Below are 57,671 nucleotides of genomic sequence, written 5' to 3'. Positions count from 1 at the left end.
CGCGGTGTCCAACATGGGTGCCGCGGCGATCAGTGCGGCACAGGGCACTCTCTCGGTCGCGCGGGGCATCTGGTCAGGCTTCGGCTACGGCAGCCTCGGCATCACGCCGATGATCGGGCAGAACGACCAGGCCGGCGAGATCTTCACCATCGCCAACGCGCAGAGCGTGGTCAGCTTCGCCAACAGCAATGGAGTCGGCCGGCTGGCGTTCTGGTCGGTCGGGCGCGACCAGCCGTGCCCCGGCGGAGCGGGCGGAGGGGCCAGCCCCAACTGCTCCAGCATCAGCCAGAGCACCCTCCAGTTCACCGGCATCTTCAACGGCGCCGCCGTCGGCAACCCGACGCCCACGTCGACCCGTACCACGGCTCCGAGCCCGACGCCCACCCGCACCACGACGCCGACGCCGACCGCGACCGGTGCCTACCCGGCCTGGGTCGTCAACCACGCCTACAAAGTCGGCGACCGGGTCTCCTATGCCGGCCACAACTACCAGTGCCTCCAGGCGCACACGTCACAGGCCGATTGGACACCGACCGCGGCGCCGTCCCTCTGGCAATTCCTCAGCTGAACCTCCTCAGCTGAACCCCTCCGGGTGGGTACGCGGCCGCAACCGCGGACCCACCCGGAAGCCGGCATGCCGCACGGGCGCCTGCCGCCCGACCAAACGGTGTGGTTGGCCTTTCGCCACCGCGTCCTCGCGCTTTGCCCCGCTGCGGGATCGGGCTGATAGCCGGGCGTAGGCTGCCTTCTTGAGACGAATGCACCGGGGGAGAGGAATCTTCCCGATCCGATAGAAGGAGTCAACGTGGACAAGCCAGAGATCGGGCCGATCGAGGGTACGCCACCGGCTGACCTCGTCATCGAGGACATCACTGTCGGTGATGGTCCGGAGGCCCGGCCGGGTCAGCAGGCGACAGTGCATTACGTCGGCGTCTCCTTCTCCACGGGTGCGGAGTTCGACGCCTCGTGGAACCGGGGTTCCCCGTTCGCCTTCCCGCTCGGCGGCGGGCGGGTCATCACCGGCTGGGACCGTGGCGTGGTCGGGATGCGGGTCGGGGGCCGGCGCAAGCTGGTCATCCCGCCGCACCTCGGATATGGCGACCGTGGCGCCGGCGGCGCGATCAAGCCGGGCGAGACACTGATCTTCGTGGTCGACCTGCTCGGCGTCCAGTAAGTGGCGCGGCCGGGACCGTGAGGTCCCGGCCCGCGCGTCCTTGGTAGGCCGTGCCCGTCAGCCTCCGTTCACGCCGCTCGACCGCCCCCGGCCGCGGGTGAGATCATGGGTCGGGTGGCGACCGGCGTGATCGGGCGGCCCGCGCTCTGGCGGCAGCGGGATTTCCTGCTGTTGTGGGGCGGGCAGACGGTCAGTGAAATCGGCTCGCAGGTCACGGTGTTGGCAATGCCGCTGGTCGCGGTCATCGTGCTGCGGGCGAGCGCGTTGCAGGTTGGTCTGCTCTCGGCCGCGCAGACGGCTGCGTACCTGCTGGTGTCGCTGCCCGCCGGGGCGGTGGTCGAGCGGCTCGGCAAGCGCCGGGTGATGGTGCGATGCGACCTGGGCCGGCTGGTGGTGATCGGCTCGGTGCCGCTGGCCGCCGCGGCGGGCGCGTTGACTTTCGTCCAGTTGTACGCCGTGGCGGCGCTCTCCAGCGTGCTGAGCGTGTTCTTCTCGGTGGCCTACCCGGCCTACCTGCCGACGCTGCTGGAGCGCGAGCAGTTGATGGACGGCAACGGCAAGCTGGGTACCAGCCAATCGGTCGCGCAGGTCGGCGGCCCCGGGCTCGGCGCGGCGCTGGTTGGTCTGTTCGGTGCCGCGGCCGCGATGGCAGCGGACGCGGTGTCCTTCCTGGCGTCGGCCGGCGGGCTGCTGGCGATCCGCGCGACCGAGCCGCCCGCCGCGAAGACCGCGGCCGGGCCCGGCGCACGGCCGGGGCTCCAGGCGCAGATCCGCGACGGGCTGTCCTACGTGTTGCGCGAGCCGATCCTGCTGCGCGGCATGCTGTGGAGCGGCAGCGCAAACTTCTTCGTGGTCATGGTCGAGTCGCTCGGCCCGCTGTTCCTGGTGCGCGACCTGCACCTGACAGCGGGCTACGTCGGCCTGCTGCTCGGGCTTGGCGGCATCGGCGGCGTGGCAGGTGGCCTGACCGCGGGACGGCTGGCGCGACGGGTCGGCTCGGCGCGGGTGTGTTGGCTGTCGATGACGGTGTTCTCGCTGCCCGGCCTGCTGATCCCGGCCGCGGGACCCGACGTGCGCGTGCTGCTGTTCGCGATCGGCTGGATCTCGTGGACGTTTTCCGCGACGGTGTGCGCCGTCGCGCTGCTCAGCTACCGGCAGGCGACCTGCCCGCCCGAGCTGCTCGCCCGCGTGAGTGCCAGCTCACGGTGGATCACCTGGGGCACCCTGCCGCTCGGCGGTGTGGTCGGCGGAGCCCTGGGCACCGCGCTCGGTGTGCGGCCCACGCTGTGGATCGCGGTCATCGGTGGATGCGCGAGCGGGCTGTGGCTGTTCTTCTCCCCGCTGCGCGGCATGCGCGACATCCCAGTCGCGGCCCCGGCAGCAGGGTCTCTCGCTGCCGCCAGCTAATAGACGACCCCGAATGCGTCACGTACGATTGCACGCCGGGAGCATCCATCCGCCGCGCTCACATCTCCGGGCCGACCTTCATCGATGAGCACGGCTGGGCCGAGCAGCACGACTGCGAACCATCGTTCACACGAAGGTGAGGCAAGTATGCTCAAATCGGGTAAGCCGATTGTCTGCTCGATCGCGGCGATGCTCATGATCCTTTCCACGGCGCTTCTGATGAATGGATCCAACGCCCTGGCCGCCACTTCTGGTAGCCATCCCTTGAAGGATCTTCCCGTCTTCAGTAGTACGAGAAATGATGAGTGGGCCGGTGCCGGCTCCCCGCTCAGTCTCGAAACCGAGCCCTATAACGGCAATCCGGCACTTCCCGTGGACACCGCGGAGACGTACAACGGCCTCCCGTCGCTGCGTCTCAACGTCACCTCGGATGGCTCGAGCGGCTTCGGCTGGTGGTCGGTGACCCAGGCCGACAACAACTGGGAAACCTACTCACTGGTTCCGTACTACGCCAACGGCGCACTCGAATTCAACATCAAGGGTGCCGCGGGTGGCGAAGCGTTCACGATCGGCATGGGGGATCGCAACTACAGGCGCGATCCCGTCCAGTACAACACGTCCTCGATCCGGAGCAGCAACTACGTCACGGTCACCACGGACTGGCAACACGTGCGCATACCCCTCACGGACCTCATTCCCGCGGGAAGCGTCTTCGACCTGAATCAGGTGTACCTACTGTACTTCGGGAGCGCCAACAACAACGCCCAGGAATTCTGGCTGAATGACATCAAGTTCACCTCGCGGGATCAAGAGCACAGCGCACCCTTCATCAAGGTCAACCAACTTGGCTACAGCGTCCTCGCGGAGAAGTACGCTCTGGTGAGTGGCTACGCCGATGAACTCAACGCTGTCGACGGGACGCGTTTCCAGGTGAAACGCGCATCCGACAACTCCGTCGCGTACAACGGCAAGCTGAAGCTGGTCGACGACTATGACAGTCAATCGGGCGAACGAATCTTCGAGGCCGACTTCTCCTCGCTGCTCAAGCCCGACACCTACTACATCTCGGTCGCGGCACCGGGTGTGGCAGATTCGTTGCCATTTCGGATCGGGACCGACGTCTACCAGCCGCTGATCGTCGATGCCGCCCGCTACTTCTACTATCAGCGCCAGGGAATCGCGCTCGATGCCGCACACGCCGGCGTGTACACGCGTGGGATAGGGCACCCTCAGGACGCAGACGCTCCGTTCGCATCCGGAGCAAATCCCCGCAGAGACGTCTCACAGGGCTGGTACGACGCCGGCGACTACGGGAAGTACGTCAATTCCGGTGCGGTCGCCGTGTCCGAGCTGGCGTGGGCCTATCAGCTCTTCCCGAACGAGTTCAGGGACAACCAACTGAACCTACCGGAAAGCGGGAACCACGTTCCTGACATCCTGGATGAAGCGAAGTGGGAACTCGACTTCATCCTGAAGATGCGGGATCAGGCAAGCGGTGGCTTCTACCACATGGTTCAGCCCACTGGTATCGCCGCACCTGACAGCGACGCCACGCAGCGTCTCATCGAGGATGTCAATGGTTCGCTGACCAATGTGAGGCCGACCGATGACGCAGCCAGCGCTGCCGCGGCGCTGGCAGAGGCTTCGATCTCCTTCAAGAAGTTTGACCCGACCTACGCCAACACCCTGTTGACGGCGGCTCGTCGTGGTTGGGACTACCTGGTTGCCAACCCCAACGGCGTCGCCCCGGTTCCCGGTCCCTATGGCATCAGCGACGACCACGCGGATCGCCTGTGGGCCGCCGCGGCGCTTTACCGGGCTACCGGCGACGACCAGTTCAATCGGTACTTCCTTGACAACTACCAGAATTTCGCGAGCGCCTGGGACGGGTCGAGGGACAATCCCGGGGGCGTCGGCAACATGGCACAGACCGCCTTCCTGGACTACCTGCAGGCAGGTCATCCCGATGCCGCCGCCAGGGCCTGGTTTGCGACTGAATTCGCGGCGTGGCGCAAGCCCGTGCTGGCGCGCTCGGAGCACGGCCCGTGGCGCAACACGCTTCAGGACAACGACTACTACTGGGGAAGCAACGGTGTGGCGCTCAACACGATGCACGTACTGGCGATAGGGACCATCGTGTTGGGCGGTCACGACCTGCGCGGCGACGTGCGCGTCGGCCGGGCCGTGGAGTCTGCGATGAACTACATCCTGGGGATCAATCCGCTGCATCGCAGCTTCGTCTCCGGGGAGGGCGCGGACAGCATCACGACGATCTACTCGACGGCCTGGAGCAATCAGGGTCACCCCGGCGTGCCAAAGGGCTACCTGGCGGATGGCCCGAACATCTACAACAACCCGTTGCTGTCCTGCACCACCCCGGCCAAGTGCTACCTGGACAACGACTCAAACTGGACGACGAACGAGAATGCCATCTACTGGAACGCGGATCTGGTTCTGGACGCGACTCTTGCCGCTCAGATTCCGTAGAGCGGGTAGGCGCGCGCCTGCCGGCGCGGTTCGACCCGGCTGAACGGCCTGCGATAGGGACGCACGCCGGATCGAACTCGGCCGCCCCTTCGAGGGCGGCCACGCGCCTCCGGCGGCCGCCGCATGACCCGCATTCGCCCTCACCGGCAGTGCACGATCACGCGGCGGTCGCCCCGCCGACCTGTTCAGCCGAGGAGCCGCTGTGCCCAGTACACGTGCCGGTTGTTGCCGAGGAAGACCAGGGAGACTGTGAGATCGGACGCGGCGATCGGTGCGATCGACGGCGGGATCATCGCGACGAACTCGACCGGTCCAGGCGCATCGGCGGCCATGGTGACGCCGCCGGAGTCTGTAGAGCGGTAGTCAGACAGCCAGGGATAGTCACCGATTCCGGCGCTGACCGCACCGTCCCAGCCCTGCCCCACCCTGTCCGGGTCCGGGCCTGTGCCCCAGATGCTGGCAGCCCGGTAGCGGGACCGCAGATCCTCGACGACAATCCAGTACTCACCGGCGTCCCGGGCATTCCTGGGCACCGAGTAACTCAGCTGGCCAGCGACGAGCTGCCACCCGGGGCCCAAAGGCGGCACGTTGAACGACTCCCGACTAGCACCCCACCCGGTGAGCGCCGGCCAGACGCTGTCGTTGTCCACCATTCGCACGACGACGTGCGCCGAAACCACCTCCGGACCGTACGGAGGCCTGTCGCGCCACCACCGGAAGCCTGCCCAGCCTCCGAGCAGTACGGCGACCACCAGCACTCCCGACACGATCCCAGGCCACTGCCGCCGATTACTCGTCCCGGTCACGGCAACCAGTGCACCACATCCGTGCGAGCGGGTGAACTGCGCGCCGCTGCCGAGGAGGGATTGTTCCCGGATCCGCGGCCTGTCCGGTGACGCGTGCCGCGATGCCGGGTGGGCTTCGCGACACTGCCAGCGATTCGGCGCAGTTTCTGCCTGGGTTGAGGGACTGTCGGGTTGGGTAGCAGGTATACCGAAGCCTGTTGTATCCAGGAAGGATCAATCGTGGGCATCGGTGTGAGTCTGTTCCTCATCGCCGCTGGTGCGATCCTCGCGTTCGCGCTCAACGTGCATGTTGGCGGCGTCAACATGGATGTGGTCGGCTGGATCCTGATGGCGGTCGGCGCCCTTGGCCTGGTCGTGACGACGTTCATCTGGGGCGGCCGTCGCGGCCGGGTCGTCAGCGATGAACCGACGACGTACCGCACAATCGAGGAGCGCCGGGGCTACGGACCGCCCGATGCCCTGTAGCCCTCTGGGGAGACAGCGCCGGCCGCTGCCGAATTGCCGGCCGCGGAGTTCGAGACCTCACGGGGTCGCGACGGCGGTGGCCGGTCTCGTGCAGTCCGAGTATTCGGCAGCGGTCAGCGCGACGGCGCCGCACCAGTACGCCCGGAAGGTGGCCGCGGTGATGCCGCCGATTCCGCTGCCGGAGTTGTAGAAGCGGATGTAGTCGTTGCGCAGCTCGGTGTTCTGGTTGAGTTCGATCTGGAGCTGCGCCAGCGAGGTGGCGTCGAATTCGGACAGCCCGTAGGTCTGGTCGAACGAGTATTCCAGGCTCCAGACGGGTGAGCTGGCGTGCAGGTTGAGCGCGTGGGCGGTGTAGTCGACCACGGTCTGCCGCGGCGTGACCCGCAGGACGTAGTACGCCGGGTTGTTGCTGAAGTACGGGGAGATGGAGGGTACGACCATGGCGGGTGCTGGCCGCTGACCGATGGCCAGGCGGTACGTGCTCATGTGGAGGTGCCCGAAGACCGTCAGGCCCCATGCCTTGCCGCGCAGGACGCTCAACAGCTGCGCCTGGTTCCCGGCGTCGAGCAGCCCCACGGGCGACCCGCCGCTCAGCGTGGAGAACACGTCGATGCCGAACGGGATGTGGCCGACCAGCCACGACCGGCCGTCTTCCGGCAGCTGTCGCGCGGTCGTCGTCAGCCACTGGAGTTCCTCGGCCGCGGGATCCTCGCCCGGCACACCGCACGAGTTGCGGTAGTTCGGCGACCAGTAGATGTCGTTGACCACCACCGCGTGGCCTCCGGTCGGCGTGCGCGCCTCGTACGAGCCGAGCTGCGGGAAGTCTTTCGCGAACCCAGGCGCGCGCCCGCCGCGGTTGACCAGGGGCTCCCATGCCTCGGCGAAGTTCTTCAGGAACTGGCTGTGCGGCGTGAGCTCGTAGTCGCCGCACGTCGTGTCGTTGTTGCCGAGGGCGACGATGAACTGTGACTTCGGGAAGGTGGCGTCGAACTCGTCGGCGAGGAAGGCGATCGTCTTGTCCGCGAAGGCTTCGTAGCCCTGCTGACTCTTGTCCGTGGCGAGCGCGTGGTAGTCGTCCTTGAACGCGTGGCTGAGGAAGTCGCCCGAGATCAGGACCGCGGGCGGCTTGGCCACGGTGCTGCCCATCGAGGCCAGAGACGAGGAGAGCAGCGCGTAGTTGGTGTCCTTCCCGTAGGCGCTCGGCTGCGCCGGCCCCTGCGTCAATATGCTGCCCCACTGCTGCGGCGGGACGGTGGCCAGTTTGTCGACGGTGGCGGTGTCGAGGCCGGCGAACGGGTCGAAGTGCACGTCGCTGAGGGCGAGCCACGCCGTGGTTCCGCCATCGCAGTGTCTTGCCCAGGTGCCGGCCTCCGTCCCGCACGAGGAGTTCGAGGCGTACGCCGCCGTGCCGGCGGCCGGCGCCGTGATGGTGATGCCGACGGCCGCCACCAGTACCAAGAAACTTCGGGCTCGCAGTCTCATCGGTCCCCCCGGAGTTTTGGGACAACGGGCGCTTCGACGCTATCCGCGCGCGGAGCGGTACACGCGGGAAAGGCTCGTTTTCCGACCGGAGGGGGAATCCAAGCGGCAGCCGTGACGTGGAGCGGTCTCCGTGTCGGGAACCGGAGCGGCAACGATGGGTCCGTTCAGGTGCCGGCGGAGACGATTGCCTGCGGCGACTCCGGCTCAGGTGGTGGATGTTCGAAGTACCCGCGGATCGTGGCGATCGTCGGCAGGATCAGCATCATCTTGAAAGCCAATGCCAGCGCACCCACTCGCGAGTCCGATGTCGCGAGCGGCTCCTGCCATCGCAGCGCCTTCGGCGCGTCGAACCCCGGGGCGAGGCTCGCCGCGTGCCAGGCGTAGAAGGCAATCCAATGCCCGAACGAGACGCCGGCGACGCCGAGCCAGCCCAGTTCCGACATCACAGGTGTCAGGATCAGGAAGGGTACGCACACCGCACCGACGAGTACGGCGTAGAAGCCGCCGAGCCCACGTATCCCGAGCGGTCGCAGTTGCGCGAAGAGCTCGGACCGCTGCGCCGCGGGGGAGAAGGGCCAGAACCCCGCCCGGAGGTTGGGTCCGTCCAGCACGAACCCCAGACCGTACAGGTTGGTGGCGGTCGGGTCGTCCGGTAGGCGCCGCACGTCGTCGTATGGCCGGAAGTACCCGCTGACCGCGGTCACGATCGGGAGTACGGCGACCGCCTTGAACAGCACCACGAGCACGCCGATGCGCCAGTCCCGGTACGCCAGCGGCATGTCCCAGCGCAGCGTGCCTGTCAGGTTCAGCACCGGCACCGTGTCCAGCGCCTGCCAGCTGTAGAAGGAAAGCCAATCGAGCACACCGATCCGGCCACCGGGCGTGGCGGTCCACCGGTGGGCGGGTAGGGCGCCGCTGATGCTGCTGAACAGGCAGATGGCCGAGGCCACAGACAGCGCGAAGAAGGCGGTGAGGCCGCTTGCGCCCAAGGGACGCAGCCGGCCGTACAACCAGGCGCGGCGGCGGCGGGAGACGAAGGTACGCAGACCATAGAGCAGCAGCACACCCGCTGCGAGATAGCCCAGGACGATGTGCCACCACGTGTCAAGGTCAAGTCCGATGGAGGGCGTCATCATCGGTACGACCGCGATGCCCGCCGCGAAGAACGCCAGGTTCAGCGCCGAGATATCGAAGATGATCTCGACGAGGGCGTTGAGTGCGGCGCACCAGCGCGCGAACGGCGACAGCAGCGGCACGTCGCGGCGCTTGAGCTTCGCCCACTGGTCGGAAAGCCATTCGGCGAGTACCAGCTCCCACAGCTTGTACAGCCCATAGAGCACACCGATGATGCCGAGGCAGACGAGCAGGACGAAGACGGTCGTCACACCGTCAAGTTATGGCATGCCACGGGCACCCCGCGCCGCTTGTGTCGGGTGTCGGATGAGCACGATATCGCTACGACGCGAGCCGCGCGCGGACCGCCGCCGCTCCGAAGTTCCCGGGCCGGTACACACATCTGGGTCGGTTGAGCCCGATGCCGCTTGAGGTCGACGGTGGCGGCCGGAACAATCTTGTCGATCATTGTCAACGTGGCGGCTCTCGCCGGTGTCTAGCAAGTGTCATGGATGCCATCGGGGAGGTTGGGTGGGACAGGAACCGGGTACCGGGTTCGACGACTTTGTTCGGGGACGAGCCGGTGCGCTGCTGCGTTCGGCGTATCTGCTGACTGGGGATCGGCACGCGGCCGAGGATCTGCTGCAGGACGCTCTGGAGCGGGTTTACCGGCGGTGGTCGCGGATCGCGACTTCGCCCGAGGCGTACGCCCGGCGGGCGTTGGTCAATGGCGCCACGAACCGCTGGCGGCTGCGGCGACGACGCCCCGAGGCGCCGCTGATCGACGCGCATGATCCGGCTGACCCGGATCATGCCGGCCGGGTCGCGCTGCGCGCGGTGGTTGAAAATGCTCTGCGGGAGCTGCCCGCCCGCCAGCGCGCGACCGTGGTCTTGCGCTACTTCGACGACCTGAGCGAGGCCGAGGTCGCGTCGTTGCTGAATTGCTCGGTCGGGACCGTGAAGACCCATGCCTCGCGTGGCTTGGCCCGGCTGCGTACCGCCCTGGGCCCGACCTTCGACGCGCCCGTCTCACCATCTGGGAGGAACTCGTGAACAGCGCGGACGAGCGCGACATCCGCAACGTCATGTCGGAGGTCACCCGGGACCTGGAGCCGTCGCCGGTGCTGATGGAGCTGGTCCGGCGCAAAGTTCGGAGACGGAATCGGCAGCACGGACTCCTGGCGGCAGCGGCGGCGGTCGTACTGCTGGTGGCCGTCGGCGGCGTACTCGCGTTGCGTCCCTGGCACGCGGACAACCGGTACGACGCGCCGCTGGCTCCCATCCCCGGCTTCGACCAACCGACCCGCGGGGACCTGGCCGGCGACAACCGTTACGCAGACGACGTCACCACGGCATGGGGGGCCTGGGCCCGCCAGTGGCAGGTCGCCAAGGGCAACTCGTACCGGGTGACCGAGCTGGGGGCGACGAATCTGACCTGGGCGCTGAACACCCCGGCGGGCCGGGTCGCCGTGATCGAGCAAGAGCTGACGGTGTCCGAGGATCACGTGGACCATCCCGGCGTCGCGATCGGCTATCTCACCGACATCGTGGGCAGGCCGCACGTGGTCGACGCACTGTGGGAGCCGTTGGACCAGCCGCTGGAGCAGTTGCCGTTCCCGGGAGGGACCGGTGGCATGCTCGCCGGGGCGGACCGCTCGGTACTGGTGGTCTTCGACCCGGGCGGCCCCGTCGGGTACTCGGTGAAACGCACCTACCACCCGGACGGTCAGATAACCCGGGACGACTGGAAGCCGCTGCACTTCACGGGGGGCGTTGCCGTAGTTCGGGTACCGCCGCGGGCCGACCAGGGCGCGATCGCCGTCGCACCGCGGCCCTACGGGCAAAGCCAACCGCTCTGGTTGGTCAACACCGCCGACAACGCCGGGATCTACCAGGTCGGGACCGTGCCGAGCCGGGATCAGAATCGACCCGACGGCCGGCTCAACTGGGACACCTACCACCTGAACGGGCCCAACCCGGGCACCAACGAGTGCCTACGGTTGCCCTCCCCCGTCAGCTACCCGACGCGTAGCCCCTTCACGGATCCACTGGGCGCCTCGGAGATAAGCGAAGGGCCTTTCACTGCCTGCGGAACGACGCCGGACGGCAGCGGCGTCACGATCGGCGACGCGGTACTGCCTGGCGACCCGGCCTTCCTCTGGTACGCGCTTCGCTCGCCGGCCGGCACGATCCGGTACGGGTACGTGGGACCGTTCGACGCGTCCGCCCCGCTGCCGGTCAAGGTGACTCTCCCGAGCGGGCAGGGCTATGTCGTGGCCCGCAAGGGTGCGGTACTGAGCTACCGGATCAACAACGGGCCGTGGCAGGGGGCACGGGAGAATGCCGCGCTGGTGCCAGCCGAGGCCACCGCGGTCCAGGTCGCGACGAACGGGTCGAGCACGGTCGTTCCACTGGGCTGACCGGCGCTGATCTGAGTAGCAGCTTCCACCGACACAACAGCTTCCACCGACGCGGCGCCTTGCCATTGGAGCAGGGCGCCGCGTCCGGCCACCCGTCGAGTCGCCACGCGTGCGCGATCGAACGGGAGCTGTATCCGTGCTGTCGTCAGCGAGCGAACTTCTCGATGGCGGCCGGGGTGACAGGGGTGAAGAAGTTGACGAGGTTGCCGTCGGGGTCGCGGCACAGCAGTGACCGGTTGCCCCACGGCATCGTGGTGGGCTCGTTGACGAAATCCTCGACGAAGCTGGCCAGGTTTTGATGCACACCGTCCACGTCGTCGACGAGGAACTCGATGATGACGGTGCGGTTGTCGGCCGGACGGGCGGAGCCAGGCGCGAACAGCGAGACGGTGCGGGTGCTGCCGATCGCGAGAGTGCCGGAGGCGGTCCGTAGCTCGGCGAAGTCCTCGGTGGCCCAGTCCGCCCGCACTCCCGTGGCTCGCTCGTAGAAGTCGACGAGGCGCGCGACGTCTTCCGTGATGATGCGGATCGAGACGAGGTTCATGGTGATCTCCTTGATCGGTGGAGCGGTTCGACGCCACGCTATTACGAATACTGGACAGAAACGGTCCAGTATTCGCGCTAGGTTTGGTACGTGGCTCGACCTACCGCTCAAGTCCTTACCCTGCTGGAACTCCTGCAGTCGGGCGGCATCCGGACGATGGCCGAACTCGCCGACCGGCTCGGCGTCGACGGGCGCACCGTGCGGCGGTACGTGGACCACCTGATCGACCTCGACGTGCCCGTCGAGGCGGTGCGCGGCCGCTACGGCGGGTACCGGCTCGCTCCCGGATACCGCATGCCTCCGCTCATGCTCAGCGACGACGAAGCCCTCGCTGTGCTGCTCGGCCTGGTCGCCGGTCGCCGAACGGGGTTGATGACGACGGCCGGTACAGCGAGTGAGACGGCAGCGGCCAAGATCCGCAGGGTACTGCCCGATCGGCTCGCCCGCAGACTCGACACCGTGCTCGAATCCCTCGCCTTCACGGCTGAGCCCGGCGAATTCGCCGCCCCGCAGACCGTGGTGCTGCTCGCTATCGCCGATGCGGTGCGCCATCGCCGGCCGATTTCGATCAGGTACACCGCCGCCGACGGCCGGCGCAGTGAACGTACGCTGCACGCGTACGGGCTGGTCGCCCATTCGGGCCGGTGGTATGTCACGGGTGCGGACCCCGAGATCGCCGAGGACCGGACATTTCGGCTGGATCGCATCACTGACGCGAGAACCCTGCCCGGCTCGTTCGAGCCGCCCGCCGGACTCGATCCGGCGCAGCGCGTCCTCTCGGGGCTCGCCAAGGCCCCGTACCGGCATGAAGTGACCCTGCGGATCCAAGCGACGGCCGAGCAGATCCGCGCCCGACTTCCCGCCAGCGTCGCGAGCGTGGAGGAGCTCCCGTCGCCGGCGGACGGGGACCGGCAGACCGAGGGCTGGCTGCGCGTCGAACTGCGGGCGGAACGGCTCGACTGGTTGCCTGGGGTGCTCGCGTCGCTCGACCGGCCGTTCGTCATCGAACGGCCGGATGAACTCCGCGGCCTCGTTGTCGCGCTGGCCGACCGGCTCGCGAACTCCGCCCGCTCGCCGCGGTGACTGCCGGACGCATCCGGCGCGATGGGCGACGCCGGGGCTGAAGTCCCTGCCACGCCGACTCCACGCCGACTCCACGCCAACTCCGTGCCGCCCGCCCGGCCCCGTCTCGAGGACGAAGTCCGCAAGACTGTCGGACCCGTCGGGCAAGATGAGGGCATCAACGCCGCGTGAGCACGGCAGCAGTGGGGCCTTCCCGCGCACAGGGGTGGGCGCGGCTGCGACGGGCTCGTGGGTCATGGGGTTCATCACGGGCCGGCAGCGAAACTGGATCGTCACCGAGAGGCGGTAGGTGGATCGTCATGGCAGGGATCCGGCAGATCCTGTTCATCCAGGGCGGCGGCGCGGGCGCGCACGATGAGTGGGACGACAAGCTGTTCGACAGCCTGAGGCGGCAGCTGGGCGAGGGGTACGAGGTCCGTTACCCACGCATGCCCGACGAGGGCGACCCGAGCTACGCCAGGTGGAGCGCGGCCATCCGACGGGAGCTGACGGACTTGGACGACGGCGCGGTCGTCGCCGGTCATTCGGTCGGCGCGACGATCCTCATCAACGTGCTCGCTGATCGGCGACCGGAACCGGAGCTCAGCGCGATCGTGCTGATCGCCGCTCCGTTCGTCGGTGCGGACGGCTGGCCCGGCGACGAGTTCGAGCTGCCACACGACCTTGGCGCGAGGTTGCCGCGAGGCGTGCCGGTGCACGTGTTCCATGGGCTCCAGGACGAGACCGCCCCACCGTCGCACGCCGACCTGTATGCCCGCGCCATCCCGCAGGCACAGGTGCACCGGCTGCCCGGGCGCGATCACCAACTGAACAACGACCTGAGCGAAGTGGCGAAGACGATGACGACCTCGGGTTCGATACAGGTGGGTGTTGACGAGTAAGTCACCACGCGCACTGAAACGGGACGCTGAGGTGAAGTGGCACGACGTAGTGGCCGCTCGGCGGTAGAAGAGAGAGACCGAGAACTGGCGGATGGAACAATCGACCGGTGGATGACGGGCTGGCAACGGCGTTGGAGCGCGTCCGGGACGCGTTCGCCCAATAGCCTCTTCGGCCGGTGCTTGACGGTTGCCCGCATTGTCGGGGCTCCGTACTGGTCGACGAGGTGCTGGTCGACGAGCATGACCTGTTCTCTTTGTCCATCAGCCTCGGCGGGACCATCGGCGGTCGCGACGATGTGAAGAGCCTGCTGCCCCTGTTGCTGGAGCGAATGGTCACGTCGATGGAGCTCGACCCAGGGGTCGTTCTCGGCATGCTGCCCCGCGAGGAGTGGCGCACGTGGCCCGAAGCCGAGCAGGAGTCGGTTGACAGCTACCTCGACGCGGTGTGGCGTTCGTTGCTGGCGGCGTACCCGTCGAACGTCGGTTCGTTCGTCGACACGGTGACCTTCCTCGTCGCCGTCTCCACCGCCGAGAGCGTCGACCGATTCCTCGACGTCTGGGATGACACGCTCGGCTCGGCGGCGGATCGCCACCTGGCGGATACCGTGAACGGACTCAACTTCGCGGCGCGGGGGCCGCGCACTCTGGACGCCTGGCTGCGCCGTGCAACGGTTCGAGACCGGCTGTACGAAGCATTCGAGCGTGACCACGACTCCAACTGGGCCGACGATCTCGCGCAAGCATACGATCTCCTCTGAAAGCCGTAACGGACCGCTGGCAACGGCTGGTTCAAACCCCGACCTCGGGCTCATCGCGGCCCCAGGCGTGCCGAGTCGCTCTCGGCTTTTCCGGAGAGCGCCAGTAGCCTCAGGTGATGCCGATCGATGTTGTGTTTGAGACCCATGCGTTGAGCGAAGACAACGAGCGTGGCATCGTCACCGGTTGGCTGCCCGGTCGCCTCTGCGAGCGCGGCCGCGTCAACGCCGCAGACATGGGCCGACGGCGACGCGACGACGGCATCGCCGCGGTGTTCACCTCGGATCTGCGCCGCGCGGTGGAGACGGCAGAGATCGCTTTCGGCGACACCGGCATTCCGATCCTGTACGACTGGCGGCTGCGCGAGTGTGACTTCGGGACGCGCAACGGTTCACCCGTGGCTGAGGCTAAAGGGGACCGCCTGGACTACTGCGATCGTCCCTATCCCGGCGGCGAAAGTCATAGTCAGGCGATCGCCCGGGTGGCGCGATTTCTCGCCGATCTGCCGACCAGGTGGGCTGGGCGCCGCGTCATGGTGATCGGACACCTCGCGACGTACCGGGCGTTGGAACACGTGACGACCGGACGTTCCGTGCGGGAACTGGTCGCGGCCAGCTTCGAGTGGCAAGCCGAAGGGTGGGAGTATCGGCTTGCCTGGTCTCTGAAGCAAAACCATCGCTGAGCGGATCGCCGTCACGTTGGTGTGGTCCGAGGCCGGCGGGAGCGCCCACTGAGCACCCGCCGGGGCGTTCTACCGTCGGCCGGAACGGGCGCCGACCCGGGTCCGGGATGAGAAGGCCGCCGCACCCGAGCTCCGGCCGGGTGTCGAGGCCGTGGCCCCGGAGCGGGATGGAGCCGCCGAGGGTAGCGGCGCGGCAGGGGTACCAGAAGCACGGGAGGGCTTGCGACGCGACCGGCCGCCGGACGGCGCGGACGTCGCGGAACGGCCGGACGGCGCGGGTGTGGCGGAGCGCCCGGACGGCGCCGGTGTGGCGGAACCGCCGGCCGGTGGTTCGATGAACGACCGCTGGCCCGGCGCGATGTCGGTCAGCAGTGCGTCACCCGGTCGCAGCCGGGTGGTCGTGGCGGTGATGCCTGCCCGGCGGGTCAGGTCACGGACCTCGGATACCTGGTCATCGGTCATGAGGGTGACCACGGTTCCCCGCGCGCCCGCGCGTGCCGTCCGACCGGACCGGTGCAGATACGCCTTCGGTTCGACCGGCGGGTCGGCGTGGATGACCAGGGAGACGCCGTCGACATGGATGCCGCGGGCGGCGATGTCGGTGGCGACCAGGGCCTGCGCTTTGCCGTCGGTGAAGGCGAGCAGGTTGCGCGTGCGCGCGGACTGGGCCAGGTTGCCGTGGAGTTCTACCGCCTGGACGCCGGCGGCGACGAGCCGACGAGTCAGGGTTTTCGCTCCGCGTTTGGTGCGGGTGAACACCAGCGTTCGCCCCGGTGCGGCCGTGAGATCGGCGAGGACGGGAAACCGGTCCTCGGACCTGACGTGCAGGACGTGGTGCGTCATCGTGTCCACCGGCGACAGTGACGAGTCGACGCTGTGCGTGGCCGGGGTGGTGAGGAACCGCCGTACGAGCACGTTCACTTCGGCGTCGAGGGTGGCCGAGAACAGCATGCGCTGTCCCGACGGCGGGGTTTGGTCGAGCAGGCGTCGCACGACAGGGAGGAATCCGAGGTCGGCCATGTGGTCGGCCTCGTCCAGCACGGTGATCTCGACCGCGTCGAGGCTGGCCCGGCCCGCGGCGACGTGGTCGGCGAGCCGGCCCGGGCAGGCGACGAGGATGTCGACACCGGCGCGCAGGCCGGCGATCTGGCCGGCGGGGCTGACCCCGCCGAAGATCGTGAGGGTACGCAGGGAGAGTGCCTCGGCCAGCGGGATGATCGATGCCTGAATCTGGCTGGCGAGTTCGCGGGTGGGTGCCAAAATCAGCGCACGTGGCCGACCCGGCCGCCGCGGTGCGGGTCTGGCGGCCAACCGCGCCAGCACGGGAAGGACGAATGCGTAGGTTTTTCCGGAGCCGGTCCGGCCACGGCCGAGCACATCGCGTCCGGCCAGGGCGTCGGGCAGCGTCGCTGCCTGGATCGGGAACGGCTTGGTGACGCCGGCCACGGCGAGCGCTTTGACGAGCTGGGTCGGCAGACCGAAGTCGGTGAATGTTACTGGTTTGCGGGAAGTGGTGTGAGCACGGCGGCTCGTCATGAAGTCTCCGAAGATGGAAGGTCGTCCTGCCCGGCGCGGACCCGAGTGGCCGCGGCACACGGTGGTCGACATCGAACGCGATCCGCGGAAACACAGAGCGAACCGCCGGGTCAACGTTACCCGCACCGTCCGCCGACCCGGCTCGGGGCCCGCCAACCCCTTGCCGGGCCGCCCGTCGGCCGTCCTCGCCGGGCCGTCCTCGCCCGTGCTACGTCCTGTACCGGAACCGGATGCGGCCGCGGGTGAGGTCGTACGGGCTGAGTTCCACGAGCACCCGGTCATACGGCAAGATCTTGATGTAGTTCTTCCGTATCTTCCCGCTGATGTGTGCGAGCACCTTATGTCCGTTTTGGAGCTCCACCCTGAAAGTGGCGTTGCGCAGACACTCGATGACGGTGCCCTCGACTTCGATGCCCCGTGCTGTTCCTGTCATCTTCTTGTACCCCTCTGGTCGGTGGCTCGGCCATTCCGTGCGTTACCGGGAACCGACGCTCGCGCATCGGATCGGCCCGTGATCAACGGCGCACCAGCTCCAGGTTGCTGCTCGCGCGCCGGGCGCCGAGGCCCTCGAACAGTGCCATGGCCGCACCGTTGGACTCGTCTACCTCGGCCCATGCCGTCTCGATTCCCGAGCGATGCAGCGAACCGAGCACGTGGGCCAGCAGCGCCCGAGCGATACCGTGGCGGCACAGGTCGGCCCGGACCGCGACCAGACCGATCCGTGCCTGCCGGCGCCGCGGTACCACCCGGACCAGTCCCACGTACCGATCGGACTCGGCTGCTACCGCGTACTTCGACAGGTCGAGTAGAGAAATGCCGTCCGGCCGGGCCAGCACTTCGGCCGGCATCGAGTCCCAGCCGATGGTGGCCTGGACTTCGTCGCGGATCGCGTTGTACAGCTCGCCCAGCGGGGCTCTTTGCGCCGCGCCGACGGGAATGATGCGCACGCCCTCCGGCCGGAGCACGGAGTCGAGCCCCGTGATCTGAGGGTCGGTGGACACGACGTACTCCCACTCGCGGCGCCGGGTCGTGAAGCCCGCTCGCTGCCAATTGGACGTCAGGTCGATGTCAGCCTCGTCGACCACCGTGTACAGCGGCTTCGATAGGTCCGCCAGCATGACCTCGGCGAGTTGGTCGAAGACCGCGTCCTGCCACGAGTCGATGCTGAGGAAGATCCGCCCGTCGGGCCTGCGTGAGGCGTCGCCGCGGCCGATCACCTGGTCGTCTTCCAGGGCGTGCCATTGCCTCTCCGCGACCTGGGTAACCACTACCGCCTGGTCGCCCACACGGGACGTGGAATGCACAGAATTCATAGGTTGTCGCCTTCCGAGATCGCCTTGTTGTCGAGGCGCTCCCGGCGACTCCTACGTCAACCGCCCAACCGTGACGACGAGGGGAGCACCCACGTGCGTACAACGTTCATGGGTCTCACCTCCTCGCGTGGTGTCACGGTCCCGCGACCCTATCAGCCCGACGGTCCTTTACCCAACCGGATTTCCCATCTCCCTGTGTGACAGGCCGCCAGTGCCCTCTTCTGTCGCTGGCCGGAGCGAGGTGCGGGTCAGACCTCGACGGGGACCGGTTCAACGTCGGGCTGGATGCCGGCACGAGTGACGGTCACGTAGCCGACCAGGACGACGATCGCGACGGTGGCGAGGGCCGTCACGGTGCCGTCACCGAAGCCCAGGCCGCCGTCGGGGTGGTGCGGCTTGCCGAGCCAGTCGGCGATCGAGGCGCCCAGCGGGCGGGTCAGCACGTAGGCGATCCAGAACGCGGCGATGCCGTTGAGTCCGAGCCGGCGGCCGATGGCGGGCAGCGCGATGAGAACGGCGAACAGCACGGCGGAGGGGAAGTAGCCCAGGTGCATGCTGGCTGCGGTGAGGTCTCCGGCCGCGGTACCCAGGGCAAAGGTGAGGAGCACCGTGACCCAGTAGTAGATCTCCCGGCGCGGGGTCACGATGCTGTGGATGGACAGCGTCCCCTCGGCGCGGTGCCAGAGGACGAACACGATGGCGAGTGCCACGGCGTAGAACGCGGTGGATCCGGCGTACGGGGCGCCCAGGGCCACGTGCAGCGCGTCGGCGGCCATGGTGCCGAACACCGCCACCATCGCGACCGCGAACCAGTACACCGGCGCGATGTACCGGCGGGCACGCAGCTGTAGCGCCAGGGCCACCACGAGACCGATGACCCCGATCGCGCCGGCCAGTACCAGGCTGACGGTACCGAGGTAGTCGGAGGCGGCCTCGCCCATGCCGGTGGTCAGTACCTTGATCAGCCAGAACATGGCGGTGATCTCCGGTACCTTCGCGCGCATGGGTAGGCGCGGCGTGCCGGTCACGGTGGTGCTGGGTCGCATCGAACTCCGCCCTCTCCTAGATCAGCCCGGCTGCACACTACTACATCCTGTAGGATGCCCGGACGGCGGTCGACGCGGGCGGCGGTCGACGCCTGCGCCGTCACCGCCGCGGATAACGATTCGTGTTTGCCGGCACGTCGAAGATTATTGGCGTTAACCTGCGCGAACGGTCAGGCTGAAGTCGTGCGGCTGATCATCTGCGGCGAGAGCAACCCGATCGACGACTGGCGCCGGCTCTACCGGGATCGGGGACCGGTCGACATCCGGTTGAGCGATGAGGCCCGGACGGCCGTCATTCGGTCATCCGAGCTCACGATGCGCCTGTTGAGGTCGGGCGAGCCAATCTACGGGGTCAACACCGGGTTCGGGCGGCTTGCGTCGCGGCGCATCCCGGAGCCGGACATCGAGCGGCTGCAGCGTAACCTGGTCCTCTCGCACACGGTCGGTGTCGGACCGCCGCTCCGGGACGCCGTCGTTCGCCTGGTGCTCGCGCTGAAGGTCGCGGCCCTGGCCCGAGGCGCGTCCGGCGTCCGTCCGGTCGTCGTCGACACGCTGATCGAGATGGTCAATCGCGGCGTCCTTCCGGTGATTCCGGGCCAGGGGTCGGTGGGCGCGTCCGGAGATCTGGCCCCGTTGGCCCACCTGGCGGCAGTGCTGATCGGTCGGGGGAGTGCTGTCTTCGCCGGGGAGGTCCGGCCGGGCGCGGAGGCGTTGCGGATGGCGGGCATCGAACCGCTCGTCCTCGGCCCCAAGGAGGGCCTGGCACTGGTCAACGGAACCCAGGTGTCGACGGCGCTCGCCCTCGCCGGGCTCTTCGAGACGGAACGCGTGATGGCTACCGCCCTTGCGGTGGGTGCCATGTCAGTGGAGGCGGCTCTGGGGTCGACCGCGCCGTTCGGCCACGCTGTCCAGGCCCTCCGGCCGCACCCGGGCCAGTTGCGCATCGCGTCCGTCCTCAGGCAGCTGCTGTGCTCCGGCGACTTCCGCGAGGCGAGCCGGGCGGGCGTGCGGGTACAGGACCCGTACTGCCTGCGCTGTCTGCCGCAGGTACTCGGAGCGTGCCTGGACCTCGTCGAACATGCCCGAACGACGTTGGCGATCGAAGCCGGCAGCGTGACGGACAACCCGGTCCTGCTCGCTGACACCGAGGAGATCGTCTCCGCGGGCAACTTCCACGGCGAGCCGGTCGCCTTCGCGGCCGACATGCTGGCGATCGCTCTCTCGGAGATCGGCGCCATGTCCGAGCGCCGGACCGCCTTTCTCCTTGACCAATCGCTCAGCGGGCTGCCGGCGTTCCTGACCGGGGACAGCGGCGTCACGTCGGGATTCATGAGCCTGCAGATCACCGCGGCCGCGTTGGCGTCCGAGAACAAGCAGCGGTCGCACCCGGCCTCGGTCGACAGCATCCCGACCGTTGGCAACCAGGAGGACTTCGTGTCGATGGCCACGCATGGTGCCCGGCGGCTGGCGGACATGGCAGACAACGCGAGTGCCATCCTCGCGATCGAACTGCTCGCCGCTGTCGAGGGGATGGACCACCGGCCGGGAATGCGTTCGTCGGACCCGCTGGAAGAGGCCCGGCGACTGGTCCGGAGCCAGGTGCCGTCCATGGCCGACGACTGGGAATTCTCTCAGGCCGTCACCGCGTCGAACGCGTTGGTGCGCCACGGCGCCGTCGCGAACGCCGCCGGCATTCGCGCGGAGACCCACCTCACCACCGCTTCAGGAGCGGATCCGAGATGACCTCACGAAGCGCCCTCGTCCCCGTCGACCTGTACCGGCAAGACCCGTCCCGGCCATTCACCGGTACCGAGTACCTGGCCTCGCTGCGTGACGACCGGGCCGTTTACCTCAACGGCGAGCGGGTTGCCGACGTGACCACCCATCCGGCGTTCCGCAACGCAGCCCGTTCGATTGCCCGCTTGTACGACGCTCTGCACGAGGGCGACCAGCGCGACGTGCTGACCACGGAGACGGACACCGGAAACGGTGGGTACACGCACCGCTTCTTCAAGCCGGCGCGCTCGGTCGAGGACCTGCGGGCCCAACGCGGGGCGATCGGAGCGTGGTCCCGGATGACGTACGGCTGGATGGGGCGCACGCCCGACTTCAAGGCCGCGTTCACCAACACGCTCGGTGGCAACGCACAGTTCTACGGCGAGTTCGCCGACAACGCGCGCACGTGGCATCGCTGGTCGCAGGATGCGGTGCCGTTCATCAACCACGCCATCGTCAACCCGCCGGTCGACCGGGGAAGCCCGGCGGAGACCGTTCGCGACGTCAATGTCCGGGTGGTCGAGGAACTGGCGGGTGGGGTGGTCGTCTCCGGTGCGAAGGTGGTGGCGACCGGTGCGGCCCTGTCGCAGGTCAGCTTCGTGGGGCAGAGCGGGTCGTCGGACAGTGCGGATCCGGAGATGGCGATCATGTTCATGATGCCGATGAATTCGCCGGGCTGCACGCTCGTCTGTCGCGCGTCGTACGAGGGCAACGCCGCCGCCTCGGGTTCGCCGTTCGACTACCCACTCTCGAGCCGGTTCGACGAGAACGACGCCATCTTCATCCTGGACAACGTCTTCGTACCGTGGGAAAACGTGCTGGTCTACCGGGACCTGGACCGGGTGCGGCGCTTCTATCGCGAGTCCGGATTCATGCAGGGATTCTGCCTGCAGAGCTGCACGAGGTTCGCGGTCAAGCTGGACTTCATGGCCGGCCTTCTGGCCCGTGCCCTGCACGTCACCGGTGGCGACGTGTTCCGAGGCAATCAGGTCCTGCTGGGCGAGGTCGTGGCTCTCCGGAACACGTTCTGGGCCCTGTCCGACGCGATGGTCGGCAGCGCCGATCCATGGGTCGACGGCACGGTGCTGCCCAACCAGCAGGCGGCGTTCGCCTATCGCGTGTCCTCGCCCGATGCCTTCCCCCGGGTGCGGGAGATCGTGCAGAAGATCGTGGCGTCCGCCCTGATCTATCTTCCGGCCACCGGCTCTGATCTGTACGACGACCAGATCGGCGCCTACCTGGAACGCTACGTTCGCGGCTCGAACGGAATCGGTGCCGCCGAGCGGATCAAAGTCATGAAGCTGTTGTGGGACACCATCGGCACCGAGTTCGCCGGCCGGCACGAACTCTACGAACGCAACTACGCGGGCAACCACGAGGAGGTGCGGCTGCAGTGCCTGCGCTCCGCACAGGGTTCCGGGCTGATGGACGGCCTGACCGGCCTCGTCGATCAGTGCCTGGAGGACTACGACGAACACGGCTGGCGAACCCCGGCGTGGGTTGCCTCCAACGCGCCGCGCTACTTCGGCGTCGATCCCGGTGTGGAGAGCATGGCCTGATGTTCGACGTGCGGTTGCTTCAGACACTCGTCGCGGTGGCGGAGCACAAGAGTTTCGTCCGGGCGGCGCAGGCCCTGCACGCCACCCAGCCGGGTGTCTCGCAGCAGATTGCCCGGCTGGAGGCGCATCTCGGCGTGCGGCTGTTCACTCGCGGCGCCGGGCCGGTCGAGCTCACCCCCTCGGGTGCGCAGGTTCTGGCCCGGGCACGGCACATTCTCGCCGCGGTCGCCAGGCTGGAATCCGAGGCCGAGGCGTGGGCGGGCGGGTATGCGGGTGCGATCAGCGTCGGCCTGTCCACCTCGGTGCTGGCCAGCGCTCTGCCGTCGCTGCTGAGGGAGTTCCGGCAGCGCCGGCCGGAGTTCCGGCTGTCCATTACCGTACGCCCGGCCGACGAGCTGTTCCCTCAGCTCGACCTCGGGGCGCTCGACGCCATCCTGACCACCCTGCCCGCCGACAGCTCCGAGTACCTCTGCCATCGGGTCGCCGTCCAGCGGCTCGGAATCGCGGTGCCGGCCGATCACCCGGTCGCTCAACGCGCCTCGGTCGGTATCGACGAGGTCTTCGACGAACGCTTCATCGTGGTACCGAGGACTCAGCACCGCGCGATCCATGACAAGCTCATCGCCAGGTTCGAGAGCGCCGGCCGCGTCCTGGACATCGCGGGCGAGGAGGTCGGGTTCCCGAGCGTGCTCGCCCGCATAGGACTGGGTGAAGGCGTGGGGCTGGTGCCGACCGGGCTGAGTACGCCCGGCACCGGAGTGGTCGTCGTTCCCCTCGACGAAGAGGACTTCGTCCTGCCGATCTGCTACGTGGTCCGGCGCGATGCGGACAGCGCTGCCGTGCGGGTCCTCTTCGAGGAGATTGCCGCCGCCGCGGAGGCGGCCCGAGGCGGAGGGGGAGTGCCGGCCACGTTGTCGACACCGAGTCCGGCACCGAGCCCGACACCGGGTCCGGCACCGAGCCCGACACCGTCCTGCCGGGCGGCGCGCCATGATCACTAAATTCCCCATCGTCACCGGCGATCAGCGGAGCCGGATCATCGAGGCCGGGACGGGTAGCCGGGAGATCTGGCTCGTGCACGGCATCGGCGGTCGTGCCGACCGCTGGCGGCCGTGCATGCAACGGCTGGCGCAGGCCGGGTACCGTGTCCGAGCCGTCGACCTGCCCGGGCACGGCTTCGCGTCGAGGACCCCGGGGCACAGGTACAGCGTCGCGGCGTTCTCGGCTTTCCTTCTCGACACCCTCCGGGACAATGTCGAGGGATCGTCCCTGGCTCTGGTCGGCGCCTCGTTCGGTGGGCAACTCGCGCTCCGCGCGGCGCTTGAGTTCCACGCGCGGGTCCCCGATCGGCGGCTCGACGCGCTGGTGCTCTGCGCCCCCACGGGCGTCACGCCGCTCGGATCGTCGCTGTGCGAAGGGCTCGCCGACGGGCTGGACCGGATCGGCCGCGGTCGGGCGGGCAACGGTCGGGCGGGCGGCGGTCGGGCGGGCAGCGATTGGGCCGACAGCGGTCAGGTGGGCAGCGGTCAGGTGGGCAGCGATCCGGTTCGCGCGCGCCTGGGCTTCGTGACCGGGCTGACCGGTCACGAGCTCGACCTGTTGGTCGAGGAGGAGCAGCGTGTCATGTCGCTACCGGGCACCGCAGAGGCCCTCGCCGGGATCGCGGCCATGGTTCGCGGCGAACTCGACGCTGAACCGTTGGTCGGGCGGCTTGCCGAGCTGGCGGTCTCGCTGCCGGTCCTGCAGATCTGGGGTGAGGACGACCGCTATATTCCCGCCGAACTGGGCCGCCGGATCGCCGACCAGGTGCCGGAGCTGACATCCGTGGTGCTTCCAGGCACCGGTCACATGCCGTACCTGCAACAGCCGGAATCCTTCTGTGAGCGGATAATCCGCTTCCTGAAAGGCTGATTCCCCTTTGCCTGGTGGGCTTGCCGGCCATGGCCGGGCGCAGGGCGGAAGCAACCGCCGTTCCCCTGCATCCGGAGGCCGGCGTAGTCCCCCTGTGCGGCGACCGCGCCCAGCTGGACCTGATGACTCCAGGTCAGGCTCGTGTTGGAGGTGTGGGCGTAGCTGAGTAATCCGTAGCCGGCGTACCTATACCTGGGCGTTTCGCGACCTTACTGGTCGTCTGTCGGGTGTGGACGGTGAGCGAGCGGCTGAGCCGCGGGCGGGCTCCGTTTCACAGCGGATACACAGGCGCTCTTAGCGAGCTCACAGCAACGCCACAGCAGGTTGCGAGCCGGGTCTCGAATGCTGGCCGTCATGCCCAAGTACGAGCGCACATCAACCAGTCGGCCGGCCGGGAGGATGCCCGGGCAACTGGTGCGTGTCGAGCCGGAGCCGATGCGCCACACCACGGCCGTCAGCCCCACCCGGGACGGCACACCGGAAACGCCGGTGCTGGACGTGGTCATCCCCGTCTACAACGAAGAGGACGAGCTGCCAGCGTGCATCCGGCGATTGCACGCCTACCTGACGACCACGTTCCCGTATTCGTTCCACATCACCATCGCCAACAACGGCAGCACCGATGGCACCGCCTCCGTTGCCGACACGCTGGCGCGACAGCTGGCCGACGTCAGCGTCCTTCACCTGGCGCAGAAGGGACGGGGCCGGGCGCTGTCGACGGTCTGGTCGGGCTCGCGGGCGCCCGTACTGGCGTACATGGACGTCGACCTGTCCACCGACCTGGCCGCCCTGCTGCCGCTCGTGGCACCGCTGCTCAGCGGCCACTCCGACCTGGCGATCGGTACCCGCCTGTCGCGCGGATCCCGCGTGGTACGCGGCCCGCGCCGCGAAGTCATCTCCCGGTGCTACAACCTGTTGCTGCGCGGCGCTCTCGCGGCCCGATTCTCCGACGCGCAGTGCGGTTTCAAGGCGATCCGCGGGGACGTCGCCCAACGACTGCTGCCGCTGGTCATGGACACCGGATGGTTCTTCGACACCGAGCTGCTCGTTCTGGCGCAACGCAGTGGCCTGCGGGTCCACGAGGTTCCTGTCGACTGGGTCGACGACCCCGACAGCCGGGTCGACGTCCTGGCCACCGCGATCGCCGACCTCAAGGGCATCTGGCGGCTCGGCCGGGCGTTGGCCACCGGGGCGCTGCCGCTGGCCCGGCTGCGCGAAGACCTCGGCCGTGAACGCCCGCCACACCCGCTCACCCAGGGAGACCGGTCATGAGTCACACGACGACCCCGACGACGACCCCGACGATGGAAACCCTGGCCCCGCCGCCCGCGTCCGAACCGGGGGAGCGGGGCGTACGGCCGCGATGGGTGCGGCCGGCACTGCTGGTACTCCTGGTCGGCACCGCCCTGCTGTACCTGTGGGGGCTGTCGGCCTCCGGTACCGCCAACGACTTCTACGCCGCCGCCGTGCAGTCGGGCACCAAGAGCTGGAAGGCGTTCCTGTTCGGCTCGTTCGACTCGGCCAACTTCATCACCGTCGACAAACCACCGGCCTCATTGTGGATTATGGAGTTGTCCGGCCGGATATTCGGGTTCTCCAGCTGGAGCATGCTCGCTCCGCAGGCAGTGGAGGGAGTTGCCGCTGTCGGTTTGCTGTACGCGACCGTACGGCGCTGGTTCGGCCCGGTCGCCGGGCTGGCCGCCGGCGCGATGCTCGCGCTGACCCCGGTCGCGGTGCTGATGTTCCGGTTCAACAACCCGGACGCGTTGCTGACCCTGCTGATGGTGGCCGGCGCCTACGCGACCACCCGCGCGATCGAGCGCGCGCGGCTGCGGTGGGTGCTGCTGGCCGGGGCGACGGTCGGCTTCGCGTTCCTCACCAAGACGCTCGAAGCGTTCCTGGTGCTGCCCGCGTTCGCCCTGGCGTATCTGGTCGCCGCGCCAACGGGGCTCGGTCGCCGGCTGCTGCACCTGCTGGCCGGACTCGGCGCGCTGGTCGCCTCGGCGGGGTGGTGGGTGCTGACGGTACAGCTGTGGCCCGCGTCCGCCCGGCCCTACATCGGCGGTTCGACCGACAACAGCGTGCTGGGTGTCGCCTTCGGGTACAACGGGCTCGGCCGGATCACCGGCAGCGAGGGAGGCGGACCGGGTGGCGGTGCCCGTGGCCCGGGTGATGGCCTGCCGGGCGGCGGCGAGACCCTCCCCGGCGGCGTCCCCGGCGGCCTCCCCGGACGCGGCGCCGGTGCCTTCCCGGGCGGCGGCAACCCGGGCTTCGGTGGGGACAGCGGCCTCGGACGGCTGTTCGGCGACTCGATGGGTACCCAGATCTCCTGGTTGCTTCCGGCCGCCCTGATCGGCCTCGTCGCCGGCCTGTGGCTGACCCGTCGAGCACCACGCACCGACCGTACCCGAGCCGGGCTGCTGCTGTCCGGTGGCTGGCTCCTGGTGACCGGGCTGGTCTTCAGCTACATGCGGGGCATCATCCACCCGTACTACACCGTCGTCCTGGCACCGCCGATCGCCGCGCTCGTCGCTGTCGGTGGACGGGAGCTGTGGCGCCACCGCACGGGTTGGTTCGGCCGCATCGGCCTGGCCGCGATGGTCGCGACCACCGGGCTCTGGGGCCAGGCGTTGCTCGGACGCACCCCGAACTGGTACCCGGCCCTGCGCTACGCCCTCATCGCGGCCACCGTGCTGGCACTGCTCGCGCTTCTGGTACCCGTGCCGAGGCTGCGCCGGGTGGCTGCGGTGGGCGGGCTCGCCGCCGTACTGGTCGGCGTGCTGAGCACCGGCGGGTACGCGCTGGACACCGCGGCCACACCGCACAGTGGATCGATCCCGACCGCCGGCCCGGCCTCGGTGATGGGCGGCGGCCCGGGCGGCTTCGGTGGGATGCCCGGCGGTGACCCGATGGGCGGCGGTCCGGTGGGCGAGGGCAGGGTCGGCGAGGGCAGGTTCGGCGCGGGCCCGATCGGGGCCGGCTCCGGAGCCGGCCCCGGGACGCCGGAAGACGGCGGCGGCTTCATGGGTGCCGGCAATCCGGTATCGGCGTCCACGGTGGACCCAGCACTGGCCGCCCTGCTCCGCGACACCACGAGCCGTTGGGCCGCGGCGACCGAGGGCTCGCAGGGTGCTTCGCCGCTGGAACTGGCGACCGGCAAGGCGGTCATGGCGATGGGCGGCTTCAGCGGCAGCGACCCGGCCCCGAGTCTTGCCCAGTTCCGGAACTACGTCAGCCGGGGAGAAATCCACTACTACATCGGCGGCGGAATGGGCGGCGGCCGTGGGGGCAACCAGATCAGCACCTGGGTCGAGGAGCACTTCACCGCGACAACGGTGGGCGGTACGACAGTCTACGATCTCACCAAGCCCACGAGCTGACCCGATCGGTCGAGGCCGGTCTGGGCGGGTCAGGATCCGGCGTGGTGGTCGCTTCCCATCAGCAGGTGGAGCATGCTCTCCGCGAGCCAGGTGGCGTATCGCTCCACGCTCCAGCCGGACTGTTCGCAAAGCCGGAAGTACTGGTCGGGGAGTACCAGAAGCCAGAGCAGGTCGGCCAGCTCGTCGGCCGGCCGGTCGGTGCGCAGGTCGCCGCGTTCGGCGAGCACCGCCAGCGCGTCGCGTATCTCGGCGTGCATGCGCCTGATCAGGTCCGCGTACTCGGTGGCGACGTGCGCGTCGGCGGCGGCGGCCTGCTCGAACACCCGCCACAACGGCGTCACCCGCGTGTTGATCCGCACCACGTAGGCGGCGATTCCGCGTAGCCGGCGTACCGGGTCCGGATCGTCGAAGATGGCTTTCGGTTCTGGGCGGTCGAGCAACCGGGCCTGACTGTCCTCGCCGGTGACCGCGAGGGTGAATGCGGCCAGCAGCAGGTCACGCTTGGCGGCGGTCTGGTGCACGGTCTCGACCGAGACCTGCGCCCGCTGCGCGATCGCACGCATCGTCGTGCCGACGTATCCACGCTCTTCGAAGCACGCCTGCGCCGCGGAGATGACCCTGCGCCGGGTGGCGCTGGTCTGCGCCTCCCGGGTGGGGGAGTGGTACGCGCGTGTCATCACCCGGACAGTTTACGTCACAGTGTCGCTGTACCCAATTACAGTGCCACTGTATCGAAATCCAATGCGTGGGAGGAGCCACCCGTGGCCCGATACCTGCTGGCCAGCTCGCCCATCCACGGGCACGTTGCGCCGATGACGAATATCGCGGCCTCGCTCGTCCGGGCCGGGCACCGGGTGCGGTTCATGACCGGAGTGCTCTTCCGGACACAGGTCGAGGCGGTGGGCGCGCAGCACGTGGCACTGCCGGCGAGCGTCGACTATGACGCCCGCGACCTCGACGCCGCGTTCCCGGGACGGACCGAGCGCTCCGGCCTGCGCAAGCTGACCTTCGATGTGCGGTACACCTTCACCGAACCGATGCGGGCGCAGGCCGAGGCGGTGTGGGCACTGCTTGACGCCGAGCCGGTCGACGCCGTACTCGTCGATTGCGCCTTTCTCGGCGTACTGCCGATGCTCGTGGATCCGCGCCCGCGCCCGGCTGTGGTCTGCGTCGGGATCACTCCGCTGACGCTGTCCAGCCGCGACACCGCACCGTTCGGCCTCGGCCTTCCGCCGTCGTCGAGCACCGCGGGCCGCGTCCGTAACCGGCTACTGAACCTCCTCGTACGGCGGGCCGTGTTCGGCTCGAACCAACGGCGTCTGGATCGCACACTTCGCGAGATGGGTCTGACCGACGCACCGGTGTTCTTCCTCGACTGGCCTCGACTGGCCGACCGCCTCCTACAGCTCACCGTGCCCCGATTCGAATACCCGCGCAGCGATCTGCCCGCCCGGGTGCGGTTCGTCGGTACGCCGCCGGCGCACAGTGCGACCAACGCGACCAGTGGCGAGGCGCCGCTGTGGTGGGACGAACTGCTTGCTGCCCGCCGATCGGGTCGCCCGACCGTCCACGTCACTCAAGGCACCGTCGACACCTCCGACCTGACCCGGTTGATCGGCCCTACCCTGCGTGCCCTTGCCGACAAGGATGTCTTCGTCGTGGTCACCACCGGCGGACCCGACCCAGGGCAGATCCCCGGTGGGCTACCGGCAAACGCCCGAGCGGCCACGTACGTGCCGTACGCCGACCTGCTACCGCACATCGACGTGGCGGTCACCAACGGCGGGTACGGCGGGACCCAGCTCGCGCTCGCCCACGGCGTTCCTGTGGTCGTGGCGGGCGACACCGAGGACAAGCCCGAGGTGGCCGGACGGGTCGCAGCCACCGGGGTGGGTATCAATCTGCGCACCGGCGCGCCGACAGCGCCGGCCCTCGCCGCGGCCGTGGAGACCGTACTGCGGGAGCCGGCCTACCGGGAACGGGCACGCGCACTGGCTGCCGAATACGCCCGCCACGACGCCGAAGCGCTGATCCACGCCGAACTCGCCGACCTCACCCGCCAACGATCGGCATCGCCGCTGTCGTGACCCGTTGCTGTCGTGACCCGTTCACGTCGCCGGCCGGCTGGCCGCTTTCAACCGTCCGCGAATCCTGGTCCCGCCCGGCTGGCGCAAGCGCCGGTGACGTATCCCGGAGGACGATCCGATACGTTGGTGGCTGCCTCACCGCCCCCGAAGTCCTCCCGCCGATAGGTGTTGCCATGCCCCGTCAACTGCGCGAAGGCCAGCGCGCCGAGCTCCACGTGATCGATGTCCGCTCGCGTCAGGCCGCGCTGCGGTTCTCGTCGACCGAGCTGCTCTTCGAGGCGCCGAACTGGAGCCCGGACGGACACTGGCTGGTAATCAATGGCGGTGGCGGGCTGTTCCGGCTCGGCGTCGACGCCGGCGACCTCGAATCGATCGACCTGGGCGGTATCGCGACGATCAACAACGACCACGTACTGAGTCCGGACGGGGAAACCGTCTACGTCTCCAGCGACGACGGTCACATCTACGCCGTTGCGCTCGATAACGGCGGGGTGAGGCGCGTAACCAACGACAACGGCCAGGGGTTCCGTCACTACCTGCACGGAATCTCGCCCGACGGCGAGACCCTCGCCTACATAGGATTGCAGGTCGACCGGGCCGGCCAGGTGACAACCAACGTCTATACGATTCCGTCCGCCGGCGGTGCCGACGTGCAACTGACCGACGACGCGTACCCCGACGACGGCGCCGAGTTCTCACCCGACGGCCAGTGGATCTACTTCAACTCGGAGCGGGGATCGGCCGCCAAGGGACATGCGCAGCTTTTCCGGATTCCGGTGGCCGGCGGCGAGCCCACTCAGCTGACCCACGACGAACGGGTGAACTGGTTTCCGCACCCCTCGCCGGACGGTGGATCGATCGCGTACGTCAGCTTCCCACCCGGGACCGAAGGGCATCCCGCCGATCTGGATGTCATCGTGCGGCTGAGGGACGAGACCGGCGCCATCCACGACATCGCGGAGGTCTTCGGCGGGCAAGGGACCATGAACGTCCCGAGCTGGGACCCGGCGGGCGAACGCATCGCGATCGTCGCCTACCCGATCGCGTCGTCGTAGTGTGACGTTCCCCAGTCCGGGTGACCGCGCATCAAAGGACCGCCACGGCAGAGCTATTCAGGATCCGGTCGCCTCGTATCTGCGGAGCGCAGCTTGAGCGAGTTGGGGGAGGTATCTATCCCCGCCGGGTTTGTTGCCCTCCTCCTGAACGACCACCAGGGTGGTCCCTATCCGGACGAGCACGCTATCGCTTTCCAGCGTTTCAGAGCCGGATGTCGTGATCTCGCTGACGTGAATACTGTCATCGCCGAGCGGCGGCCCTGGTGCCACTGCGAAGCGGAACCTGTCGCCGTCGCCCAGGCCGGACGACACAACGACGCTGGGGCAACGGCCGATTAGGGTTCGCAGGTCGGTCACTGCTTGTCGTGCGTCGTCACTGGAGTACGTTCTGAGGAATTCGTTTCCCACCCAGAGGTCGTCGGGACCCGAGTCATAGCTGAGGGTGGCTCCGGCCATCGCTGACGGAGTCCCGGTTAGCTGCCTGGCTGACAGCAGCGGGATCATGCTGTCCGAACAGGATACGTCAACGCCTGGGGTTTGATTTCCGGCATCTTGTGGCATGACTGTTGCGATGTCCACAGTGAATCCTGAGGGCAGTGAGTCCGTGGTCACCAAGCGTGCGGACAGCGTCGCGGAGTACCCGGATCCGCCGGTCGCCGGCACTGCTGGGGAGGCCGGCTTCGTGCCTGTGGCCGAGTTCGTCGGCTGCGCCGTAGCAGGGATGGCGTCGCCCGCTGAGCGATCCGCTGTACGAGCTGTTGCAGAACCGCACGCGGTCACCATGCAGGCGGCCACCACCGCGACTAACCTACGCAGCGCTATCCAGAGCACCAGACAGACTCCACCTCTCGCGCGAGACGCGTAGCCTACCAACGCGCGCGGCTTCGACCGTCGCTCGCGGATGCAGCGTGTCCTACCGGTGTGCTCTATGGTCTCGTCGAGTCACCCGCCGGATGTCGCGTCCGTCGGGTGACACGGCGATCGCACTCGCGGATGTCGGCTGTGTCAGCTCTGCCGGAGTGCCGGCATGGGCAGTGGGACGGATAGCGCGGTGGCTCCGGCACCGACTCCGCCTTGGCAGGTGTTGGGCGGAGCGGTGGTGACGCCCCGGGTCGACGGCTTCTCCGCGGCCCAGAACATGTAGCCGAGCATGCCGGGCGTGGTTCCCGCCCCGGCGGGTGCGGCCGTCTGCGCCCACCCGCTGGTGGAGTTCTGCAGCGACTGCGGGAAGTTGGTGCACTCGGGTAGCACCTTGGAGCCTTCGGCGATGTAGAAGCTGCCGGTGAACTTGGCCGGGGCCAGCGGTGGGATCGGCGGCGAGTAGTTGGACTTGCCGACGAGGTGCTCCTGCCAGTTCGCCTCGGCCGCCGAGGCGGACGGCTGCTTGGACGGGACCATCGCGTTGGCGTAGTCGAGGACGGGAGTGTCGGTGCGCAGCCAGTCGGCGGTCGCCTTGCGGTCGAGGTCGATGAGCCAGCGGTCCCCGGCGGCGAGGTCGATGGTCAGCCGGGCGGCGGGGTTCGCGCCGGTGCGGTCGTAGGGCAGGATCGCCCGGTACGCGTCGATGAACGCTTGCAGCCCGGTCAGGTTCGGTGACGAGTTCTCCTCGTAGTCGATCTCGATGCCGACCCCGAGCTGTTGGGCCAGTGCGGCGGCGTTGCGGCCCAGTTGGGTGCCGTTGGTGGCCAGGGCGGTGTCCCAGTCGTCGGTGTAGGTGATGCCTCCGATCGACAGCATCACGCGGATGCCGTGACTGGTGAAGTAGTTGACCACATCTTGGGTCATGCCGCGCGGTACGCCGTTGAGGTCTCCGGTGTCGGTGGTCTGGTTGAGCAGCCGTAGTGGGTTGACGAAGCTGAGGATGACCAGATTGACCGACGGCCGGCCGTCGCCGCGGTCGATGAGCCAGTGATTGTTGGCGTCGAAGTCGGACATGCTCCGCGCCGTGGCCCAGGTGCATGCGTCGTTGCTGCAGTGCCAGGCACCGTAGACCTGGATCGGCGTGGCAGTCGCCGCCGCGGCCGGTCGCGCCGTCACGAACACTTCCAAGGCCAGCAGCAAGACCGCGGATAGCAGGGCTCGGATCCGCATACGTCACCTCCCGGGGAAGAGGAAATGTAAGTAACCTTTACTATCCCCGTTGACGAGCGTCACCGTTCGCGATTATTAGTTTCTACATCCGCACATTCGGCTGTCCCCCTGTAACGGGCACGGCGCTCTATCTCGGCGAGCAGGGTCCGGGTACGCGATTCGGCGAGCCGATTGCCGATCCGCCGCTGCACCCGCAGTGCCCGAGAGGCGTAGCGTCGCGCGTCCTCGACGTTGTCGAGTGCGAGCAGGCAGGCGGCCACGGCGCTGCGGCTCGCCGCCGCGGCGGCGAGGTATCCGCAGCGGCGGGCCGTGGTCAGCGCGAGGACCGCGGGCTCGTGGGCCGCCCGTACCTCGCCCCGAGCCAGGTAGGCGCGCGACAGCGTGAGTAGCGCCTCGACGCGCCCATGCTGGTGGCCTGCCGCATCGGCGCAGTTCAACGCGTCTTCAAGCCGCTTGATGGCGTGGTCGACCTGTTCGGTGTGCAGTTCGGCGCGGGCGAGCCCGTTGGCGGCGTAGAGCGCGAGCCGGTCGTCGCCGACCTCGGCGGCGAGGGCCTCGGCCTCGGACAGGACACTCATCGATTCGGCGGTACGGCCGGCGTCGAGGTGCACCGTGCCCAGGCTGATGAGCACGCTGGCCTGCTGGTGCCGGGCGCCGATCGTGCGGCACAGGTCAAGGGCCTCGGACAGGCTGCGCAGGGCTGCGGTGAGCCGGCCCTGGGCGTGCCGGGCGAGACCGAGGTTGGCCAGCATTATCGCTTCGGCGTGCCGGTTGCCGGTGGCGGCGATCGCCGGGCGGGCCAGGTGGGCAAAGCGCAGTGACCGGATGAAGTCGCCGCGCTCCAACGCAACGCCGGCCAGGTTGACCAGCGTGACCGCCGTCGCGTCCCGGTCGTCGAGCTCGTCATAGATCTCCAGTGCGGCGGTCAGCCGCCGGGCGCCGGCATGGACCTGGCCGAGGTGCACCAGCGAGCCGCCGATGGCTCCGAGCGCGACCGCCTGGCCAGGCCGCCAGCCCGCGGCGCGGTAGCACTCCAGGGCTTGCTCGTTGGCTTCCACGCAGGCGCGGTAGTCCGCCGAGCGGAAATACTGAAGACCGATCAGGTAGTGCATCGCGGCTTCGCCGAGCGGGTCGTCCGCCCGTCGCGCGGCGGCCAGTCCGCACTGTCCCACACGGGCGATCTCGGGCAGCGAGCCCCCGATGCGCATCAGCGGCCGGAGGGCGTCGGCGAGCAGCCAGGCCAGCCGGTCGTGGCCGTTGGTGGCCGCGTGCCGTACCGCGGCGAGTAGGTTGTCCCACTCGACGGTGGCCCAGGCTCGCGCGTGGCTCGCGTCGGCGAAAGTGATCAGGGGTACGTCGACGGACGGCGCTGGGCGGGGCAGCATGCGACCGATCGGCCCGACGAGCATCGACGCGCAACTGTCGATGGCGTGCAGGTAGAACTCCAGGAGGCGGTCGGTGGCGAGCCGCTGCGCCGCGGGGTCTTCGGCGGCCAGTTCGGCGGCGTAGTCCAGCAGCAGGTCGTGGCAGCCGTACCGGCCGTCCGAGGTAGGCGCGGTGACCAGGTGCACGCTGGCCAACGCGTCCAGCGCCGCCTCCGCCTGACCGGTGCTGATTCGGGCCAGCGCCGCCGCGGCATGGGGGCTCAGTCCGGCGGGCATCGGCACGACGCTCACGAGCGGGAACACCGCCCGGGCGCTTGCCGGCAAAGAGCGGTACGTCAGGGCGAACGCACCCCGGACGTTTGCCCGGCTGTCGCCGGCGACCTGCAGCCCGGTCAGGCGCCCCTGGTGGACGAGGTCCTCGACGTGCTGCCCGATGCTCCGATTCGGCTGATCAGTGACGCGGGCGGCGGCGATGCGCAGGGCCAGGGGAAGGTAGCCACACAGGCGGGCGAGGTCGGCGCCGTCCCGGCCGCTGGCGAACCTCACGCCGGCACCCGACATCAGCTCGATCGCGTCGGCCGGGCGTAGCACGTCGAGTGTGATGCGCCGGCCGCCGTCGAGCGCGACCAGCCCGGTCAGCCGGTCACGGCTGGTGACCAGGGTAAGACAGCCCTGGCCGGCGGGCAGCAGGTCCCGGACCTGCTCGGGTGTGCTGACGTTGTCGAGTACGAGCAAAAGGCGACGGTCGGCGGTGACCGACCGGTGCAGGGCGATCTGTTCGGAGGTCTCCAGCGGCACGTCCTGGGCGGGTACGTGCAGTGCCCGCAACAGTTGCGGGAGCGCCTCGGCGGCCGTCATCCGGTCGCGCTGGTCGAAGCCGCGCAGGTTCAGGTAGAGCTGACCGTCGGGGAACAGGCCGGTGGCCCGGTGCGCCCAGTGCACCACCAGGGCGGTCTTGCCGACACCCGCCGGACCGACCACGAGACCCAGGCGGGTGGGGCCTTCGTTGGCCAGCGTGTCCAGGTCGGCGAGTTCGGTGGTCCGCCCGACGAGCCGGGCCGGTGGCGGTGGCAGCTGGCGGGACGGGAGACTCGCGGGCTGTGGTGGCGCGAGGTGTGACGGAGCCGGCTGTGGCGGCGCCGGCTGTGGCGGCGCGGGCTGTGGCGGCGCGGGCTGTGGCGGCGCGGGTGCGGCTTCGGCGGCGGCCGGCATCGGCCGGCCAGGCGTGGGGGAGGGCGGGACCACCGCGCCGGTACCGCCGAGCAGCAACTGACGGTACAGCCGCTGAAGCTCCTCCGACGGTTCGACGCCCAACTCGTCGACGAGCCGCCCGCGCAGCCCGGCGTACAGCGACAGGGCCTCGCTGCGCCGCCCTGCCCCGTCGAGTGCCCTCATCAGCTGCGCGTGTGCCCGCTCCCGGACGGGGTGTTCACCGGTCAGGGCGCTCAGCTGGGGAATCAGCTCGGTGTACCGGCCGGCGGCGAGCATGAGCGCGGTGCGTTCCTCGACGGCGGAGGTTCGCAGCTCGGCCAGGCGGGTCGACTCGGTGTCGAACAGCGGGCCGCTCGCGCCGTGCAGCGGCGCGCCGCGGAACAGCGCCAGTGCCTGGTCGTAGGCGACGATCGCGTCGTGCGGCCGCGGCTGCTGCCGGGCCCTGCGGACCAGCCGCTGGAAGATGTCGAGATCGAGTCGCTCGGGTCCGAGGTTGAGCCGGTAGCCGGGCTGGCCGGTGGTGATCAGATCCGGTACGGGCAGCGCCCGGCGCAGCTCGGAGACGAGGGTGCGCACCCGGGTGATGGCCCGGGCCGGGTACGGCTCGTTCCACAGTGCGGCGATCAGCCGGTCGGTGGAGACCGTGCGGTTGGCGTCGAGCGCGAGTACCGCCAGCAGCGATCGCTGGCGGCCGTTGAGCGCTCCGGGTAGGCCGTCGAGGAGGGCTGTCACGGTGCCGAGAAGACGGACTTCGACGGATGTCGGGGTGCCGGCATGCACGTCGATCAACGATGCCAGATGCCCGCACGCGGGTGGCCGCCGCCTCGTCCCCGGCTCGAGGCGGCGGCCGAGGTTCAGGTACCCGGTGTGTACCGGCGGTCCCAGACCCCGCTGGTGGTGACCCGCGTCTGCAGGTGCAGGCCGCCGTCCGTGGCCGAGCTGGCGGAGATGCCGGCGATGCCGGTGGCCCCGTCGACCAGTACCGGTGTGACGTCCCAGGTACCGGCGCGCAGTTGCCGGTCGTACACGCCGATCGTCGGGACCAGCGTGACCAGGTGGGTGCGGCCGTCGCCGGTGGTGGCCGCGGCCACCGCGGCGATCGCGGTGTTGGCGTCGAGGCTCGACGAGGCCGACCAGGTGCCGGCGGCGTAGGCGCGGGTACTGACGCCGCTCTGCGTCGCGGTCACGAAGAGCCGTAGCGTACCGGACCCGTCCCTGGCCGCGGCCAGACCGGCGACCGTGGTGGTCGCGTCGATCTTCGTCGCCGTGGCGGCCCAGGCGCCGGAGTACGTGCGGTCCCACACGCCGCTGCCGGAGACGCCGGTGAACAGGTGCGTCACGCCGCCGGCGTCGAGCGCCGCGGCCAGCGAGACCACGGACGTGTTGGTGTCCACCCTGGTCGAGGCGCTCCACGTGCCGGTGCTGCCCAGGGTGCGTTCCCACACGCCGCTCGCGCTCGCGATGAACAGGTGCACGACACCGTCGGCGTCGAGCACCGATGCGATCGCGGGGACCGTGGCGGTCGTGTCGATCTTCGTCGCGCTCGACGACCACACCCCACCGGTGCACGTCCGCGACCAGATGCCCGCACCCGGCACGGTGGTGAAGATCAGCGATGATTCGTTGCCGAGCCCGACCGATGAGGTCAGCGCGATGGACGTGTTGGTGTCGACGTGGCTGGCGTCGGCCCACAGCGGCGGGGTGTCGCCGTAGATCGGCCCGACCAGCTCGATGCTGGTCAGGCTCGCGAGCTTGTTGTAGACGCTCTGGTACACGTCCGGGTCGTTCATGTAGTCGAGGACCCGGTAGTAGTCCATGCCCTGGGTGGGCAGCAGCACGTTCTGGTAGACCCACTCGGCGGCGGCCGCCTCGTCCCCGATCAGCATCGGCCTGGTGGTACCCGGGCCGCCGAACAGGCCGGAGAGGATGAACCCGGCGTCACTGAGGTTCTCCTGAGTGACGACCTGACCGGAGCCAGGGTCGCCGAGGACGGCCGCGAACAGGTCGTGGTACTTGTTGTAGTACGTCTTCGCGTACCCCTGCTCCTGCCCGGTGCCCTTGTAGCCGCCGAGACGTTCGGCCACCAGATGGCTGTTGTTGTAGATGACCCCGATGATGAGGTTGCCGACCTGGCTCTGCGAGAGGAACTGGTCGCGCGCCTGGCTGGTCAGCGCGTTGTCGCCGGTCAGCGGCAGGTTGTAGTACTTGCCGATGGAGTCCAGCACGACGCAACCGGACTCGTTCCTGGTCGGTACGTATTCCCGCCCGTTGCCGCCGACGCAGGCCACCGCGCCCGAGTCGCCGTCCCAGTGGAATGCCTGGGTCCAGATCAGGTCCTGGAGCACGTACACGGTGCCGTTGCCGTAATCGACTTTCACGATCGCGCCGACGGCGTCGACGACGCTGGAGGTGTACCCGGTCGCCGGGCCCACCTTCTCGATGTGCATCAACAGTTCGGGTGCCGCCACACACGCGGCGGCGGAGCTGCCGTCGGCGGGCAGCAGGCTGATGTCCAGCCCGGCCACGACCCGGTCCATCCGGCTCAGGAAGCAGTTGCGGAACTCGTCGTCCCACGCGGCGACCATGCCCACCGCCGGATGGCCGGCGGTGATCGGTGGCATCAGATTGTTGACCACCTGCCGGCTGTAGGAGCTCTGGTTGTCCAACCGGGCGATGGCCGCGTCGGCGTACCCTGCACCGGACCCGTTGGGTACCAGCGGGATCCACCGCCGCAGGCGCGCGATGCCATCGCCCGAGGTGCCGCCGACAACGGCACTCGGCTGGATGATGAGGGTGGACGCCGGGCCCTGGTTCAGATTCGCCATGACATAGTTCGACGACAGGACGCAGATGTCGCCGGCCTCGTTGTCCCGCACGAGGCACCCCAGAGCGCCCGGCGCCGCGCCGTCGACCATGGAGATGTCGCAGCCTTGGATCGGGGCGGGCTGTTTGCCGAGGATCGGCCAGCCGATCGCGTCGGGGGACGCATCGGACCGGGGCGCCGCGTAGGGCCGAGGTACCGCGTAGGGTCGGGCGACCTCGACGACATCGACTCCGACGGCGCGACCCTCGGTGTCGAGGGTACGGGGCAGCGCCCGGCGCGGTGACACCTGCCGCTCGGTGAGCTTCTTGTTGACCATGGCGATGACCGCGGGTTCGTCGGTCTGCACGCCGTTGCGCCAGCGCAGCCCGACGGCGCACCCGGTGAAGGTCGGGTCGTTCAGGTGGGCCCGGAAGAGAGCCTGTTTCGCGCGGTGCAGGGAGGCGGCGGTGTCCGGATCGAGTTTCATGATGCCTGCCTCGACGTCGACGCGATGACCGGGCGCACGCCGTGCTGGCGCATCTGGCGCAGCCCGTCGAGCCACACCTCTGCCGCCGCGTCGGAGCCGGGGTCGAAGTGTGTGGAGACCGTCGCGACAGCCAGCGCCACGGCCGCTGTCAGCGACTGCGGCGACCCGGCCAGGTCGGTGATGCCGTCGAGTAGCCGTTGCGGCGTCACGTCCAACAGGCCGCGACCGGTCAGCGCGGCCAGGCCCGAGCGCACCGAGGCCAGTCGCGCGGCGGGCAGCCGCCGGACGGCCTGTCGCAGGCGCGCGGTGGTGATCCGGGAGGAGGCCGGTCCGGTCTCGCCGAATCCGGGGAACGGGATCGGGAACACCGCCCCGACCGCCGCGATCTGCAGCGTCAGGCGGGCCTGCGCCGGGGTCAGCGACGCGGGCGCCGCCAGGGCCGGCGACGCGGGTACCGCCACCACAGCGGACGCCGCCAGCAGCATGCCGGCGCCGGCGAGTCCCGATGCCTTGAGCAGGTGCCGCCGCGTCACCTCCGGGCGCGGTACGGGTGGGACTGATCGTTCAGCGTGGCTCATGGACCTCTCCGGCAACGCGTGCGGATGGGACAACCGCAAAGGTCGCAAGCCGCGCTCCCACGGCACTGTCAGCCCGCTCCACCGGGGCTGCCGCGGCACGGGAGCCGAACCCCACGGCCGGCTTCGGTCCTCCTGCCGGGAGCGGATGCAGCCGGCAGGAGGCGCGTGCGTGCGCGCGCACGGGTGGCGGCATCACGTACCGGCGCACCCCGGCCGGTCGCAACAGGTGGACGGCGATCAGCCCGTCGAGCACGGCCCGCGCCTGCCTCGGTGACCGCTGCAGGACGGTGGCGGCAACCGGCAGGCTCCATCCGTCGGCGGCATGGCGGCCGAGCCGGTGATAGCCGCGCGCCGTCTCGGTGTCCAGGGCGTGGCAGGACCACGACAGCGTGGTGCGCAGGTCGGTGTCGGTGCCGTCGTCGGCGCTGAGTCCGTCCAGGAATGCCGGGCCGCGCAGGGCCGCCAGCGCTTCGTCGAGGGTACCGCCGGTGCGGGCCATCCGTTCGGCGACGACACGTACCGCCAGGGGCAGCCCGGCGCAGCGGTCCACCAGTTCGGCGACCCGGCCCCGGTCGAAGTGCTCGGCGGGTCGGCCGGTCAGGTCGGCCAGCAGCGCACGTACCGGGTCGGGGCCCAGCCCGTCGAGAGTGAGGCGGCGAGCGCCGTCGCGGGCGACCAGCCCGCGCAGTTGGTCGCGACTGGTCACCACGACCGTGCTGGGGCTGGCGGCACCCGGCAGCAGCGGGCGGACCTGCGCGCTGTCCCGGGCATTGTCCAACACGAGCAGCAGCCGCCGGTCGGCCAGCAGGCCACGCCACCGGGCGGCCCGGGCAGCTAGCCCGGTCGGGATCGCCACGGCACCGAGCGTGTCGAGCAACTGACCCAGTGCCGCGACCGGTTCCAGCGGCGCGCTGGCGGCGTACCCGTCGAGGTCGAGATACAGCGTCCCGTCCGGGAACGCCGCGCGCCGCCGCTGCGCCGCGTGCACGACCAGGGCACTCTTGCCGACGCCGACCGGCCCGACCACCGCCGTGACGGCGGCACTGTCCGGCTCGGCCAGCCACCGGTCCAGCGTGCCCGCCTCGTGGGTACGGCCGTACAGAACGCCGGGCCGGGCCGGAAGCTGACTGCCGGGAGCGGGGACGGCATCCGGCTTCGCGGCGACCCGTTCGGGCTGGGCCGCGGTCCGCCAAGGCTCGGCCCGCTGGGCCTCGGTCCGCTGGGCCTCGGTCCGCAGACTTTCTGTCCGCTGGGCCTCGGTCCGATGGGCCTCTGCCCGCAGAGATTCCGCCCACTGAGCCTCGGTCCGCTGAGGTTCGGCCCGCAGGATCGAGGTGTGCAGCGAGCGCAGTGCGGCACCCGGCTGCACCCCCAACTCCTCCCGCAGCGTGCGGCTGACCGCCTCGTAGGTCACCAGCGCGTCGGCGCGGCGACCCGCGCCGGCCAGCGCGGCCATCAGGTGGGCCGCCAGCGGCTCCCGGAACGGGTAGCTGCCGACGAGCTCGCTGAGCTCCGCCGCCACTTCGGCGTGGCGTCCCAGCAGAAGGCACAGCCGGGCGTGTTCCTCGTGGGCGGCCAGGTACCGCTCGGTCAGCAGGGTGGCGGCGTACCGCCCGAGCCCGGGTGCATCCACATTGGACAGTAGGGGCATCCGCCACAGCCCGATCGCCTGACGTAGCCTGTCGGCGGCCAGGGCGGTGTCGCCGGCCCGATCGGCGCCTGCCGCGGAAGCCGTCAACTTCTCGAAGGCGAGCAGGTCGAGCGTACCGGCGTCGGCCCGCAGCCGGTACCCGAACGGGGTCGTCTCGACCACCTCGTCGCCGACCGCGTGACGCAGCCGGGACATGGCGTTCTGCAGCGCGGCGCGCGGGTGGGCCGGGCGCGCCTCGCCCCACGCCCACTCGATGAGCCGGTCGGTCGGCACGTCCTTGTTCGGTGAGAGCAGGAGCGCGGCCAGCAGCGCCAGTACCCGCCGTCCGGCCAGTGGCACCGGCGCACCGACCCGTACCGCCGTGACCGGCCCGAGCACCGTGAACGAAACTCCGGTGAACGAAACCCCCGTGAACGAAACCCCCGTGAACGAAACCCCCGTGAACGAAACCCCCATGGGGCCAGGGTCGGCGGTGGACAAACGTTTCCCGCACGAATCGCGCACGTCCGCGTCGCCGGCCCACCCAGCCGGGCGGGACCGGCGACGCGATCGGGGCCGGGCCGCTACTGCGGGTTTGCCACCCGGTCGTACACGCCGATCCCGGCGACCCGGCTGATCAGGTGCACGATGCCGTTGCTGTCCGGGGTGGCGGCGACGGACGTGACGTTGGCGTTCGGATCGGCCAGCACCGCGGTGCTGTCCCAACTGCTGCTGCCGTGCATCAGCCGGTCGTACACCCCGTTGGAGCGTTTGGTCAGCAGGTGCACGATGCCGTCGGTGCTCCGGACGGCGGCGGTGACGGTGACGGTCGTGTTCGTGTCCAGGTGGGTCGAGCCCGACCAGGTGGTGCCGGTCAGCGTGCGCGTCCACACGCCACTGGCGGGTACCGTCATGAACAGGTGGACCGCGCCGGTGATGTCGCAGACGGCCGACAGGTTGGTGATGGCGCCGTTGGTGTCCAGGTGGGTCGAGCCCGACCAGGTGGTGCCGGTCAGTGTGCGTGTCCACACCCCGCTGCTCGGTACCGTCATGAACAGGTCCACCGCGCCGGCCAGGTCGGTGGTCGCCGCGATCGGTCCGATCGACGGATTCGTGTCGACCTGCGCCGCGGCGGACCAGGTGCCGTTCCGGTACACGCGTTCCCACACGCCGTTGTTGGGCTCGCTCATCAGCAGGTGCACCGCTCCGGTGGCGTCGGTCGCGGCCGCGATGTACGAGATGGCGGTCGTCGAATCTACCTTCGTCGCGCTGCTCGCCCAGATGCCGTTCACGGATCGGCGCATCCAGACGCCGCTGCCCGGTACGACGGTGAACAGGTACGAGGTGGACGCCGAGACCGCGGTCGACGCGACCACCGAGATGTTGGCGTTGCCGTCGATGAGACCGGGAACGGTCGACCATCCCGGGGCGCGGAAGGCGCCCACCCCGTTCGGAGTGCCCAGGCCGGTCGGCCCGTCGTAGCCGTACCCCGCCGTGCACAGGTACGCGAGGTTGCCTGTCCCGCACCCGCCGAGCGAATTCGTACCGCCGACCACGTCGTTGAGCATCGTCGGGTGCAGGTACGGGTACTGCGCCGGATGGGACGTGCTGCTCGGTGGCGCACCGGCCAGTGCGTACGCCGCCGCGACGATCGGTGCCGAGACGCTCGTGCCGCCGAAGATGCCCCAGCCGCCCGGGTAGCGCACGCTCACACCGGTGTACGGGTCCGCGACGGCCGACACGTCCGCGGTGGTGCGGTTCGCGCACCCGGTATCGTGCTGCCACGGCGGTTTCGCGCCGTACAGCGAGCATCCGGAGCCGCCGAGCGTCCAGGTGATCTCGTCCCAGCCGCGGGCATTGGTCGACTTCAGCAGCGACGTGCCGCCGACGGAGATGACGTTCGGTGACGCGGCCGGGTACGAGACGCCGTAGCCGTCGTCGCCCGTCGAGGCGGTCATCACGACGCCGTCCTGGCGGTAGAACGCGTCGAGCGAGGCGTCGGTGCCGGGCTCCTCCGGGAAGCCGTAGCTGTTCGAGACGAACTTCGCCCCGAGCGTGGTCGCGATGTAGGCGCCCTCCGCCAGGTCGATGTCGAGCTGGTCGTCGGTCTCCACGAGCAGGATGTGGCAGCGGGGGCAGATCGCCGAGACCATGTCGACGTCCAGCGCCGATTCCCCGGCCCAGTCGGGGACCGCCTGCGACGGAAGCGGGCTGGCCTTGCCCTCCTGGTTCACCTTGCGGAAGCAGCCGTTGGCCGTGGTGCACGGCGGTAGGCCGTAGAACGACCGGTAGGTGGCCAGATCGCTTTCGGCGGTGGGGCTGTCGCCGTCCTCGACCACCGCCACCGTCTGGCCGTCGCCCTGGTACGCCGACGGCAGGTTGTACGCGGCCTGCAGGTCGGCCGGAGCCCAGCCCTCATCGACGATGCCGTTCGGCGTCGCCCCCTGTACCGGCGGGATGTCCAGCCGCAGTGCCTGACACGCCGCGTACCCGGGCTTCGGCGGCGGGCACACGCGGACCACGTTCGCGTGCGGCGGGGCGGCCAACCGGTGGCCGCGCGGCGCCGGCAGCGGCGGCGCCGGTCGGGCGGCCGTCCCCGGGGTGGCCGCGGGCGGCGGGGCGGCGGGTGCGGCGGAGGCCGGACGGGCAACCACCATCAGGGCCGTCGCCAGTACGCAGGCTGCGGCCAGGCTCATCACGTGTCGCGCCCGGTTCGGCGCTCGATACGGCATCACGCGCCCACAGTGACGGCGCCTGCTGTCGGCGCACTGTCACCCCGCTCGTTTCCGGCGGGAGCGCTTGGCAGCGGTCCGACAGCCCCGCCTGTTGCGATGACTCGCACGACGAAAGGACCCAGCACATGGACGCCGAAGCCCGGCGGCAGCGTTTCCGCGCGCACGTGGCGGCCCGGCTGCGGACGTTGACCAGCGAACTCGCGCCGCCGGTCCGCGCGCTGGCCGCCCGGCCCGGCAAGCAACTGCGGTCCACGCTGCTGTACGCCTGTGCCACGACTGGTCTGGGTCGTGGCGCGGCGCCAGACGCGCCGAGCCCGACCGGTCGGCGCGAGCCAGCGGCCGACCTGGGGCAACTCGTGCGCCTCGGCGCTCTGGTCGAACTCGTGCACCTGGCCTCCCTGGTGCACGACGACATCATCGACCGGGCCGAGCAGCGGCGCGCCGGACCGGCCGTCCACGTCGGCATGGGCTCCGAGCGGGCGGGGCTGGCCGGCCTGTCCTGCTTCGCTCTGGCGGGTAAGGAGGCGGCCGACCTCGGCGGCGGCCTACCCGTGCTGGTCAGTCGCGCCATGGCCGGCTTGGCGTACGGGGAGCTGCTCGACATCGAGCGGGCCTTCGACACCACCCTGGCGCTGCCGGACTACCTCGAACTGGTCACCCGCAAGACCGGCGAACTGTTCCAACTCGCCTGCGTGCTCGGCGCGGCCACCGGCGACGGCGACCAGGCGCGTGTCGACGCCCTCGGTCGCTTCGGGTTGGAATTCGGCGTCGCGTTCCAGGTGCTCGACGACTGCCTGGACTTCGGTGCCCCGGACTTCGGTGCGCCGGACTCCGGCAAGCCGGTCGGCACCGACCACCTGCTGGGCCTGTTCGGTGCTCCGACCCTGTACGCCCTGGCCCAGGACACTTCCGGCGCGCTCGCCACGCTGCTGCTGGCGCCCTCGTTCACGGCTGCGGACATACCGGCCGTGCGTGACCACGTACGGTCTTCCGGCGGGCTCGCCGCGGCAAACGCACTCGCCCGGAGCCGGTACGAACGCGCGCTGGGTCATCTCGACTCTGTGGACCCGCAGACCCGCGCGGCGCTGCTCGACGTGACCGCTCAGGCATGGAACCTCGGATGAGCGGCCCGCGACGGGTCGACGTCATCGTCACCGGGGCCGGTCCGGCCGGCGCCGCGGCCGCCACCGCCCTGGCCGGACCCACCCGGTCGGTCCTGCTGGTGGACGACGGCACCCCGGCGCGCTCGTACGACGCCTTCCTGAGCGCGCCCACCATGGAGGGGCTGCGGCGGCTGGCCGTCGACCTTCCGGCGCAGCCCGTGGACGGCATCGACCTGGTCTTCGGTACCCGCTCACGTCGGCTGGTACCGGTGCGGGCCGCCGCCTGCGACCACGCGGCACTGGCCCGGGCACTGCGCGGCGCGGCCGGCCACGCCGGAGCCGATCGTGTCCGAGCCACCGCCCGCCTGCTCGGCCGCGACGAGGGCTGGTTCGCGCTCGCGCTGGACGGCGTACCGGTGCTGGCCCGCCATCTCGTGGTGGCGACCGGCACCAGCGGCAGGCCCGGCCACTGGATGGGAACGGCGTGCGTGCAACGGTTCGCCGGCATCGATCTCGGCACCCGGACAACGCTGGCCGTCGCCCAACCCGACGGCACTGATCCCCGTCAACCGCCGACCTGCGTCTGGGCGGTACCGGCGCCGGGTGGCGGTGCCAGTGTCGGCGTCGCCAGTGTCGGTGTCGCCGGTGTCGGCGGTGCCAGTGTCGGCGGTGCCGGTGTCGGCGCTGCCGGTGCCGGAGACCGACCGGTGGACCCGGACGCGCTGCTCGCCCTTGCGCTGGCCGAACTGCGGCGCATCGACGCCCGCTTCACCGATCTGGTACCCGCGGGGCCTGTGGTCAGCGGTCCGATCGACGCCGGCTTCGTCCCCGAGCGCCTCACTGTCGACGGCCTCCTCATCGGAGCGGCCGCCGGGCTGACCAACCCGTTCACGGGCGAGGGGCTGAGCGGAGCGCTCCAGAGCGCCCTGCTCGCCGCCGAATCCATCACCGCCCATCCGGACGACCCCGACGCCGCCCGCCGCGCCTACGCCCAGCGGGTGCGGACGGCGTTCGTCGGCTACTTCGAGACCGCCCGCCACGCGTCCCGCCGCTACCACCTGACCTGGCGGGTACTCGCCGACGCCGCATCCAGTGACCAGCCCTTCGCCGCGAAAGCCCGGCGGGCGATCCTGTTCCCGGAGGGCATCGCCGGCCTCGGGGAACAGCGGGTCGCCATCCCCGACGCCCCGCTCGTCCAGCCGTTCCTGCTGGCCTGCGACGAGGTCGCCATCTCGGTCATCCGGCGGGAGTGGCCGTTTCTGGCCCGGTTGGCGTCAATCGAGGACACCGGCGACAGCCAGCGCCCGCGGCCCGCCCTTCTGTTCCTCGGCGCCCTGATCGCCGACCGGTCCACGCTCGACGTGCGCCACGCCACCACCGCCGCGGCGATCGAACTGGCCACTCTGGGCGCGCTCGCGTTCCTCCACCCCCCTCCGCCCAGAACGGGTGTTCGCGACGTCGACTGGGCGGCCGCCGCGACGGTGCTGTCCGGTGACTTCCTGCTCGCCCAGGCGTCCCGGCTGATCGCCGAATCCGCTCCCGACGCGTCCTGGATGTTCGCCGACTGGCTGGCCGAGCTGGCCGGACTGCGGGCCGCCGCGCTCGATCCGGACAAGCCGTCACAACCCGAGCTGGTCTACGCGGCGCTGTTCGAGTTCCCGGCACGGATCGGGGCGATTCTCGGAGGTGCGCCGGCGCGCGTCGTACACGCGCTCGCCGAGTACGGATACCACTGCGGCCGCGCGTTTCTGCATGCCGAGGACGTGCTGGCCGTGCGGGGGGAGCGGACCCGGCTCGACACGACACTGGAGGCGATGCTCGCCGGCAGGTTCACCGGACTGCCCGAGACGCTCACCGATCGGCTCGAGACGGCCGACCGTGAGGCGGTGCGGGCGAATCTGTTGTCGGGCGCGGAGGCGGCCTGTGGCGAGGCACGCGGGCGCGCCGTGGCCTCGCTGACCGCGGTCGTCAACCCCACCGCGGTACGCCTGCTCGGCCAGTTCATCGACGCGATCGCCGCACCATGCTCCCGTGACCACCCGGCGCGAGGAACGGCCGACGTGGCCGGAGACTCAGCGACATTGGCCGGGCCTGATCCGATGCATTTGGGTGGGCAGGTCGGTCTATACGAGTAGAGACGGATTCGGAGGCTGACTGTGGCGGCGACTGGTCTGGGTCGTCGCGCGGCGTCAGATGCGCCGAGCCAGACTGGTCGGAACCGCGCGGAGAACTGGAACTACACGGCGGACGTGCTGGAACGATTGACGATGGCGGGCAGCCGCCCCGTGGTGGTCGTCGAAGATCAGAAGATCAGCGGTACGGAGGCGAGGACGAGAAGGAAACCGTGCACGTGGTCCTGGTGCCGCGGGACCCGGCCGGCGTCCGGACTTCGATCGGCTGACCCACCAGATCACCGACGCGCTCGGGGAGCTCTACGCCCCTGCCTCGTACTCGGTCGCCGAGTCTCTCCCGTACACCGCCCTCGGCAAGACTGACCAGAAGGCTCTCCGCGAGGCCCTGCTGAACGCGCGCGTGCCGGCCCCGTGAGCCACGATGCCGCTCACGGTGTCCCGCGCGCCGGCTGAGCCGGCGGATGTTACGGTCGACAGCGACGCCGCAACCCTCGCCGCCCTGCTGTGGAAGCGCCACTCACTGGCGGCGGCCGTCAAGTCCGGGGCCGCGGTGGTGACCGGTAGCCGCGCGGTGCTCGGCCAGTCTCTGCGGGTGTTCCCGCGACAATGCCCGCCGGATCGGAAGGACTCCGATGAGTCGACTCATTCTCCAGATGCAAACCTCTATCGACGGGTACGTCGACAGCGAGCTTCCCGACTCGCGGTGGCAGGCGTGGAACTGGGGGCCGGACTGGCCCTGGTCGGCCGGTCTCCGCTCGTTTTTCAACCGGGTCTTCGCGCAGGCGTCGGGCATCCTGCTCAGCCGGCCGATGGTGGATGAGGGCTACCTCGACCATTGGCGGGCGACGGCCGAGCGCCATCCCGGTGAGCCGGACTACGATTTCGCGCGGGCGATCGGCGCACTGCCCAGATTCGCCGTCAGCAGGTCGGGTGAGCCCGAGCGTCATTGGCCCAACCTGACCGTCCTCAATGGAGACCTCGCCGGCATCGTCGGGCGGGCCAAGGAGCGGGCCGGCGGTGACGTGTTGTGTTTCGGTGGCGCCGGCCTGGCCAACGCGCTGGTGCGTGCCGACCTCGTCGACGAGCTTCAACTGTTCATCAACCCGGGATTCGCCGGGGGAGGTCGACGCATCTTCGACGAGTCGATGGCCACCCGCCACTACCGCGCCGCGGACGCCGAGGCATACCCGTGCGGCATCGTCGTCACCCGCTGGGCGAAACCGGCGTGACGAACCGGCGCGACCCCGTCGCCGCCGACCCCATCGAGTGGATGGATGGGGGAGCGCCGCGAGCGGGCGTGCCGGATTGGGCGCCGACAGCCACTCGGACGACAGCCACTCGGACGACAGCTGCTCAGACGACGGCCAGCCGTTCCAGCAGCAGCGGGTAGAGGTCGCTCGTGGTCCCGATGCCGGCGACCAGGTCGAAGTAGATCGAGGTGAGTTCCGGGTCCGCCTGCACGGCCCGTAACAGCGAGAGGCGTTGGTCGTGCGGCGGGGCGAGTCGCGCCACCGTCAGGGTGGATTCGTACCCCGGCACGAGCGCGCCGTCGCGGTCTTCCTCGTACCGCGTCAATGCCCGGTCGAGCAGGGCCGGATCGCCGCCGAGCCGTCCGCCGAGCCGCGTCGCCAGGGTTTCGGCTTGAAAGAAGGCGTCGCTGATGCCGCGGGCGGTGATGGAATCCTTGTGGTGGCCGGCGTCGCCGGCCAGTGCCCAGCCGGGCCCGGTCGCCCGCCGGAAGAAATTCTCCTGATCGCCGGTACCACGAAGCCGCTCAAGTCGTTCCTTTCCGCGCAGCCGCTCGTACAGGACCGGCGCGGTGATGCGTACCTGGTCGAGGTGAGCGCGATCCGCGGCGACGCGGACCTCACCGAAGCGGGACTGCGGGAAGTAGGTCAGAACCAGGGTGGCGCCGTCGTGCGTGGGGACGGCCGCCACCCAACTCCCGGTCTTCTCGTAGAGCTCCAGGGCGGCGGGAACATCCGCCCAGTACGAGTAGTAGGCGCAGGTCAGCTTCGGGTGCCGAAGCGTGTAGGGGGCCTGCGCGAGCCGGGCGACGGCGGACCGCATGCCGTCCGCACCGATCACCAGGTGGGCTCGCTCGGAGAAGTACCCACCGTCGTGGCGCCCTTCCACGCCGACGACGCGCCCGGTGTCGTCGCGTAGCAGGCCGGTGACCCGGCACCGCTCGCGTAGTTCGGCACCGGCCGCGGTCGCGGCCTCCACCAGGATGGCGTCCAGGACGTGACGGCGTGGCGAATAGCCCGCGCGCTGTCCCTCCACACCCCGGGCGCATCCTTCGAGGCGGACGTCGGCGACTTCATACACCGCGCGGTTCAGCGGTGGACAGCCGGAGGCGCGCAGTGTCTCCAGCAGGCCCCAGCGGGCGAGCGCGGCGACACCCGGCTGATGAATCAGGTGCGTGGAAAGCGTGTCGGAAGGGAACGCCGCCCGGTCCAGCAGGAGAACCCGGTACCCCGCGCGGGCGAGCAGCATGGCGACGGGAGAGCCAGCGCAACGGGCGCCGACCACGATGGCGTCGAACATGGAGGTACCTCCGCGATGGATGTATGGGGCGTCGCCGGGTCAGCGGGAGCGGGCGAGTTCGACGAGCAGAGACGACCGATCGACCTTGCCGTTGGCGTTCAGCGGCAACTGGTCAAGGACGGCGATCCGGCGTGGCAGCATGTACGGCGGCAGGTGTTCGCCGAGCGCGGCGTACAACCGTTCGGGGAGGCACTCACGACCGGTGACCGCCGCCGCCAGCTCCGGTTCGCCGTCGGCGGCCTGTACGGCGACGACGGTCGCGTCGCGCACGCCGGGCAGCCGTCGCAGGGCCGCTTCGATCTCCCCGAGTTCGATCCGGTGGCCGCGCACTTTGATCTGGTGGTCGATCCGTCCGAGGTGGACCATCACGCCGTCGTGCCAGGCCACTCGGTCCCCCGTCCGGTACCAGTGGTCCGCCGTTCCGTGGTCCGCGGTTTCGTGGTCTGCGGTTTCGTGGTCTGCGGTTTCGTGGTCGGCCGTTCCGTCCGCGGGCCGGAAGTGCCCCGCGTTGTCCGCGGGATCGAGATAGCCGGCGAAGCGCTGCGGGCCCCGTGCGCACAGCTCGCCGTGGTCGGCCTCCGCGCCGTTTTCGTCCAGCAGCAGGAATTCCAGGGCGGGTAGGCACGTCCCGATCGGGACCGTGCCGTTGGGCGTGTGAGGCCAGTCGGCGGGGTCAGCGGCCAGCCGGTAGGCGGTGCAGGCGATGGTGAGTTCGGTCGGGCCGTACAGGACCTCCAGCCTGCTGTTCGGCGCGGCGCTCTGCCACTGCCTCGCCGCATCGAGGGCGACCGCCTCGCCGCCGAACAGGCTCCACCTCAGCGTCGGCATGCTGCCCGGTACAAGCGTGCCCAGGCGTGCGGCGAAGGAGACCAGCGATGGCACCGAGAACCAGTGCGAGAGCCGCAGGGCGTTGACCGCCTTCACCGGAGACAGGAGCTGGGCGCGCTGCGGTACAACCAGGGTTCCGCCGCACGCCCAGGTGACGAACAGGTCGTGGACCGAGCCGTCGAAGGTGAGGTCGAAGTTGCCCGAGACTCTGCTGCCGGGGCCGATCTCGTACCGGGACACCATCTGGCCCAGGTAGGCGTTGAGGTTGCGGTGTGTGATCGGCACGCCCTTGGGGACGCCGGTCGATCCCGAGGTGAAGATGATGTACGCGATGTCGTCCGGGCCGGCGTCCCGGAATTCCGTCGGCTCCGGTGACTCCGCCGGCCCCCCGCCGGCCTTGCCCGGGTCCGCCGGCCCACCGCCGGCCTGGTGCGGGTCCGCGGGCTCGCCGCCGGCCTTGTCCGGGTCCGCCACCAGCTTGGGCACGCCGAGGTCGGCACCGACGCCGGCGGTGTCGGCCAGCACCAGGTCGATCCCGGCGGCGTCGACGATGCGACGGATGCGGGAAGCGGGATGCTCGGGATTGAGCGGTACGACCGCCGCGCCGGCGCGTAACACGGCGAGGTAACCGGCGTACGCGACCACCGAACGGCTCGCCAGGAGGCCGACCCGCCGTGGGGCGCTTCCGCCGTGCGCCGCGACCAGACGTGCCGCGAGCCGTTCCGCCAGGCCGCGCAGTTCCGCGTACGTCAACCGTTCGCCGGCCACCTCGAGGGCGTGGCAACTGTCGCCGTACGCGTCGGCGGAGCGGTCGAACCAGACGTAGGCGTTCCGCGGTTCGCTCATCGGGCCACCGCCTCCAGGTCCCGGGCCCACTGGCGCAGCTCGTCCACCGTATGCAGGCGGCCGATGACCTCCGGGTCCAGCTCGTGGCCGGTCTTCTTCTGCAGCTCGACAATCAGCTGCAGCTTCGCCAGCGAGTCGATGCCGATTTCGGCGAGCGTGGACCCGGCGTGGAAGTGCGTACGCGCGTGCTGGCGCAGGATCCAGGTCGCGAGGTCGCCACCGTCTTCTTCGTGCCGCTCGCCGGGCCAGTAGCGCCTGGTCTGCCACGGGTACGTGGGTAGCGGAACGTACCGGCCGGGTGCGCCGAACAACGCTTCCCAGTCGATCGTCTCCCCGGCACGGTAGCGGTCGGCGAGTTCGGCGAGTTCGGCGATGGCCGGGTCGGCCGAGGACGGACCCGTTGCTTTGTCGAGCGCGGCCACCAGTTCGTCATGCGAGGTCCCGGTCACCGCTCGCCGGTGCTCCAGGTGCTGCCGACGCATCGCGGCGCTGCGGCAGATGTCCCGCAGGGCATGCGCGGCGCCCGGCCCGCCGGGGCCGAGGTAGACGGCGTACGCGCGGCACAAGGCCCGAAGAGCTTCGGGGGTACGAGCCGAGATGGCCAGAAGGTATGGTGCGCCGCTCCCGTCCCTGTCGTACGGAGCCTCGTCATACGGAGGCTGGACGGTCTCCGTCTGGCGGAGCACCACGTGCGCGTTGAGGGCCGAGGAACCCTGCCCGGACACTCCGACGATCGCCGGACGGTCGGCGTCGGGCAGGTCGGTCAGGGTCGCCGGTATCCTCATCGGCATTTCGTCCCAGGCCACATCGGGATGCGGAGTCTCGACGTGGAGACTGGCCGGAACCTTGCCGTGCTCCAGGCACAGCACCGCCTTTATCAGCCCGGCCAGGCCACCCGCCGCCTCGGCGTGGCCGATGTTCGACTTGACCGAGCCGACCAGCAGCGGCCGGTCCGCCGCTCGCCCGGCCCCCAGTACCTGTCCCACGGCGCGCAGTTCCAGAGGGTCCAGCAGAGGCGAGCCGGATCCGTGCGCCTCGACATAGTCCACGTCGGCCGGGTTCAGGCCCGCGTCCGCGTAGGCCCAGCGAAGCACCTCGACCTGCCCCGCCAGCGACGGGTTCAGCACGGAGTCGCTGGTGCGACCATCGTTGCCGATCGCGCTGCCGACGATGACGGCGCGTACCCGGTCGCCGTCGGCTACAGCGTCGGCCAGCGGCTTGAGCACGACGACCGCCACCGCGTCGCTCGGCGCGTGGCCATCCGCACGCGCGTCCCCGAACTTGCTACGACCGTCGCCGGCCAGCGTCCCGGCCTGCGACATCATGACACCCTCGTCCGGTCTCATCGGGAGGTTCACCCCGGCGGCCAGAGCGAGTCGGCTTTCCCCGGTGCGCAGGCTCTGTACCGCCTGGTGCACGGCCACCAGCGACGACGAACACGCGGTGTCCACGACGACGCTGGGCCCCCTCAGGTCGAAGTGATAGGACAGCCGCGCCGCGAGCAGCGAACGAACGTTGTTGAACTGCGCGGCCGTCGCCGCCTCCAGTCCCTGCCGGAACGCATTCTCCAGGTAATCCGCGCGCGAGTTGCCGACGAAGACCCCGGACCTGCTGCCGGCCAGCAGGTCCGGGCGCTGGCCCGCGTCCTCCAGCGCCTCCCAGGCCGTCATCAGCAGCAGTCGTTGCTGCGGATCGAGTTCGACCGCCTCGGCGGCGGACATGCCAAAGAACTCGGCGTCGAAGTCCGCCAAACCGTCCAGATACCCGCCGCGACGGGCAACCATCTTCCCCGGCGTTCGCCGCGGGGAGTACACGGCGTCCACCTCGTACCGCTCGGGCGGAGTCATGCGCGTCGCGTCGACACCCTGACACAGCAGATCCCACAGTTCATCGGGACCCGACGCGCCCGGCAGCCGGCAGGCCATCCCGACCACCGCCACCGATCGCGCTTCCACCGATCGTGCCGCCACCGGTCGCGTCTCCAGCGATCGCGCTTCCACGGCATCCCCGTCCATCGGATTACTCCTTTGCTGCCGGCCTTAGGCTCACCGATACATCCGGCGATGCCTCCATCGACCGGGTAGCCCCGAGGGATGTGAGGTGCGGTGACTCGCATCACACGGACGGGGTTCGGCGGTCCCGCGCAGCATGACCAACCCGACGGCTTGCGACGGCTGCGAGCGCCACCATCCTGTTGCTGTCGCCCCATTGGACGTGACCCTGTCGTGGGTCCGGTTCGGACCCACGACAGGGCTGGTGGTTTGGCTCGGCCGTCCTGACTCAGAAAGCACTGTCGGGTATCGGAAGTATTTCGGGTATCAGAAGTACTGAGGTATCAGAAGTACTGCGGGTAGAGGTCGTTGGTCGGCCATTGGGTCACCGCGTCGGCCGCGTTCCACAGCGCGGAGTCGATCGCGTTGTAGTTCCCCGAACCGTCCGACGATTCGTCCCGCCGGTTGAACAGCGCGGACCAACTCCGACCGTTGTAGCAGCGCACCAACCAGGTCCAGGTGCCAGGGAGACTGCCGTTGTGCCAGGCGTTGTAACCGACGCCGGCACCGTTGGTCGACCGGATGAACCAGCCGTACCCGTAGTAGTAACCGTCGCCGTCCAACGGGGTGTCCTGCCGCGCGAAGGTGGCACTGACCGAGCCCGGGTTGAGGACGCTCGTGTTCCCATCGAAGATGGAGCCGAACCGGACCAGGTCGACGGCACTGGCCAGCCAGCCACCGTGCGAGTCCATGTTTTCCAGGTTGAAGCCGCCGTACGGCCACGGCACATCCGTACCCGACGGATTCAACACGGTCGTCGTCAATGGCAGCGTGGTCTGGTAAGGCGACTCGGTCGGCATCGGCAGGCTGGCCGCGCTCTGTCCGATGCGCATCCGGGTGATGCCCATCGGGGCGAGCACCGCCTGCTGCACGTAGTTCGCGTACGCCAGACCGGTGACCGCTTCGATCACCCGACCCAGCAGCATATAGCCGTAGTTGCTGTAGGCGAAGGTACCCGGGTCGTTGTCGAGCCCCCAACCCGAGCGGTACTTGATGATCTGCCGTTGGGTAACCGGCAGGTTGCTCTGGCCGCCGGCGATCTGCACGTCCGCGAACATCGGATCGAACCCTGTGACCAGCGGGTCACCCCAGCCGCCCAGGTGGTGGAGCACGCGGCGTACGGTCACCTGATCCAGCCGCGAATCGACGATGTGACCGGCGCTCGATGTCAGGTCGATCAGCTGATCGATGGGTGTGTCGAGGTTGAGCCGGCCCTCCTGCGCGAGCCTGCTGACCGCCGTGGCGGTGACCGACTTGCTGATGCTGGCGATGCGGAACAACGTGGTTGGCCCGACGCGCTGACCGACCGGCGGCGTCTGCGTGGAGTTGAGGGTGTAGCCGCTCGCCTTGACCAGACGACCCCCCGTGGTGACCGCAAGAGACCCGCTGGTGATGCCGCGGGCCTTCATGAAGTCGAGCATGGCGTTGTCAAAGGACGTCATGCCCGGAGTCGAAGGCCCGTCGATCCACGTGTGCCAGGTGGTGTCCGCGCTGGCCGATGCGCGGGTGGCCGGGGCCAGGGCCGCGGTGACCGCGGCCGCACCCGCCAACTTCATCACACTGCGACGACTCACTCCGCTCATGCTTTCCTCCCCAGGATCCGATTCATCGTTTGGTGTTCATGGTCCGGTCGATCCGCGCCCTGGCCCGTATCGCACCGAACGGGTGACGCCGGCGGTCGGCGTCGGCACGCGTGCCGCGTCCGGGACGTGACCCGTGGGATGTTCACGATCTTCCCCCTTCCTCTCGTAGCCTGTTCCAGCCCTCGAACAGGCGGTGGGAACCGACCAACGTGGTCTCGGTCCGGTCGTGGAAAGCCCGCGCGACCAGCCGCTGGTTCTGGGCCGCGCCATCTCGTTCACGTGGCGGCTTCTCCTTCTTCGACGCGGACTCAACCATCCGCAGATGTAGATTCATCTGCCCCCGAGAATCCGTCGCCACGACCCCGAAGAGTGGCGCTGCTCACTGTTGCGGCGCCGGTTTGAGGTGATACTGGTTTGATTTCGCGAGTGAGCGGCTTTCGTGGGAAGTGCGTGGATCGCTACAGAGACAAGGCCCGCAGGGTGAGGGCCGCGACCGCGAGGAGCAGCAACACCAGGGGGCTCGGCAGGTTCTTGAAGTCGCTCTTCCGCAGGTGGGCGCCGACCGCGCCGATGAAGAAGACCACCACGCCGATGGCGGCGGCGATGCCGAGCGGTGCGTACCAGATTCCGATCAGCAATCCGAGCCCGCCAGCGATCTCGCAGGTAGCCAGGAACGGGAACATGCCGAGAGGCACGCCGATACCGGTGAGCCCGTCGACGATCTCCTTCTTCCGGCTGAGCTTGCCGTAACCGGACGCGAGTACCGCGAGTGCCAGCACAGACCCTACGACGACGTAGGCGATGAACATGGGGTGCTCCAGATTCTGGTGTGGTGATCCTGTTGGCGGCGTTCCAGTGCGCGAGGTAGTCGCGGATACGGGCGATCGGCGCGGTGACTGCTGTGGATGGGGTTGTCTCACCAGTACGACAAAACAGCCGCCCGGAATGTGAGGCGACGCGCCAGCGGGTCGCGCACGGCGCCGACCAGTCCAGCTTGTCGGCGGTGTGTAGTTCGGTCGGCGGTATCTCGTGCAGGCGTTGTCACACCCCGGCCTGCTGCCATTCGGCCGGTCGCCGCCAGCCGGTCATCCCTGACCCGAAGCCCGCCTGCTGCGCAGGGAACTCCTAGTACTCCAGTGACACTTCGCGACCTCGTCCGTCTGGGCTGCGGCAAGATGGGTTGGTGCCAGATGAGTTGAGGCTGTTCGCGGACTACTACCAGATCCACTTGTTCGATGAGGGTTCGGTGACCGATCTCGGAGAGGTGTGGACAGAGGAGGCGATGGCCGACCAACTCGCGGTCGCCGAGGATGCTGTCGCTATCGGTACTGCTGTGAACGTGTTCGTGGAGGTCGCGATCGAGGTGCTGGACCGGGCTCCAGCAGACGACAGCGCCGATTTTGACCACGTCGTCGAAGGCAGCGTGGAGATTCGGTCTGGACGCCTGGTGGTGATGGGCTGTACGGATTTCGAGCCCGACGCGGCGCGTTTCACTGTTCCCGCCGGGTGGCTGCGGGTCCGGGTAGCGAAGTCGAACCTGGAGGTCGCGGCCCGGCTGGGCATCGATTCCGACGAGGACCACGCAACAACCGAACGGATACGGGTTCAGGTGTGGCCCGCCGCGCCGACGCCGCTCGTCGTGCTCAAACAGTGGGCCCACCGTTAGGACATAGACGGCCACTGCGTGATCATCGATGGTTTGTGAGGACAACCGAAGATCGTGCAGTGGCCGCGGGTCACAGCGTGGACCCCGCCGGCTGGCAGGTGGTATTCGACGAGGCGCTGGAACACGTCGCTGGGCGGTTCGGACGGCGGGAACCACGACTGGCCGCCCGGGCATTCGTGGCCGGACTGCTATCGCCAGCCGAACGCAAGACCTGCCGGACCGCCGCATCTATTTGCCCGAACAGACGTGTGCACCGACCCTCAGCGCCGCACCGCAGCGGGCGTACCAGACACGATCGAGTTCACCACCAAACCACACCTGGCCCTACAGATGATCGGCGCGGCGCTCCGGTCGGGAGTGCCCGCCGGGTGGGTCGCCGCCGACGAGGTCTACGGCGCTGACCCGCAACTGCGCGCTGGGCTGGAAGCCCACGGGCTGGGCCACGTGTCTGCGCCGCCAGGCAACCCACCGAATCCGTCGACCCCACCCGAGCAGCCCGAACCCGGACCCCGATCCGGCTGACCCTGCCAGAAATCCGCCGCCTACTTCACATCCTGATCTTCAAGACCTCAACGAACGTCCTGCACGCTCTGCACTGGTCGGCCTGGCGCCGAGCACACCAAGCCCGCGCCCGCCAGGCCCATCACCAGCGACGACTCTCTCTACTGACCACATAGATCTCCAAGTGTCACTGGAGTACTAGGCGACGCCGGTGGAGAGCACGAACGGGATTCCGCACAGCGCCTTGCGGTCGGGCAGCCGTCGGCGTTCGGAGCGCCCCCGCGGTCGGACGGCCGTCGGCGTCTCGGATTGCGGTACTGGCGCTCGACCCTGGGAATCCGCGGCTCGATCCGCTCCCACAGCCCGCCCGGCACGATCCAGGGGACTGCTCGCCCTTCCTCACGGGGCATGACCAATCGATCGTCCGTCCAGGACGAAGCCCCAAGAACCACTACTCGGGACTTGTTATTCGCGTCGGTGGTAGTTGTTCCGGCGGGGTTGCTGCTCCGCGTCGATGTAGGCCGGCGGGA

General features: G+C 69.5%; 43 protein-coding genes and 2 pseudogenes (1 of these 45 running past the window's edge). 24 read left to right on the top strand and 21 right to left on the bottom strand.

The annotated features are described in order from the left end of the window. From Raf01_RS26435 to Raf01_RS26420, 4 genes are all read left to right on the top strand, one after another. A protein-coding gene (locus Raf01_RS26435) for a carbohydrate-binding protein (protein ID WP_203920716.1) crosses the window boundary here: on the top strand, window positions 1-568 show its end. The gene continues 647 nt to the left of window position 1, outside the view; 568 of the gene's 1,215 nt are visible here — the last part of the coding sequence; its start codon lies off the left edge, out of view; it ends in the stop codon at window positions 566-568. Window positions 569-805: 237 nt separating this feature from the next. Then, complete coding sequence (locus Raf01_RS26430) at window positions 806-1,174, top strand: FKBP-type peptidyl-prolyl cis-trans isomerase (protein ID WP_203920715.1); 369 nt, start codon at window positions 806-808, stop codon at window positions 1,172-1,174. A 114-nt stretch (window positions 1,175-1,288) separates the two neighbouring features. Then, complete coding sequence (locus Raf01_RS26425) at window positions 1,289-2,581, top strand: MFS transporter (protein ID WP_239133928.1); 1,293 nt, start codon at window positions 1,289-1,291, stop codon at window positions 2,579-2,581. A 147-nt stretch (window positions 2,582-2,728) separates the two neighbouring features. Then, a complete protein-coding gene (locus tag Raf01_RS26420) occupies window positions 2,729-5,068 on the top strand; it encodes a glycoside hydrolase family 9 protein (RefSeq protein WP_203920713.1) in 2,340 nt (779 codons plus the stop codon). Window positions 5,069-5,253: 185 nt separating this feature from the next. Here the strand turns inward: Raf01_RS26420 and Raf01_RS26415 are convergent, their stop codons facing one another. After that, the gene (locus tag Raf01_RS26415) at window positions 5,254-5,748 is read right to left on the bottom strand and encodes a hypothetical protein (RefSeq protein ID WP_203920712.1); all 495 of its coding nucleotides are present in this window, start codon (window positions 5,746-5,748) and stop codon (window positions 5,254-5,256) included. Between the two features lie 345 nt (window positions 5,749-6,093). Between Raf01_RS26415 and Raf01_RS26410 the strand changes: the two genes are divergently transcribed. After that, window positions 6,094-6,339: a DUF6458 family protein gene (locus Raf01_RS26410; RefSeq protein WP_203920711.1), complete on the top strand. Its 246-nt coding sequence runs from the start codon at window positions 6,094-6,096 to the stop codon at window positions 6,337-6,339. A gap of 57 nt (window positions 6,340-6,396) precedes the next feature. Here Raf01_RS26410 and Raf01_RS26405 read toward each other — a convergent pair whose 3' ends face one another. Then, complete coding sequence (locus tag Raf01_RS26405) at window positions 6,397-7,821, bottom strand: acid sphingomyelinase family protein (RefSeq protein ID WP_203920710.1); 1,425 nt, start codon at window positions 7,819-7,821, stop codon at window positions 6,397-6,399. Window positions 7,822-7,985: 164 nt separating this feature from the next. Then, window positions 7,986-9,206, bottom strand: a complete 1,221-nt coding sequence (locus tag Raf01_RS26400) for a hypothetical protein (RefSeq protein ID WP_203920709.1) — start codon at window positions 9,204-9,206, stop codon at window positions 7,986-7,988. 259 nt (window positions 9,207-9,465) lie between these two features. Between Raf01_RS26400 and Raf01_RS26395 the strand changes: the two genes are divergently transcribed. Both Raf01_RS26395 and Raf01_RS26390 read left to right on the top strand, forming a co-directional pair. Further along, on the top strand, window positions 9,466-9,987 hold the full coding sequence (locus tag Raf01_RS26395; RefSeq protein ID WP_203920708.1) for a SigE family RNA polymerase sigma factor: 522 nt from the start codon (window positions 9,466-9,468) through the stop codon (window positions 9,985-9,987). Then, window positions 9,984-11,354: a hypothetical protein gene (locus tag Raf01_RS26390; RefSeq protein ID WP_203920707.1), complete on the top strand. Its 1,371-nt coding sequence runs from the start codon at window positions 9,984-9,986 to the stop codon at window positions 11,352-11,354. Before Raf01_RS26395 ends, Raf01_RS26390 begins: the two co-directional genes overlap by 4 nt. A 145-nt stretch (window positions 11,355-11,499) precedes the next feature. Here Raf01_RS26390 and Raf01_RS26385 read toward each other — a convergent pair whose 3' ends face one another. Beyond that, window positions 11,500-11,898: a VOC family protein gene (locus tag Raf01_RS26385; RefSeq protein ID WP_203920706.1), complete on the bottom strand. Its 399-nt coding sequence runs from the start codon at window positions 11,896-11,898 to the stop codon at window positions 11,500-11,502. Between the two features lie 90 nt (window positions 11,899-11,988). Between Raf01_RS26385 and Raf01_RS26380 the strand changes: the two genes are divergently transcribed. From Raf01_RS26380 to Raf01_RS26365, 4 genes are all read left to right on the top strand, one after another. Further along, complete coding sequence (locus Raf01_RS26380; RefSeq protein WP_203920705.1) at window positions 11,989-12,981, top strand: helix-turn-helix transcriptional regulator; 993 nt, start codon at window positions 11,989-11,991, stop codon at window positions 12,979-12,981. A 299-nt stretch (window positions 12,982-13,280) separates the two neighbouring features. Next, window positions 13,281-13,862 (top strand): alpha/beta fold hydrolase, encoded by a 582-nt coding sequence (locus Raf01_RS26375; protein WP_203920704.1) that lies wholly within the window; start codon window positions 13,281-13,283, stop codon window positions 13,860-13,862. A 224-nt stretch (window positions 13,863-14,086) separates the two neighbouring features. Further along, window positions 14,087-14,620, top strand: coding sequence for a hypothetical protein (locus Raf01_RS26370; protein WP_203920703.1), 534 nt, complete (start codon window positions 14,087-14,089; stop codon window positions 14,618-14,620). Between the two features lie 116 nt (window positions 14,621-14,736). Then, the gene (locus Raf01_RS26365) at window positions 14,737-15,300 is read left to right on the top strand and encodes a histidine phosphatase family protein (protein WP_203920702.1); all 564 of its coding nucleotides are present in this window, start codon (window positions 14,737-14,739) and stop codon (window positions 15,298-15,300) included. Between the two features lie 69 nt (window positions 15,301-15,369). Here the strand turns inward: Raf01_RS26365 and Raf01_RS26360 are convergent, their stop codons facing one another. The 4 genes from Raf01_RS26360 to Raf01_RS26345 form a co-directional block, all read right to left on the bottom strand. Continuing rightward, the gene (locus Raf01_RS26360) at window positions 15,370-16,836 is read right to left on the bottom strand and encodes a DEAD/DEAH box helicase (protein ID WP_203920701.1); all 1,467 of its coding nucleotides are present in this window, start codon (window positions 16,834-16,836) and stop codon (window positions 15,370-15,372) included. A gap of 208 nt (window positions 16,837-17,044) precedes the next feature. Next, window positions 17,045-17,269 carry a translation initiation factor IF-1 gene (infA, locus tag Raf01_RS26355; RefSeq protein WP_203920700.1) on the bottom strand — a complete coding sequence of 75 codons (225 nt, stop codon included), beginning with the start codon at window positions 17,267-17,269 and terminating at the stop codon, window positions 17,045-17,047. 82 nt (window positions 17,270-17,351) lie between these two features. Beyond that, window positions 17,352-18,149 (bottom strand): GNAT family N-acetyltransferase, encoded by a 798-nt coding sequence (locus Raf01_RS26350; RefSeq protein WP_203920699.1) that lies wholly within the window; start codon window positions 18,147-18,149, stop codon window positions 17,352-17,354. 248 nt (window positions 18,150-18,397) lie between these two features. Then, the gene (locus Raf01_RS26345) at window positions 18,398-19,195 is read right to left on the bottom strand and encodes a COG4705 family protein (RefSeq protein WP_203920698.1); all 798 of its coding nucleotides are present in this window, start codon (window positions 19,193-19,195) and stop codon (window positions 18,398-18,400) included. Between the two features lie 54 nt (window positions 19,196-19,249). Here Raf01_RS26345 and hutH point away from each other — a divergent pair, with 54 nt between their 5' ends. The 6 genes and pseudogenes from hutH to Raf01_RS26315 all read left to right on the top strand — a co-directional run bounded on the left by hutH (window position 19,250) and on the right by Raf01_RS26315 (window position 27,821). Then, on the top strand, window positions 19,250-20,938 hold the full coding sequence (hutH, locus tag Raf01_RS26340) for a histidine ammonia-lyase (RefSeq protein WP_203920697.1): 1,689 nt from the start codon (window positions 19,250-19,252) through the stop codon (window positions 20,936-20,938). Continuing rightward, window positions 20,935-22,530 (top strand): 4-hydroxyphenylacetate 3-hydroxylase N-terminal domain-containing protein, encoded by a 1,596-nt coding sequence (locus tag Raf01_RS26335; protein WP_203920696.1) that lies wholly within the window; start codon window positions 20,935-20,937, stop codon window positions 22,528-22,530. The genes hutH and Raf01_RS26335 overlap by 4 nt, the downstream gene beginning before the upstream one ends. Continuing rightward, window positions 22,530-23,531: a LysR family transcriptional regulator gene (locus Raf01_RS26330; RefSeq protein ID WP_203920695.1), complete on the top strand. Its 1,002-nt coding sequence runs from the start codon at window positions 22,530-22,532 to the stop codon at window positions 23,529-23,531. Before Raf01_RS26335 ends, Raf01_RS26330 begins: the two co-directional genes overlap by 1 nt. Next, window positions 23,521-24,441: an alpha/beta fold hydrolase gene (locus tag Raf01_RS26325; RefSeq protein WP_203920694.1), complete on the top strand. Its 921-nt coding sequence runs from the start codon at window positions 23,521-23,523 to the stop codon at window positions 24,439-24,441. The genes Raf01_RS26330 and Raf01_RS26325 overlap by 11 nt, the downstream gene beginning before the upstream one ends. Before the next feature lie 435 nt (window positions 24,442-24,876). Continuing rightward, window positions 24,877-25,671: pseudogene (locus Raf01_RS26320) on the top strand (dolichyl-phosphate beta-glucosyltransferase); the annotation flags it as partial. A gap of 38 nt (window positions 25,672-25,709) precedes the next feature. Next, window positions 25,710-27,821, top strand: coding sequence for a glycosyltransferase family 39 protein (locus Raf01_RS26315; RefSeq protein WP_239133927.1), 2,112 nt, complete (start codon window positions 25,710-25,712; stop codon window positions 27,819-27,821). Window positions 27,822-27,850: 29 nt separating this feature from the next. On the opposite strand, the gene Raf01_RS26310 is transcribed toward Raf01_RS26315, so the two are convergent. Continuing rightward, entirely contained in the window at window positions 27,851-28,498 is a 648-nt protein-coding gene (locus tag Raf01_RS26310; RefSeq protein ID WP_239133938.1) for a TetR/AcrR family transcriptional regulator, read from the bottom strand. A gap of 84 nt (window positions 28,499-28,582) precedes the next feature. On the opposite strand from Raf01_RS26310, the gene Raf01_RS26305 reads away from it, so the two are divergent. Together Raf01_RS26305 and Raf01_RS26300 are read left to right on the top strand one after the other, a co-directional pair. Further along, a complete protein-coding gene (locus tag Raf01_RS26305; RefSeq protein WP_203920692.1) occupies window positions 28,583-29,908 on the top strand; it encodes a glycosyltransferase in 1,326 nt (441 codons plus the stop codon). A 173-nt stretch (window positions 29,909-30,081) separates the two neighbouring features. Then, complete coding sequence (locus tag Raf01_RS26300; RefSeq protein ID WP_203920691.1) at window positions 30,082-30,963, top strand: TolB family protein; 882 nt, start codon at window positions 30,082-30,084, stop codon at window positions 30,961-30,963. A gap of 57 nt (window positions 30,964-31,020) precedes the next feature. Here Raf01_RS26300 and Raf01_RS26295 read toward each other — a convergent pair whose 3' ends face one another. The 7 genes from Raf01_RS26295 to Raf01_RS26265 all read right to left on the bottom strand — a co-directional run bounded on the left by Raf01_RS26295 (window position 31,021) and on the right by Raf01_RS26265 (window position 43,884). Continuing rightward, window positions 31,021-31,542 (bottom strand): hypothetical protein, encoded by a 522-nt coding sequence (locus Raf01_RS26295; RefSeq protein ID WP_203920690.1) that lies wholly within the window; start codon window positions 31,540-31,542, stop codon window positions 31,021-31,023. 426 nt (window positions 31,543-31,968) lie between these two features. After that, window positions 31,969-33,054, bottom strand: coding sequence for a glycoside hydrolase family 18 protein (locus Raf01_RS26290; RefSeq protein WP_239133926.1), 1,086 nt, complete (start codon window positions 33,052-33,054; stop codon window positions 31,969-31,971). A gap of 59 nt (window positions 33,055-33,113) precedes the next feature. Beyond that, entirely contained in the window at window positions 33,114-36,383 is a 3,270-nt protein-coding gene (locus Raf01_RS26285; RefSeq protein WP_203920689.1) for an AfsR/SARP family transcriptional regulator, read from the bottom strand. A 122-nt stretch (window positions 36,384-36,505) separates the two neighbouring features. Further along, complete coding sequence (locus Raf01_RS26280; RefSeq protein ID WP_203920688.1) at window positions 36,506-38,941, bottom strand: hypothetical protein; 2,436 nt, start codon at window positions 38,939-38,941, stop codon at window positions 36,506-36,508. Then, window positions 38,938-39,474: a hypothetical protein gene (locus Raf01_RS26275; RefSeq protein WP_203920687.1), complete on the bottom strand. Its 537-nt coding sequence runs from the start codon at window positions 39,472-39,474 to the stop codon at window positions 38,938-38,940. Before Raf01_RS26275 ends, Raf01_RS26280 begins: the two co-directional genes overlap by 4 nt. Window positions 39,475-39,505: 31 nt before the next feature. Further along, window positions 39,506-41,626 (bottom strand): AfsR/SARP family transcriptional regulator, encoded by a 2,121-nt coding sequence (locus tag Raf01_RS26270; RefSeq protein WP_203920686.1) that lies wholly within the window; start codon window positions 41,624-41,626, stop codon window positions 39,506-39,508. A gap of 107 nt (window positions 41,627-41,733) precedes the next feature. Then, window positions 41,734-43,884 carry a S53 family peptidase gene (locus tag Raf01_RS26265; RefSeq protein WP_203920685.1) on the bottom strand — a complete coding sequence of 717 codons (2,151 nt, stop codon included), beginning with the start codon at window positions 43,882-43,884 and terminating at the stop codon, window positions 41,734-41,736. Window positions 43,885-44,009: 125 nt separating this feature from the next. Between Raf01_RS26265 and Raf01_RS26260 the strand changes: the two genes are divergently transcribed. The 3 genes from Raf01_RS26260 to Raf01_RS26250 all read left to right on the top strand — a co-directional run bounded on the left by Raf01_RS26260 (window position 44,010) and on the right by Raf01_RS26250 (window position 48,348). Next, window positions 44,010-45,008 carry a polyprenyl synthetase family protein gene (locus Raf01_RS26260; protein WP_203920684.1) on the top strand — a complete coding sequence of 333 codons (999 nt, stop codon included), beginning with the start codon at window positions 44,010-44,012 and terminating at the stop codon, window positions 45,006-45,008. Then, window positions 45,005-47,122 carry a hypothetical protein gene (locus Raf01_RS26255; RefSeq protein WP_203920683.1) on the top strand — a complete coding sequence of 706 codons (2,118 nt, stop codon included), beginning with the start codon at window positions 45,005-45,007 and terminating at the stop codon, window positions 47,120-47,122. The genes Raf01_RS26260 and Raf01_RS26255 overlap by 4 nt, the downstream gene beginning before the upstream one ends. Before the next feature lie 629 nt (window positions 47,123-47,751). Further along, entirely contained in the window at window positions 47,752-48,348 is a 597-nt protein-coding gene (locus Raf01_RS26250; protein ID WP_203920682.1) for a dihydrofolate reductase family protein, read from the top strand. A 124-nt stretch (window positions 48,349-48,472) separates the two neighbouring features. On the opposite strand, the gene Raf01_RS26245 is transcribed toward Raf01_RS26250, so the two are convergent. From Raf01_RS26245 to Raf01_RS26225, 5 genes are all read right to left on the bottom strand, one after another. Beyond that, on the bottom strand, window positions 48,473-49,666 hold the full coding sequence (locus Raf01_RS26245) for an NAD(P)/FAD-dependent oxidoreductase (RefSeq protein WP_203920681.1): 1,194 nt from the start codon (window positions 49,664-49,666) through the stop codon (window positions 48,473-48,475). A gap of 39 nt (window positions 49,667-49,705) precedes the next feature. Further along, window positions 49,706-51,340 (bottom strand): amino acid adenylation domain-containing protein, encoded by a 1,635-nt coding sequence (locus Raf01_RS26240; protein ID WP_203920680.1) that lies wholly within the window; start codon window positions 51,338-51,340, stop codon window positions 49,706-49,708. After that, window positions 51,337-53,355, bottom strand: coding sequence for a beta-ketoacyl synthase N-terminal-like domain-containing protein (locus Raf01_RS26235; RefSeq protein WP_203920679.1), 2,019 nt, complete (start codon window positions 53,353-53,355; stop codon window positions 51,337-51,339). Before Raf01_RS26235 ends, Raf01_RS26240 begins: the two co-directional genes overlap by 4 nt. Before the next feature lie 320 nt (window positions 53,356-53,675). Next, complete coding sequence (locus Raf01_RS26230) at window positions 53,676-54,974, bottom strand: serine hydrolase domain-containing protein (RefSeq protein WP_203920678.1); 1,299 nt, start codon at window positions 54,972-54,974, stop codon at window positions 53,676-53,678. 458 nt (window positions 54,975-55,432) lie between these two features. Continuing rightward, window positions 55,433-55,783, bottom strand: a complete 351-nt coding sequence (locus Raf01_RS26225; RefSeq protein WP_203920677.1) for a DoxX family protein — start codon at window positions 55,781-55,783, stop codon at window positions 55,433-55,435. Between the two features lie 386 nt (window positions 55,784-56,169). Between Raf01_RS26225 and Raf01_RS26220 the strand changes: the two genes are divergently transcribed. Continuing rightward, window positions 56,170-56,640, top strand: coding sequence for a hypothetical protein (locus tag Raf01_RS26220; protein ID WP_239133925.1), 471 nt, complete (start codon window positions 56,170-56,172; stop codon window positions 56,638-56,640). A 59-nt stretch (window positions 56,641-56,699) separates the two neighbouring features. Further along, window positions 56,700-57,093 (top strand): annotated as a pseudogene (locus tag Raf01_RS50815) (transposase); the annotation flags it as partial. Between the last annotated feature and the right edge of the window lie 578 nt (window positions 57,094-57,671).

It is taken from the genome of Rugosimonospora africana (genome assembly GCF_016862975.1).
Classification (GTDB): Bacteria; Actinomycetota; Actinomycetes; order Mycobacteriales; family Micromonosporaceae; genus Rugosimonospora; species Rugosimonospora africana.
The sequence above is the reverse complement of the archived record's forward strand: the minus strand, read 5'-3'. Positions and strand labels throughout refer to the sequence as shown.

What these genes read in the sequence shown, in the direction of transcription:
- Raf01_RS26255 (WP_203920683.1), top strand. Translation starts at nt 45,005, where the DNA reads ATGAGCGGCCCGCGACGGGTCGACGTCATCGTCACCGGGGCCGGTCCG.
- Raf01_RS26225 (WP_203920677.1), bottom strand. Translation starts at nt 55,783, where the DNA reads ATGTTCATCGCCTACGTCGTCGTAGGGTCTGTGCTGGCACTCGCGGTA.
- Raf01_RS26245 (WP_203920681.1), bottom strand. Translation starts at nt 49,666, where the DNA reads ATGTTCGACGCCATCGTGGTCGGCGCCCGTTGCGCTGGCTCTCCCGTC.
- Raf01_RS26350 (WP_203920699.1), bottom strand. Translation starts at nt 18,149, where the DNA reads ATGAATTCTGTGCATTCCACGTCCCGTGTGGGCGACCAGGCGGTAGTG.
- Raf01_RS26405 (WP_203920710.1), bottom strand. Translation starts at nt 7,821, where the DNA reads ATGAGACTGCGAGCCCGAAGTTTCTTGGTACTGGTGGCGGCCGTCGGC.
- Raf01_RS26360 (WP_203920701.1), bottom strand. Translation starts at nt 16,836, where the DNA reads ATGACGAGCCGCCGTGCTCACACCACTTCCCGCAAACCAGTAACATTC.
- Raf01_RS26385 (WP_203920706.1), bottom strand. Translation starts at nt 11,898, where the DNA reads ATGAACCTCGTCTCGATCCGCATCATCACGGAAGACGTCGCGCGCCTC.
- Raf01_RS26420 (WP_203920713.1), top strand. Translation starts at nt 2,729, where the DNA reads ATGCTCAAATCGGGTAAGCCGATTGTCTGCTCGATCGCGGCGATGCTC.
- Raf01_RS26325 (WP_203920694.1), top strand. Translation starts at nt 23,521, where the DNA reads ATGATCACTAAATTCCCCATCGTCACCGGCGATCAGCGGAGCCGGATC.
- Raf01_RS26300 (WP_203920691.1), top strand. Translation starts at nt 30,082, where the DNA reads ATGCCCCGTCAACTGCGCGAAGGCCAGCGCGCCGAGCTCCACGTGATC.
- Raf01_RS26235 (WP_203920679.1), bottom strand. Translation starts at nt 53,355, where the DNA reads ATGGACGGGGATGCCGTGGAAGCGCGATCGCTGGAGACGCGACCGGTG.
- Raf01_RS26250 (WP_203920682.1), top strand. Translation starts at nt 47,752, where the DNA reads ATGAGTCGACTCATTCTCCAGATGCAAACCTCTATCGACGGGTACGTC.
- Raf01_RS26240 (WP_203920680.1), bottom strand. Translation starts at nt 51,340, where the DNA reads ATGAGCGAACCGCGGAACGCCTACGTCTGGTTCGACCGCTCCGCCGAC.
- Raf01_RS26310 (WP_239133938.1), bottom strand. Translation starts at nt 28,498, where the DNA reads ATGACACGCGCGTACCACTCCCCCACCCGGGAGGCGCAGACCAGCGCC.
- Raf01_RS26375 (WP_203920704.1), top strand. Translation starts at nt 13,281, where the DNA reads ATGGCAGGGATCCGGCAGATCCTGTTCATCCAGGGCGGCGGCGCGGGC.
- Raf01_RS26315 (WP_239133927.1), top strand. Translation starts at nt 25,710, where the DNA reads ATGAGTCACACGACGACCCCGACGACGACCCCGACGATGGAAACCCTG.
- Raf01_RS26365 (WP_203920702.1), top strand. Translation starts at nt 14,737, where the DNA reads ATGCCGATCGATGTTGTGTTTGAGACCCATGCGTTGAGCGAAGACAAC.
- hutH (WP_203920697.1), top strand. Translation starts at nt 19,250, where the DNA reads ATGCCCGGACGGCGGTCGACGCGGGCGGCGGTCGACGCCTGCGCCGTC.
- Raf01_RS26335 (WP_203920696.1), top strand. Translation starts at nt 20,935, where the DNA reads ATGACCTCACGAAGCGCCCTCGTCCCCGTCGACCTGTACCGGCAAGAC.
- Raf01_RS26290 (WP_239133926.1), bottom strand. Translation starts at nt 33,054, where the DNA reads ATGCGGATCCGAGCCCTGCTATCCGCGGTCTTGCTGCTGGCCTTGGAA.
- Raf01_RS26270 (WP_203920686.1), bottom strand. Translation starts at nt 41,626, where the DNA reads ATGGGGGTTTCGTTCACGGGGGTTTCGTTCACGGGGGTTTCGTTCACG.
- Raf01_RS26330 (WP_203920695.1), top strand. Translation starts at nt 22,530, where the DNA reads ATGTTCGACGTGCGGTTGCTTCAGACACTCGTCGCGGTGGCGGAGCAC.
- Raf01_RS26230 (WP_203920678.1), bottom strand. Translation starts at nt 54,974, where the DNA reads ATGAGCGGAGTGAGTCGTCGCAGTGTGATGAAGTTGGCGGGTGCGGCC.
- Raf01_RS26260 (WP_203920684.1), top strand. Translation starts at nt 44,010, where the DNA reads ATGGACGCCGAAGCCCGGCGGCAGCGTTTCCGCGCGCACGTGGCGGCC.
- Raf01_RS26345 (WP_203920698.1), bottom strand. Translation starts at nt 19,195, where the DNA reads ATGCGACCCAGCACCACCGTGACCGGCACGCCGCGCCTACCCATGCGC.
- Raf01_RS26280 (WP_203920688.1), bottom strand. Translation starts at nt 38,941, where the DNA reads ATGAAACTCGATCCGGACACCGCCGCCTCCCTGCACCGCGCGAAACAG.
- infA (WP_203920700.1), bottom strand. Translation starts at nt 17,269, where the DNA reads ATGACAGGAACAGCACGGGGCATCGAAGTCGAGGGCACCGTCATCGAG.